This is a genomic window from Delftia sp. WSY_22, assembly GCF_043104185.1.
GTDB lineage: Bacteria > Pseudomonadota > Gammaproteobacteria > Burkholderiales > Burkholderiaceae_C > Comamonas > Comamonas tsuruhatensis.
The window spans coordinates 222,244-276,696 of the sequence record NZ_JBICKN010000007.1 but is presented as its reverse complement, the minus strand read 5'-3'; the positions used below and the strand labels follow the sequence as shown (position 1 = coordinate 276,696).

Below are 54,453 nucleotides of genomic sequence, written 5' to 3'. Positions count from 1 at the left end.
CTGGCCGACATCAGCCTGCGCGCCCTGCATGTGCTGCAGCTGGTGGACTGCGTGGCCTGCGAGGACACGCGCCACACCCAGGGCCTGCTGCGCTCCTATGGACTGGACCGCCCCGGCAGCCAGCTGCTGGCCGTGCACCAGCACAACGAGGCCGAGGCGGCCCAGCAGATCGTGGCGCGGCTGCAGCAGAGCCAGCGCATCGCCTATGTCAGCGATGCCGGCACACCCGGCGTCAGCGACCCCGGCGCGCGCCTGTGCGCGGCCGTGCAGGCGGCAGGCCTGCGCTGCATTCCGCTGCCCGGCGCCAGCAGCATCACGGCGGCCATCAGCGTGGCCGGCGCGGTCACGCCTTCGCAGGGCGAGGGAGGTTTCGTCTTCGCGGGCTTTCTGCCCACCAAGTCGGCCGAGCGCCTGGCCGCCGTGCAGCAACTGGCGCTGCAGCCGCGCTGCACCGTGCTGCTGGAGGCGCCGCACCGCATTGCCGACCTGGCCGCCGCCCTGGCCACGCTGGGCGAGCGCCCGGTGACGCTGGCGCGCGAGATCACCAAGCAGTTCGAGGACATTGCCACCATGCCCGCCAGCGCGCTGCCGGCCTGGCTGCAGGCCGTGCCCCAGCGCAGCAAGGGCGAGTTCGCCGTGGTGCTGCACCCGGTGGCCCTGGGTGGCGATGAGGCCGACGCCGACGCCCTGCGCGTGCTGCGCCTGCTGCTGGCCGAGCTGCCCACCAAGACGGCCGTGCGCCTGGCCGCCGAGATCACGGGCGCACCGCGCAACCGCCTCTATGACGCCGCGCTGGCGATCAAGCAGGCCGCCGAGGAGGACCCGATAGAGGATTAAGCCCAAGGCGGCAGCACCACAGTGGCCTTCACCCTCAGGGACACCGAGCAAGGGCCTACGCCGGCCGCGCCGCCCCGCCGCGAGGGTGTCGCCGGTTGCCCGTACGCCCCCCGCGTAGCGAGAGGGGGCGCCGTGCAACGGGAAGCGGCGCAGCCGCTCAGGGGGACTTATGCATACGCCAGGCCGGTGGCCACGCCACCGAACAGGTCGCCCTCGACCTGCGGCACGCCGGGGAAGGCCTCGCGCAGCGCATCGCGCAGCGTGCGCAGGGCCGACGAGCCGCCCGTGAGGTAGATGGCGTCCAGCGCCTGGGGCGCCACGCCGGCCAGGCGCAGGCAATCCTGGGCACAGGCCACGACCTGTTGCAGGGGGCCTTGCAGCTGCTCGTGCAGCACCTCGGGCGAGATGGCGGCGGACAGGCCCGATTCCAGCCAGCCCAGCTCGATGGGCGACTCGGCATGGCGCGTGGAAGCCTCGATCTTGGCCTGCTCCACGACGGCGGCCAGGCGGTGGCCTTCGCGCAGTTCCAGCACGTCCATCAGGCGCTTGTGCAGGCGCTGGTCGCTGTAGTCGGTGCGCAGGTTGCGCGCCTCGGCCAGGGCCTTGGGCGAGTACAGCCACTGGATCAGGTGCCAGGTCGAGAGGTCGAAGAACACGCGGCTGGGCACTTCGCGGCCGCTGGGGCCGGTGTGGCGGTAGCCCAGCAGCGGCATGAGCTGGGCCAGGTTGAGCCGGTGGTCGAAGTCCGTGCCGCCGATGTGCACGCCGCTGGTGGCCAGGATGTCGTCGCGGCGGTCGCTGCGGCCGGCCTGCTCGGGCCCCAGGCGCACGACGGTGAAGTCGGAGGTACCGCCGCCGATGTCCACCACCAGCACCACGGATTCCTGCGTGAGGCGCTGCTCGTAGTCCAGCGCGGCGGCGATGGGCTCCATCTGGAAATCCACTTCGCCCAGGCCGGCGGCGCGCGCGGCGTCGGCCAGGGCCTGCTGGGCCTGGCGGTCGCGCTCGGGATGGTCATCCACGAAGTGCACGGGCCGGCCCAGCACCACGCGCTCGGGCAGGCGCCCGTCCAGCGAGGCACGCGCCCGGTCGGCCACGCGGCGAAGGAACAGTCCGATCACATCCTGGTAGCTGACCAACTGGTCGTGCACGGCCGTCTTTTCCTGCAGCAGCGCGCTGCCCAGCAGGCTCTTGAGCGAGCGCATGAGCCGGCCCGGCTCGCCATCCAGGTACTGGGCCATGGCGTCGCGCCCGAAATGCGTGCTGTGCTCATCCGTATGGAAGAACAGCGCCGTGGGCATGCCGCAGGCATCGCCTTCCAGCGGCAGCAGGCGTGCGGGCTGGCCGGGCACGCGCCAGGCCATGGCGGAGTTGGAGGTACCGAAATCTATGCCCAGCGTGGCAGGAGAGGAAGCAGTCGTCATGGCAAGCGGCGCCGCGCCACGGCAGCCTGCGAAGGCTGCAGCGGCTGCAACGAAAACGCCCACCGGAGTGGGCATGGGTGTCAGCGGGGCGCCATTCTATCGCCCGCGCATTGCGCCTAGGCGGCAGCGGTTTCCCGGGGCAGGGTATCCTGGGCGAGCACGATGCGCACGCCATGCGTGGCGGCCTCGTCCAGTGCCCGTGCAGGCGCAGTCCGCCGCACGTCCAGCCCGATCGCATAAGGGCCTTCGCCGCGCGTGGCCAGCCGGTGGCCCAGGGCGCCCGTAGCCACGCCCTGGGCTGGGGCAGACAGCACCAGCTCGGTGGCGCCCGGCCCCGTGCCCCCCAGCTTCAGCGAGGCGCGGTAGGCGCCGCCATCGGCCGACAGACGGGCCTCGCCGATGTCGGCGCCCTCGCCCAGCAGCGCGCGCCAGCGCGCCAGGCTGGCCCGCAGGTCATGCACGGCCACGTGCAGCCGGGCCACGCCGGTGGCGCCGTTGGCATGCACGCGCGCATCGCCCTCAGGCACGCGCAGGGTGCGCGGCGTGAGGTCGCCGCAGAGAAAGGGCAGGTCCTGGCTGCGGGCGCGTGCATTGCGCCAGCGCAGCTGCGCGCCGTCGGGGCGCAGGCGGCCGCCTTCGTAGGGAGCCTCGTAGTCCAGCCCGCGCGCCTGGGCTGCGGCGACCACGGCGCCGGTCTCGGTGGGCAGCAGCGCGAAATCGACAATGCCCTCGCCATGGCGCTGCAGCTGCTGCCACCAGCGTTCCTCGGGCGCGGGCGCGCGCCAGGCGATGAGTTCGAAGTAGGCGCCGTCGGCAAACACCACCAGGGCGTTGTGCGTGGAGCGGCCCGGATGCTCGCCGCCGCGCAGCACGTTGAAGCCCAACGCCTGATAGTCGGCAATGGTGCGCTCCAGGTCCTGGACCGCGATGACGATGTGGTCGAGTGGCAGGGTCATGGCAGGGGTGCTTTCCGCACGGTGTTCAGGCCGCCAGGCGCGCGGCGGCGCTGGAGTCGGTGTGGCGCACTTCGGCGCGGATGTTCTGCGGATTGCGCAGCAGGTTGAGGATGGGGCAGGTGCGCTCCACGGCCTCGAACAGCGCATCGATCTCGGCGCGGCTGGCCGGCGAGTCGATGTGCACGGTGTAGCCGATCTCGTGCGGCCAGATGGGCGTGGCCTCGTGGCCGGGCCTGCCGCCGCGCGGGTCGATGATGCCCGTGACCTCGACCTCCAGGCTCTCCACCGGCACCTGTCGCTCGGCCGCCTGGATCAGAAAGATGTGGGTGACGCAGGTGCCCAGCACGCCCAGCTGCAGCTCGGGCGAGCTGGGGCCGAGGTTGTAGCCCGCGAAGTCGGGTGGGCTGTCGCTGATGACCTGGTGCTCGCGTATGCGCAGGCGGCGCACGCCGCTGCGGCCCTCGGCACGCACATGGGCCTTGAGGTGGGCGGGCTGGGCCGTGCCGGCCGCGACGGCGGCGCTGCGGGCGAGCACGGCGGCGCGCTTTTCGGCGAGGTATTCATTGAGATGGCTCATGGACGGGCTTTCGGTGAAGGAAGTACCAGCCCATTGTTGGGACCGCCGCATGCGCGGCAAACAAACGAATCCGTCTGCGCTTATGCACTGAACAGATATGCGGGGCACCCATCCCTTAGTCGTTTTCCAAATAACGATGCAACTCGATATATGAGCGCAAATATTTGCCATCGATAGCATGAAAAACATGGAGCCGGTCCTGTGGCCGGCAGTCTTGTTTTTCAGCGCCCCAGCGGCGGCGAGGTACGAACGTGTTTTCCCAATCGAAGGCGGGTCAGGCGGCATGGAAGGCCGCGATAGCGGTATTGGCGGGCAGCAGCCTGCTGCTGGCGGCGTGCTCCAGGCAGGCCGATACGGCCCAGGCGGGCGCGGCTGCTGGCCCCGTGGAAGGCGGCACCCTGGTCTACCTGGAGCAGCAGGCCCATACCAACCTCTATCCGCCGGCCGGGGGCTTCTATCCCAACGGCGGCGTGCTCAACCAGATCACCGACAAGCTGACCTACCAGGACCCGAAGACGCTGGAGATCCAGCCCTGGATCGCCGAGTCCTGGACCGTGAATGCCGACGCCACCGAGTACCGCTTCAAGCTGCGGCCCGGCGTCACCTTCTCCGACGGCACGCCGCTGGACGCAGCGGCCGTGGCGCGCAACTTCGACACCTACGGCCTGGGCAACAAGGCGCTCAAGCAGCCCGTGTCCGAGGTGATCAACAACTACGAGCGCAGCGAAGTGGTCGACCCACTGACGGTGAAGTTCTTCTTCAGGAAGCCTTCGCCGGGCTTCCTGCAGGGCACCTCGGTGATCGGCTCGGGCCTGGTCTCGCCGGCCACGCTGGACCGCCCCTTCGAGGAGCTGGGCGACGCCACGCGCATCATCGGCTCCGGCCCCTTCGTGGTGGCCAGCGAGACGCTGGGCAAGGAGCTGGTGCTCAAGGTGCGCAAGGACTACGCCTGGGGTCCCGCCAAGCTGGCCCACCAGGGCCGCGCGCGGCTGGACGAGGTGAAGTTCATCGTCACGCCCGAGGACAGCGTGCGCATCGGCGCGCTGCTGGCCGGCCAGGCCGGGCTGATCCGCCAGATCCAGGCCTACGACGAAAAGCGCGTCGAGGACCAGAAGTTCAGCATCTACGCCCCGCCTACGCGCGGCGTGAACAACAGCGTGGCCATCCGCCCCGACAACGCCCTGGTGGCCGATCTGAAGGTACGCCAGGCCCTGCTGCACGGCACCAATGCCAAGGAGATCGTGGAGACGCTGTTCTCGCCGCGCTATCCGCAGGCGCGCTCGGTGATTGCCTCCACTGCGGCCGGCTTCGTGGACCTGTCGGCCAAGCTGGCCTATGACGAGGCCAAGGCGAAACAGCTGCTGGACGAGGCCGGCTGGACGCTGGGCGCCAACGGCCTGCGCCAGAAGGACGGCCGCGATTTCGTGCTGTCCACCTACGAGTCCCTGCCCCAGCCGCAGAACAAGGAGACGCTGCAGCTCGTGGCCCAGCAGTGGGCGCGCATCGGCGTCAAGCTCAACGTGCTGTCGGGCGACGCGGGCAGCCGCGCCGTGGACACGCTGGACCCCGACAAGACCGGCGTGCTGCCCGGCATGGTGGGCCGCGCCGATCCCGACGTGATCAAGAGCAACTACTACCCGACCAACCGCAACGTGCTGCTGCAAAAGGGCGGCGTGAGCCAGAAGGTCAAGTCCTTCGAGGACACCAAGCTCAACGGCCTGTTCGACGCCATCGCGGCCGAGACCGATGCCGCCAGGCGCCTGGCGCTGGCCGGCGAGGTGCAGAACTACCTGATCGACCAGGCCTATGTGATCCCCATCTTCGAGGAACCCCAGGCCTTTGCGGGCGCAGGCTGGGTGCGCGACGTGGGCTTCGAGGCCGTGGGCCGGCCCAGCTTCTACAGCACCTGGCTGGCCAGGCGCTGACCGGATCGCACCCTGAGGAACCGCTCCCATGCCGCGCCGCTATCTGCTCAGCCGCATCGCACAGGCCGCCCTGGTGCTGTGGGCGGCCTTCACGGTCTCGTTCATCCTGCTGCAGCTGCTGCCGGGCGACGCCGTGCTGATCAAGTTCCTGAACCCCGAGCTGGGCCTGGGCCCGCAGGAGATTGCCGACATCCGCGCCGCCTACGGCTCGGACCAGCCCGTGTGGCAGCAGTACCTGCATACACTGGGCCAGTTCCTCACAGGCCATTTCGGCTATTCGCTGCAGGCCGGCGTGCCGGTGAGCCAGGGCCTGGCCACCAGCCTGCCGCCCACGCTCAAGCTCGCGGCCCTGGGCTTTGCCGCAGCCGCGCTGCTGGCCGTGGCGCTGGCGGCGGCCGCCAGCCTGGCGCCCTTTGCCTGGCTGCGCAACGCGCTGTATTCGCTGCCCTCGGTCTTTGTCTCGGTACCCGTGTTCTGGCTGGGGATCATGCTGATCCAGGTGGTGTCGTTCCGCCTGGGCTGGATCGCCGTGATCAATCCCGGCCCCTGGGAAGGGCTGGTGCTGCCCACGCTGACCCTGGCCGTGCCGATCTCGGCGCCGCTGGCCCAGGTGCTGCTGCGCAATATCGACGCCGTGCTGGCCCAGCCCTTCGTGGCCGTGGCGCGGGCCAAGGGCGCCTCGCGCCGCTGGGTGCTGCTGCGCCATGTGGCACGCAATGCCCTGCTGCCCACGCTGACCATTGCCGGCGTGCTGTTCGGCGAGCTGCTGGCCGGGGCCGTGGTGACGGAGGCCGTGTTCGGCCTCAACGGCCTGGGGACGCTGACCCAGCAGGCCGTGGGCAACCAGGACACGGCCGTGCTCCAGGCCGTGGTGGTCGTCTCGGCCGCCGCCTTCGTACTCATCAACCTCGCCGTGGACCTGCTGTACCCGCTGCTTGATCCGCGCCTGCGCCATTCCGTGGAGAACCGGCCATGAACACTGCCGTCTCAAGCGCTCTTTCCCCGGCCCTGGATGCCCAGGCCGCGCCCGCCACTCCTACTCCCATTCCCACGGCGCTGCCAGCGCCGTCCCTGGCCCCTGCGCCAGCCGCCCCGCGCCGCAGCTTCGCCTTGCCGGCCCGCCTGCAACCCCTGAAACGCCTGCCACCCACGCTGGCCCTGGCCTGGCTGGTGATTGCCGTGGCCGCGCTGTGGGCGCTGGCGCCCGGCTGGTTTGCCCACCAGAACCCGATCGCGGGCCAGGCCGGCCAGCAGCTGCTGGCGCCCGGCGCCGCGCACTGGCTGGGCACGGACGCGCTGGGGCGCGACCTGTGGGCGCGCGTGGTGCATGGCGCCGTGCATTCGCTGTCGGGCGCCTTCGTGGCCGTGGGCGTGGGCCTGGCCGTGGGCACGCTGATCGGCCTGCTGGCCGGGGCCACGGGCGGGCGCACGGAAGATGCGCTGATGCGCCTGGTCGATGTGCTGCTGGCCGTGCCTTCGCTGCTGCTGTCGCTGACCATCATCATCGTGCTGGGCTTTGGCACCATCAACGCGGCCATTGCCGTGGGCGTGGTCTCGGTGGCCAGCTTCGCGCGCCTGGTTCGCTCGGAGGTGGTGCGCGTGCGCCGCTCCGACTACGTGGAGGCCGCCTTTGGCAGCGGCGGGCGCTTTGCCGCCGTGCTGTGGCGCCATGTGCTGCCCAACTCGCTGACGTCGGTCATCGCCATGGCGGCGCTGCAGTTCGGCTCGGCGATCCTTGCGATTTCCACGCTGGGTTTTCTGGGCTACGGCGCGCCGCCGCCCACGCCCGAATGGGGGCTGCTGATCGCCGAGGGCCGCAACTACATCGCCACCGCCTGGTGGCTGACCACGGCGCCGGGCCTGATCGTGGTGGCCGTGGTGCTGGCGGCCAACCGCATCGCCACGGCCTTCGCACGGAGGCCTGCATGAGCGCCGCCATCGAGGAACGCATCCACGCCGCACCAGCGGTGGCAACCACCGCCCCCGTGCTCGAAGTGCAGGACCTGGCCGTGGCCTACCGCGATGCCGCAGGCCAGGCACAGCGCGTGGTGCACGGCGTGTCGTTTTCCGTGGCGCCGGGCGAGGTGGTGGCCCTGGTCGGCGAATCGGGCTCGGGCAAGACCACCACGGCCCAGGCCGTGATCGGCCTTTTGGCCGACAACGGCCGGCGCGAGCACGGCAGCATCCGCCTGCAGGGCACCGAGGTCTCGGGCTGGCCGGCCGCACGCTGGAACGCCATCCGCGGCCGCGTGGTCAGCCTGGTGCCGCAAGACCCCACCATGTCGCTGAACCCCGTGCGCACGGTGGGCGACCAGGTGGGCGAGATCCTGCGCATCCACGGACTGCGCGACCGCACGGCCGTGGAGGCGCGCGTGCTGGAGCTGCTGGCCCGCGTGGGCCTGTCCCAGCCCGCGCTGCGCGCACGCCAGTATCCGCACGAACTGTCGGGCGGCATGCGCCAGCGCGTGCTGATCGCCATCGCCATCGCGCTGCGGCCCGCCCTCATCATTGCCGACGAGCCCACCAGCGCGCTGGACGTGACCGTGCAGCGGCGCATCCTGGACCTGATCGACGCGCTGCGCCGCGAGACCGGCACGGCCGTGCTGCTGGTCACGCATGACCTGGGCGTGGCGGCCGACCGCTCGCACCGCCTGGTCGTCATGCAGGGCGGCCGCATCCAGGAGCAGGGTCCCACGCTGGAGCTGCTGCGCAATCCGCAAAGCGCCTATACGCGGCGGCTGCTGGCCGATGCGCCTTCTCTGGCGCCCGCGCCGCGCCGCACGCCCAGGCCCGCCACGGCCGATGACTGGGCCATCGAGGTCGAGGACCTGGTGCACGAGTTCGCGGCGCCCGGCCATGCCTCGGCCCACGGGCGCGGCATCTTCCGCGCCGTGGACGGCGTGTCGCTGCGCGTGCGCCGGGGCAGCACGCATGCCATCGTGGGCGAGTCGGGCTCGGGCAAGACCACTACCATCCGCGCCATCGTGGGCCTGGGCCGGCCCACGGCGGGCCGCATCCGCATCGAAGGCACCGAGGTCACGGGCCTGCGCGGCGAGGCCCTGCGCCAGCTGCGCCGCCGCGTGCAGCTGGTCTACCAGAACCCGTTCAGTTCTCTGGACCCGCGCCAGAGCGTGTTCGACATCATCGAGGAGCCCCTGCTGAACTTCGACCCGCTGCCGGCCGATGAGCGCCGCCGGCGCGTGCACGACATGCTGGAGCGCGTGGGCCTGCCGGCCGCCGTGCTGCAGCGGCGCCCGCATGCGCTGTCGGGCGGCCAGCGCCAGCGCGTGGCGATTGCGCGCGCCCTGGTGCTGCAGCCGCAGGTCCTGGTGCTGGACGAGGCCGTCTCGGCCCTGGACGTGACCGTGCAGGCGCAGATCCTGGCCCTGCTCGCCCAGCTGCAGCAGGACCTGGGGCTGACCTATCTCTTCATCTCGCACGACCTTGCCGTGGTGCGCCAGATTGCCGACACGGTGTCGGTGCTGCGCGCGGGCCGGGTGGTGGACGCGGGCAGCGTGGAGGAAGTGTTCCAGCGCCCCACCAGCGACTACACACGCGAACTCATGGACGCCATTCCCGGCAAAAGGAGCATTGATTTTGTCCCTCACCCCGCCTGATACCAACCGTGGCCACGGCTCCCGCACCGGCCCGCGCCTGGGCTTCTTCAGCCGCCTGCTCGACGATGTGCCGGCCGGCGAACGCTACCGCCTGGTGGCCGAGCAGATCGCCCATGCCGAGGCCCAGGGCTTCGACTCGGCCTGGGTAGCCCAGCACCATTTCCATGAAAGCGAGGGCGGCCTGCCTTCGCCCTTCGTCTTCCTGGCCCATGTGGCGGCGCGCACGCGGCGCATCCGCATCGGAACGGGCGTGATCACGCTGCCGCTGGAAAACGCACTGCGCGTGGCCGAGGACGCGGCCGTGCTGGACCTGCTGACCGGCGGCCGCCTGGAAGTGGGCCTGGGCACGGGCGGCACGGCCGAATCCTTCGAGGCCTTTGGCGTGCAGGGCGCCGAGCGCGGCGCCGTCTTCGCGCGCAACTTCGGCGTGCTGCAGGACGCCTGGGCCGGGCGCGCGCTGGCCGGTGGCGTGCACCTGTACCCGGCCGCGCCGCAGCTGCTGGAGCGCGTCTGGCAGGCCACGTTCTCGGCCGAGGGCGGCGCGCGGGCCGGGGCCAACGGCGACGGCCTGATGCTGTCGCGCACCCAGCCACGGCCCGAAGGCGCGCCGCAGGCCACGCTGTCCGAGATCCAGAACCCCATCATCGACGCCTACCTCGCCCGCCTGCCCGCAGGGCGGGCGCCGCGCATCCTGGGCTCGCGCACGCTGTTCGTTGCCGACCGCCGAGACGAGGCGCTGCGCTGGGCCGAGGCCGGCCTGCGCCGCGTGGCCCGGCGCCATGCCGCCCAGCCCTCGCAGTGGGCGGCCCGCGTCGATCCGCAGGCGCCGCTGGCCGATCTCATCGCCGCCTACGACGTGCATGTGGGCACGCCCGACGAGGTCATCGCCTCGCTGCGCGCCGACACGGCGCTGGCGCGCGTGAGCGACATCGTCTTCCAGGTGCATTCCATCGACCCGCCGCACGACGCCATCCTGCGCTCCATCGAGCTGACGGCCGCCCATGTGGCACCAGCCCTGGGCTGGCGCCGTGCAGATCTGCAGGCACCCTCTTCCCTCCCCGCAGCCCGGGCCGGACTGCTGCAAGCCGCATGACCATGAACACCACCGTACAGCCCCGTTTTCCGGACGACGTCATCGACCACCTCGCCGGCATCACCCCCGGCAGCGCCCTGGACCGCGTGCGCCGCCACCGCACCGAGGCGCGCACGCAGGCCCAGCAGAGTTTTGCCGCCCTGTTCACGCCCGCCGAGCCCGTGCCCGGCACGGTCTCGCTGCGCGAGCGGCTGGCCCTGGCCGCCTTCACGGCCGGGCTTCATGGCGAGCCGCGCAGCGCCGCCTTCTATGCGAAGGCGCTGGCGGCCGAAGATGCGGAACTGGCTGCCGCCGTGGCATCCGAAGTCGTGCGGGGCCGTGCACAAAGCCTTCAGCCCGGCAGCGGCCCGCACGGGCCGTACGGCCGCTACCCCGCAGGCCCGCTGAGCCGCGAAGACCAGAGCGGCCCCGCCTATGCCGTGGACCCGGCCCATGCCGCGCTGCTGGGCGCGCGCCTGGCCGCGGCGCTGGCCCATGCGCACCTGCTGGCCTACCACCCGCGCGACGCCAGCGCCGGGGCCCTGCAGGCGCTGCAACAGGCGGGCTGGAGCGAGACGGACATCGTCATCGTGTCCCAGCTGGCGTCCTTCCTGTCCTTCCAGATCCGCGTGGTCGCAGGGTTGCGCGTGCTGACTGCACGCCCCGCGTCCCCGGCAGCCCATCAACCCACCCTGCAAGCCCAGCCATGACCTCAACGAACTCCGCCGCTCCCCAGGTCTTCACCCAGGAAGAGCTCGACTGGCTGCCATGGATTGAGCCGCTGGACGAAAGCGAGCTGACCGAACGCCACCATGCAGGCCTGGTCGATGCCTCACGCGCGCAGTCCCCCTACTTCCGCCTGCTGGCGCGCGACCCCGACACGCTGGGCGCACGCACGCGCACCGACAAGGACATCTTCTACAACCCCGACGCCGGCCTGCCGCGTGCCGAGCGGGAGCTGGCGGCCGCTGCCACTTCGCGCGCCAATGGCTGCATCTACTGCGCTTCGGTCCATGCGCGCTTTGCCACGCACTTCTCGCGCCGGGGCGGCGACGTGCAGCGCCTGCTCGACGAGGGTCCGGGCACGGACCTGGGGCCGCGCTGGAACGCCATCGTCACGACGGCCGTGGCGCTGACCCAGACGCCGCCTGCGCTGGAGCCCGCCCACATCGATGCGCTGCGCGCCGCCGGCCTGGACGATGCCGCCATCTCCGATGTGCTGCACGGCACGGCCTTCTTCAACTGGGCCAACCGGCTCATGCTGTCGCTGGGCGAGCCACGGACCACCGCATGAGGGCTTTCGCCCTCACCACAGGCCCAGCAGCTTCCACCAGGCGCTGCCGACCACGGCAAAGACCAGCAGCTCGATCACGCACATGGCCGCGCCCACGCGCCACCAGTTGCCCAGCGTGACATAGCCGCTTCCGAAGATGATGGGCGAAGTGCCGGTGGCGTAGTGGGTCAGCGTCATCATGATGGCCGAGCCGGCCGTCATCATCAGCATGAAGGGCACGACATAGTCGGCCGGAATCAGCTGCGCGCCCACGGTCAGGAAGGCCAGCATCATGGCGCTGATGTGGGCCGTGGTGCTGGCGAACAGGTAGTGCGAGAACACGAACACGCCCACCAGGATGGCCGCCACCGGCAGCCAGTCCAGACCGCTGGCGACGATGGCGTTCTTCATGCCCACCGCGAACCAGGACACCACGCCCAGCTTGTTGAGCTGCTCGGCCAGCATGACCAGGGCGCCGAACCACACCAGCGTGTCCCAGGCGCTTTTCTCGGACAGCACGTCATCCCAGTCGATGGTGCCCGTGATGATCAGCACGAACAGGCCCAGGAAGGCGACCACCGTCGGGTCCAGCGTGAAGGCAGGCCCGAACAGCATCTGCGGCACGTTGGCCCACAGCAGCAGCATCAGGCCGAAGGTGCCCAGCATCACGCGCTCCTTGCCCGACAGCGGCCCCATGCGGGCCATCTCGCTGCGCGCGTACTCCACGGCATTGGGCGTGGCCTTGAGTTCGGGAGGCGACAGCAGGTAGATCACCAGCGGCATCAGCAGCAGACACAGCAGGCCCGGCAGCAGCATGTACAGCGCCCAGGTGGTCCAGCTCAGGTGCAGGGCCTGGCCCGTGGCCTTGGCCACGAAGTCCACCACCAGCGGATTGGGCGCCGTGGCGGTCAGGAACATGGCCGACGTGATGGGATTGGCGTGGTAGTTGACCAGGGCCAGATAGGTGCCCACCTTGCCCTGCGTACCCTTGGCCGGGTCCGACTCGAAGGCATTGGCGATGGACTTCATGATGGGGTGCACGATACCGCCGCCGCGCGCCGTGTTGCTGGGCGTGAACGGTGCCAGCACCAGCTCGCAGATCGCCAGGCCGTAGCCGATGCCGATGGTCCGCTTGCCCATCAGCGCGATGAACATCAGTCCGATGCGGTTGCCCAGCCCCGTCTTCTTGAGGCCGCGCGAGATCAGGATGGCCACCACGATCAGCCAGATCAGCGGGCTGGAAAAGCTGCTCAGCGCATCGGTGACTGCGCCCTTGGACGAGCCAGACGTGACCTGGGACAGCGAGACGATCACGATGGCCATCAAGGCCATCACGCCAATGGGCATGACCTTGAGGATGATGGCCACGATGGTGGTCAGGAAAATGGCCACCAGCTGCCAGGCCTTGGGCGTCAGCCCCTCGGGCACGGGCACCAGCAGCAGCCCGAACAGCACGGCGGTGGCGATCAGCGCCGGCACCAGCCGGAACGGCACGGCCGACTTGAAGTAGCGGAACAGCGAGGCAATCTTCTCGAGCATGTGGATCCTTTGCGTTGCCGGAGCGGCGCCGAGAGAGCATGGCCTGCCGGGAGCAAAAGCCCACCAGCCTGCACGGGCACTGGCGGCCGCGCCGCATGACTGACATCATGATGCAGTGCAGCATGAGCCCGGCTTCCAGCGGGCGCCTGCGCCACCGAAGTTTGACAGGCATCAAGGCCGGGCCAGTAAACCTGGCGACCCAGGCCACCGAGCCCCGCTCACATGACAGCATCCCCAGACCGGGTGCCTTTCGCCCCGGTGTACCCATGCAGTGAAAAAAGGAGAAAAGCCGACATGCCAGCCAACCGATTCTTGCCCGAGGAATGGGAATGCCGGCTCCAGGAGATCGACCTGGAGATCGCCCGCCACGCCGTCATCTGCAAGATCCCGCTGCTGCAGGCCGGCGTGGTGGAGCGCGTGCTGGCCGATGACGCCAGCGTCTGCGGCGGCGACCACGAGGCCGCTTTCAAGACCCTGCGCGGCCTCTTGTACATGCACTACACCGAGCTGCTGCACATCAGCGAGGTGCTCAGCCCCGATGCCGCCCAGGAAATCGCCCACCGCGTGCGCCTGCGGCTGGGCCAGCGCATCGGCAACCAGCTGGGCGGCTGATGCCGGGCTGTCTGCCTGGCCTTTGCCTGGCCTTTGCCTGGCGCGAGGGCATGAAAAAAGGGCTACGACAACTGTCGTAGCCCTTTTCAATTTGGTTGCGCGAGAAGGATTTGAACCTCCGACCTTTGGGTTATGAGCCCAACGAGCTACCAGACTGCTCCATCGCGCGGTATTCCAAAATTATAGCAGATTATTCAGCTGCCTTGGCTTCGGCGGCGCCTTCTTCAGCGCGCTCGACCAGTTCCACGAAGGCCATGGGGGCGTTGTCGCCCACGCGGAAGCCCATCTTCAGGATACGGGTGTAGCCACCAGGACGCTTTGCGAAGCGGGGGCCCAGCTCGTTGAAGAGCTTGGTCACGCTGTCGCGGTCGCGCAGGCGGTCGAATGCCAGGCGGCGGTTGGCAACGGTGTCGACCTTGGCCAGGGTGATCATGGGCTCGATCACGCGGCGCAGTTCCTTGGCCTTGGGAACGGTGGTCTTGATGGCTTCGTGCTCGATGAGCGAATTCATCATGTTCTTCAGCATCGCCAGGCGGTGCGAAGAGGTGCGATTGAGTTTGCGGAGGCCGTGACCGTGACGCATGGTGCTTTATTCCTAAAATATGTAATTAGGGCTTGCGCAAACAAGGATGCAAGCCTGGACCCGTTACCGGATCTGCAGCTTGCCTCAACCGAATTTGCGCAAGTTGTTGATTAATTCGGGCAGCCGTATCAGGTACTGCCCGAGGCACTGAGGCTCTCCAAAAAGGAGAGCCCGCAATTATAGTGCTTAGCGCTTTTCCAGGCCAGCAGGCGGCCAGTTCTCCAGCTTCATGCCCAGCGTCAGACCGCGGGAAGCCAGGACTTCCTTGATCTCGTTGAGCGACTTGCGACCCAGGTTGGGGGTCTTGAGCAGCTCGTTTTCGGTACGCTGGATCAGGTCGCCGATGTAGTAGATGTTCTCTGCCTTGAGGCAGTTGGCCGAACGCACGGTGAGTTCCAGCTCGTCCACGGGACGCAGCAAGATGGGATCAAAGGCGGTTGCGGCACCACGGCCACCGGCCGGAGCATCGAAGACGCTGGCGATATCGCCGCCGTCCAGCTGAGCGAACACGGCGAGCTGTTCCACCAGGATCTTGGCGGAGGCGCGCACGGCGTCCTCGGCAGTGATCGCACCATTGGTTTCGATCTCCACCACCAGCTTGTCGAGGTCGGTGCGTTGTTCAACGCGGGCCGATTCGACGGCGTAGCTCACGCGCTTGACGGGCGAGAACGAAGCGTCCAGCACGATACGGCCGATCGACTTCGTGGACTCGTCGCCATAGCGGCGCACATTGCCGGGCACATAGCCGCGGCCCTTCTCGACCTTGATCTGCATGTCCAGCTTGCCGCCTTGCGACAGGTTGGCGATGACATGATCAGGGTTGATGATTTCCACGTCGTGGGGCGTCTGGATGTCGCGCGCCGTCACGACGCCTTCGCCATCCTTGCGCAGGGAGAGCGTGACCTCGTCGCGGTTGTGCAGCTTGAACACCACACCCTTGAGGTTCAGCAGGATGTTGACCACATCTTCCTGGACACCGTCAATGGACGAGTACTCGTGCAACACACCAGCAATCGTCACTTCCGTCGCTGCGTAACCCACCATGGACGAGAGCAGGACACGGCGCAGGGCATTGCCCAGCGTATGGCCGTAGCCACGCTCAAACGGCTCCAGAACAACTTTGGCGCGATTGTGGCCAAGCTGCTCGACATTGATCGTCTTGGGCTTCAGCAAATTGGTTTGCATGCAGACTTCCTCTCAATACCCCCGGCTCGTTACACCGGTAAGGCTGGTGAAGCACCCCAGCGCGATGCCTCGCGGCTGGGGGACGGTTTTACAGAAATGTCGCTGCGCGGAATTAACGCGAGTACAACTCAACGATCAGGGATTCGTTGATGTCTGCACCGAACTCGTCGCGGTCAGGCGACTTCTTGAACGTGCCTTCAGCCTTGTCGGCCGACACTTCCACCCATGCGGGGAAACCGACTTGACCAGCCAGTTGCAGGGCTTCGACGATGCGGGCCTGCTTCTTGGACTTTTCACGCACGGCGACCACGTCACCCACCTTCACCATGTAGGAAGGGATGTTGACGGATTGGCCGTTGACCGTGATGGCCTTGTGCGACACCAGCTGACGCGCTTCCGAGCGGGTCGAGCCGAAGCCCATGCGGTACACCACGTTGTCCAGACGCGACTCCAGCAGCGACAGCAGATTGGCACCGGTGTTGCCCTTCTTCTTGTCGGCGGCTTCGAAGTAGCGGCGGAATTGCTTTTCCAGCACGCCGTACATGCGCTTGACCTTCTGCTTTTCACGCAGCTGCAGGCCGAAGTCGGAAGTACGCTGACCGGAAGTGCGGCCGTGCTGGCCGGGCTTGGTGTCGAACTTGGACTTGTCGGCGATCGAGCGACGTGCGCTCTTCAGGAACAGGTCAGTGCCTTCACGGCGGGAGAGTTTGGCCTTGGGGCCGATATAGCGTGCCACTTGATTTCCTTTGTGTCATCTGCCGTGCACAAGCACGGGAGCCGCCCGCGATGTTACACATCTGGGCGGCGGTGGGCTTGGTGAAAAAGCTTAGATACGACGGCGCTTTTGAGGGCGGCAGCCGTTGTGGGGAACCGGCGTCACGTCCGCGATGGAAGTGATGCGGATGCCCAGGGCGCCCAGGGCGCGAACCGAGGATTCACGGCCAGGACCGGGACCCTTGATTTCGACGTCCAGGTTCTTGATGCCCTGTTCGATGGCAGCACGACCAGCCACTTCCGAAGCCACCTGGGCAGCGAAGGGAGTCGACTTGCGCGAACCCTTGAAGCCCTGGCCACCCGACGAGGCCCACGACAGAGCGTTGCCTTGGCGGTCGGTGATGGTGATGATCGTGTTGTTGAACGAAGCGTGCACGTGGGCAATGCCGTCCGAAATGTTCTTACGGACTTTCTTGCGAACGCGCTGTGCAGCGTTGTTTGCGGGAGACTTAGCCATAGTGATCTTTCAATCTCTTTATTTCTTCAAAGCCGCGGCACCCTTGCGCGGACCCTTGCGGGTACGTGCATTCGTGCGGGTACGCTGACCACGCATGGGCAGGCCACGACGATGACGGAAACCGCGATAGCAACCGATGTCCATCAAACGCTTGATGTTCATCGTTGTTTCGCGACGCAGATCACCTTCCAGCGTCAGGGAAGTCAGCTGATCGCGGATCTTTTCCAGATCGCCGTCAGTCAGTTCCTTGATTTTCTTGGAATATGCGATGCCAGCGGCTTCGCAGATCTTGCGTGCAGTGGTGCGACCGATCCCATAGATAGCGGTCAGGCCGATTTCAGCGTGCTGATGCGGCGGGATGTTAATGCCAGCGATACGTGCCATTATTCGTCCTCAAACTTTCCTATCAACCCTGGCGCTGCTTGTGGCGCTGGTCCGTGCAGATCACTCGCACCACACCCTTGCGGCGGATGATCTTGCAGTTACGGCAGATTTTTTTGACCGAAGCCGAAACTCTCATTTCATTCTCCTAAAACTCTACATCCGTTACGGCCTATCGACCGGGAAACATGCCCGCGATGGATAGATCGAATGGGCGTCTACTAACTCTTACTGGACCCGCCGGCACCGCCGGCCAGGCCCATCACTTAGTTCAATTGCCAAGTGTCGCTTTGAAGTTCGCCTTTTTGAGGAGCGATTCGTACTGTTGCGACATCATGTAGTTCTGCACCTGGGCCATGAAGTCCATGGTCACCACCACAATAATCAGCAGTGATGTACCACCGAAGTAGAACGGGACGTTGTACTTCAGGATCAGGAACTCGGGCAACAAGCACACGAATGTGATGTACACCGCACCAGCCAGGGTCAGGCGAACCAGGATCTTGTCAATGTAGCGGGCCGTCTGGTCACCGGGACGGATCCCGGGGATGAAGGCACCACTCTTCTTCAGGTTGTCGGCGGTTTCCCGGCTGTTGAACACCAGGGCCGTGTAGAAGAAGCAGAAGAAGATGATGGCGGTGGCGTAGAGCATCACATAGATCGGCTGACCGGGGGTCAGCGTGCTAGCAATGTCCTTCAGCCAGCGCATGGATTCCCCTGCACTGAACCAGTTCACAACGGTCGCCGGCAGCAAGATGATCGAGGAAGCGAAGATGGGAGGAATGACCCCCGCCATGTTCAGCTTCAGCGGCAAGTGCGAAGACTGACCGCCATACACCTTGTTACCCACCTGACGACGCGCATAGTTCACCAGGATCTTGCGCTGTCCCCGCTCGACAAACACGACGAAGTACGTCACGGCTGCCACCACGAGAACGATGAAGATCGCGGCCAGGATGCTCATGGCACCGGTGCGCACCAGCTCCAGCAGACCACCGATGGAGCTCGGCAGACCTGCGGCGATACCTCCAAAGATGAGGATCGAAATGCCGTTGCCCAGACCACGTTCCGTGATCTGTTCACCGAGCCACATCAGGAACATGGTGCCGGCCGTCAGGCTGACCACCGCCGTGAGGCGGAAGCCGAAACCGGGGCTCAGAACCAGACCTGCGGAGCTTTCCAGAGCCACGGCAATTCCCAGGGACTGAAAAATCGCCAGGCCCAGAGTGCCATAGCGGGTGTACTGGGTGATCTTGCGACGACCCGATTCACCTTCCTTTTTCAGCTGCTCGAATGTAGGGACCACATAGGTCATGAGCTGCATGATGATCGATGCCGAGATGTACGGCATGATCCCCAGTGCGAACACCGTGAAGCGCGACAGCGCCCCACCCGAGAACATGTTGAACAGATTGAGAATGCCGCCCTGCTGGCCATTGAACAGCTGCTGCAGCTGCGCTGGATCGATGCCCGGCACGGGGATATGAGCCCCGATGCGGTAAACGACCAGCGCGAGCAACAGAAAAACCAGACGGCGGCGAAGATCGCCGAATTTTCCGGTTTTTGCAATTTGAGCTGCGCTAGTAGCCACGGATGTCTTCTTTCAGATCATTAATCAGGCGATGCTGCCGCCGGCAGCTTCGATGGCAGCCTTGGCGCCGGCGGTAGCGCCGATGCCGTTGAGCTTGACAGCCTTGCTGATTTCACCGCTCTTGATGATCTTGACCACCTTTGCGATTTCACCAACCAGACCGGCTTGCTTCAGAGCTGCCAGATCGACTTCGGCCAGGCCCAGCTGTTCCAGAGCGGACAGGGTCACTTCTGCGTTGAACTTCAGCAGATGCGACTTGAAGCCACGCTTGGGCAGACGGCGCTGCAGAGGCATTTGACCGCCTTCGAAGCCCACCTTGTGGTAGCCACCCGAACGCGACTTCTGGCCCTTGTGACCACGGCCGGCAGTCTTGCCCAGGCCGGAGCCGATGCCGCGGCCGACACGGCGCTTGGCATGCTTGGCACCTGCTGCAGGCTTGATGCTATTGAGTTCCATCATCAATCCTTTCAGAGGACTTTGACCAGATAGCTGATCTTGTTGATCATGCCGCGCACAGCAGGCGTGTCCTGCAGTTCGCTGATGCTATTCAGCTTGCGCAGGCCCAGGCCACGGACGGTGGCGCGGTGCGATTCCTTGGTGCCAATGGGGCTGCGCACCAGTTGCACCTTCACGGTTTGTTGCGTTGTCATGTGATTGACTCCGATCAGGCGGTGAAGATGTCTTCAACCGACTTGCCGCGCTTGGCTGCCACTTCCGAAGGGGTCGTGGAGTTCTTCAGAGCGTCAAAAGTCGCGCGGACCATGTTGTAGGGATTCGACGAGCCATGGCTCTTGGCCACGATGTCGGTGATGCCCAGCACTTCGAAGACGGCGCGCATCGGGCCGCCGGCGATGATGCCGGTACCCTTGGGAGCGGGGTTCAGCATCACGGATGCTGCGCCATGCTGACCCATCACGGTGTGATGGATCGAGCCGTTCTTCAGGGACACCTTGATCATGTTGCGACGGGATTCTTCCATCGCCTTTTGCACGGCTGCAGGCACTTCCTTGGACTTGCCCTTGCCCATGCCAACACGGCCATCACCGTCGCCAACCACGGTCAGTGCAGCGAAGCCGAGGATACGACCGCCCTTCACAACCTTGGTGACGCGGTTCACCGCGATCATTTTTTCGCGCAGACCGTCGTCACGACCTTCGTCTTGCACCTTGGGAGAAAACTTTGCCATTTCTATCCGCTCCGCTTAGAACTGCAGGCCGGCTTCACGAGCGGCTTCTGCCAAAGCCTTCACGCGGCCGTGGTATGCGAAACCAGCGCGATCGAAAGCCACTTTCTCCACGCCTGCAGCCTTGGCCTTCTCGGCAATGCGCTTGCCGATCAGCGTAGCGGCAGCCACGTTGCCACCCTTGCCGATGGCGCCCAGTTGGGTGCGCACTTCGGCTTCGGCAGTCGAGGCCGAAGCCAGCACCTTGGTGCCGTCTTCCGACACCACGCTTGCGTAGATGTGGAGGTTCGTACGGTTCACGCTCAGACGTGCCACGCCTTGCTGTGCAATGCGGATGCGGGTCTGGCGGGCACGACGGAGACGCTGCTCTTTCTTGGTCAACATAATGCAGCTCCTTACTTCTTCTTGGTCTCTTTGATCACGACCTTCTCATCCGAGTAACGGATGCCCTTGCCCTTGTAGGGCTCGGGAGGACGAACGGCACGGATCTCAGCAGCCAGTTGGCCAACGGCCTGGCGGTCAGCACCCTTGACCACGATTTCCGTGGGCGTGGGGGTGGCAACAGTGATGCCGGCCGGCATTTCGAAGTTCACCGGGTGCGAATAGCCGATCGCGAGGTTCAGCTTGGCGCCAGAGGCCGAAGCCTTGAAGCCCACGCCGACCAGCGACAGCTTCTTCTCGAAGCCCTTGCTCACGCCCACCACCATGTTGTTCACCAGCTGACGCATGGTGCCGCTCATGGCGTTGGCTTCGCGCGAGTCGTTGACGGGCTCGAAAGACAGCTTGCCTTCGTTGTTGGAGATCTTCACCAGAACGTTCTGGGCCAGCGACAGCGTGCCGCCGGTGCCCTTCACATTGATCTGGTCAGCCTTGATGGACACATCCACGCCTGCGGGGATGGCCACGGGAGTCTTTGCTACGCGAGACATTTCAGTATTTCTCCTTAATGTCCGTTAGGCCACGTAGCACAGCACTTCGCCGCCCACGCCGGTGGCGCGTGCCTTGCGATCCGTCATCACGCCCTTGGGAGTGGTGACGATGGCCACGCCCAGACCGTTCATGACCTGGGGGATTGCGTCGCGGCCCTTGTACACGCGCAGGCCGGGACGGCTCACGCGCTCGATGCGCTCGATCACCGGACGGCCGGCGTAGTACTTCAGGGTAATTTCGAGTTCGGACTTGCCAGCGTCGGTCTTCACTTGGAAGCCGTCGATGTAGCCTTCATCCTTCAGCACCTGGGCGATGGCAACCTTGACCTTGGAGGAAGGAGCCGTCACGGTGGTCTTGGAGACCATTTGTGCATTGCGGATGCGGGTCAGCAAGTCAGCGATGGGATCACTCATGCTCATGTTTAATCTCTCCTGCTTGCTTACCAGCTGGCCTTGGTGACACCGGGGATGTCGCCAGCGAAGGCCAGTTCACGGATCTTGGCGCGGCCCAGACCGAATTGACGGAAGGTGCCACGGGGACGACCCGTGATCTCGCAGCGGTTGCGCTGGCGAGTGGGGTTCGCGTTACGGGGCAGCTTCTGCAGGCCCAGGCGAGCGGCGTCGCGCTCTTCGTCGCTGCGCTTTGCGTCAGCGGCGATCGCCTTCAGTTCTGCGTACTTGGCAGCGTACTTGGCCGCCAGCTTTTCGCGCTTGAGTTCGCGCTGAATCAATGCAACTTTAGCCATGCGCCACCTCAGTTCTTGAAGGGGAAACGGAAAGCGGCGAGCAGTGCCTTGCACTCGTCGTCGGTCTTTGCCGTAGTCGTGATGCTGATGTTCAGACCACGCAGAGCGTCCACCTTGTCGTACTCGATTTCGGGGAAGATGATCTGTTCCTTGACGCCGACGTTGTAGTTGCCGCGACCGTCGAACGAACGGCCGGAGATACCACGGAAGTCACGCACGCGGGGCAGAGCCACGGTGACGAAACGATCCAGGAATTCATACATCTGAACGCCACGCAGGGTCACCATGCAGCCGATGGCCTGGCCTTCGCGGATCTTGAAGCCGGCGATAGCCTTCTTGGCCTTGGTCACCACGGGCTTCTGACCAGCAATCTTGGTCAGGTCGGCCACGGCGTTGTCCATCACCTTCTTGTCGGCCACGGCTTCGCTCACACCCATGTTCAGGGTGATCTTGGTCAGGCGGGGCACTTCCATGGTGGAGGTGTAGCCGAACTTTTCCTTCAGTTCAGCCGCGATCTTTTCGCGATACAGTTTTTGCAGTCGTGCCATGTGTTACCCCTTAGGCCGCCTTGATTTCGGCGCCGTTGGACTTGAACACGCGAACGCGCGTGCCGTCGGCTTGCACCTTGATGCCCACGCGATCGGCCTTGCCGGTCGCTGCATTGAAGATGGCCACGTTGGATTGGTGGATAGGCATGGCCTTTTCCACGATGCCGCCGGTGGTGCCCTTCATGGGGTTCGGCTTGACGTGCTTCTTCACCAGGTTGATGCCGTCGATCAGCAGGTGGGAGTCGTCCTTGCGAGCCGAGACCACGCCTTGCTTGCCCTTGTCACGGCCGGTCAGCACGATGACTTGGTCGCCCTTGCGAATCTTGTTCATGGTGCTTCCTTTAGAGAACTTCAGGTGCCAGGGACACGATCTTCATGAACTTTTCGTTGCGCAGTTCACGAGTCACGGGGCCAAAGATGCGGGTGCCGATAGGCTCCAGCTTGGCGTTCAGCAGCACGGCGGCATTGCCGTCGAACTTGACGAGCGAGCCATCAGCGCGGCGAATACCCTTCGCCGTGCGCACCACGACCGCGCTGTAGACCTCGCCTTTTTTGACGCGTCCACGCGGTGCAGCTTCCTTGATGCTCACCTTGATGATGTCACCAACACTCGCATAGCGACGATGAGAACCGCCCAGCACCTTGATGCACTGAACAGACTTCGCGCCGGTGTTGTCGGCAACCTCTAACCGAGATTCTGTTTGGATCATTTCAATATTCCCAACTTGCTCCAGCAAACACCCGACAGCCCCAGAGTCTTCTCAAGGGCCGCGAGCAGCCAGTCAGTCTTGGGCCCGTCGTCCACGCCGAAAACCATTTCTCGGCGCTTCCACTGGGCAGATAACTTCACGATTTTCACGTGAAGCATGGGATTGTCCCAGAAATTCCTTTGCGCGTCAAACCCTTAGCGACTTTTCCCGCCCCTGCCCGGCAGCGTTGCGCAACGCCCACAAGGGCGCCGGCAACCGAGGGGCCGCCCGGGCCTCCCGATCGGCCCATGCCACCGGAGACGCCCATAAAAAAGCCGAGCCACGCGGGCTCGGCAAAGGGTGGCAGACTCAACGCAATTGTTGGCTGCGGACGGACCGCGCCGACGACGGCACAGACCGCGCAGCGGCTTTGGGGCCACCGCGTCGGGCTTGGGCGCGGCCCTTGCCCTGCGGAAAACGCACTTTCAAGCGCTTTCTTTTTGCTTCCCTCCCTCGTCAGCCTTGTGCTGGCTGCTGTTCACTGGCACCGAAGCTGGGCGCCATGAATCGCATTCTCATTCATAAAACCAATCGAATACATATATTCATCAATTTTGACAATCACGCGTGGCGCAAGCGTCTTACGCAGAAAGCACAACGCCCTGCGTTGCAGGGCGTTGTGCATGGAGATGGACAGGATCAGGCAGGCAGGTACTGCGCCGCCAGCGGCATGAAGCCCGCCAGGCCGGCGTCGTGTCCCAGCTCCTCCTGGAGGATGGCCGCCACGCGCGGGGCCACCTCGGCGGCCTTGCGCGCATCGAGGAACAGCAGGCGGCTGCGGCGCGCCAGCATGTCTTCCACGGTGCGCGCGTACTCGAAGCGCGCGGCAAAGCGCACCATGGCTTCGTTCAGGCCGTCGGCCAGCCATTCGTCGTTGCCCGGCAACGCCTGCACCGCCGAGGCTTCCGTGCCGTAGGAATGCAGGCCCTGGATCTGGTTCATGCGGTGGTGCACGGCGGACTCGGCCGGGGCGCCGGCCAGCGGCAGGCGGGCCGTGACACCACCGGGGCGGTGCGGCAGGCGGCCGATGGCAAAGCATTCGGAGAGCACGTCTTCGGCCATGGCGCGGTAGGTGGTCCACTTGCCGCCCGTGACGGTCACCAGGCCGGTGCGGCTGGACATGACGGTGTGCTCGCGGCTGATCTTCTTGGTGTTTTCGCCATCGTCGTCCTGGGGCTTGACCAGCGGGCGCAGGCCCACCCACATGCTGCGCACGTCGGCCAGCGTGGGCTGGCGCGTGAGGTAGCGGCCTGCCTCGGTGAGGATGAAGTCCAGTTCTTCGGGGAAAGGCAGGGGTTCGCGCGCCAGGTCGTTGCGCGGCGTGTCGGTGGTGCCCAGGATGACCTTGCCCAGCCAGGGCACGGCAAAGAGCACGCGGCCATCGGCCGTCTTGGGCACGAGCAGGGCATGGTCGCTGGGCAGGAAGTCGCGGTCCACGACCACGTGCACGCCCTGGCTGGGCGCGACCATGGGCTTGACGGGACGGCCCTGGGCCTCGGCGTCCTGCTGGCGGAACAGGTCCACCCAGGGGCCGGTGGCGTTGACCACGCACTTGGCGCGCAGCGTGAAGCGCTGGCCGGATTCCGAGTCTTCGCAGATCAGGCCGGCGACCTTGCCGCCTTCGTGCAGCAATTCACGTGCGGGGCAGTAGTTGACCAGCAGCGCGCCCTTGGCAGCGGCCGTGCGGGCCAGCGCCAGCGCCAGGCGGGCATCGTCGAACTGGCCGTCCCAGTATTTGACGCCGCCCTTGAGGCCCTGCTGCCGCACGGTGGGCAGGCACTTCACGGTGCTGGAGCGCGAGAGGAATTCCGTGGCGCCCAGGCCTGCCTTGCCGGCCAGCGCGTCATACATCTTGAGGCCGATGCCATAGAACGGCGTGTCCAGCAGCTTGTAGGACGGCATGACGAAGGCCAGCGGCTGCGCCAGGTGGGGCGCGTTGTGCAGCAGCGTGGTGCGCTCATGCAGCGCTTCCCGCACCAGGGCGATGTTGCCCTGCGCCAGGTAGCGCACGCCACCATGGACCAGCTTGGTGGCACGTGAGGACGTGCCCTTGGCGAAGTCATGCGACTCCACCAGCACGACCTTGAACCCGCGCGCCGCCGCGTCCAGGGCCACGCCCAGGCCGGTGGCACCGCCGCCGATGATGGCCAGATCGTAGGTTTCAGGCTGGGCCAGGCGTTCCAGCAGGGCGGCGCGGCCGGTGGGCAGAGGGGAAGCAGCGAGGGACATGGATCTTCGACGAAGGAATGTGGGGCAAGTTAACAGGGCGCCATGTAGCCGCCATGTCAGCACCCGGGACGCCACGCCTGCGCCCAATGCGAAGGGGACGGAATCGGGTTTCCCGCTATTTTCGCTCGTTTTTGTATTTTTTTCTTCGCTATCTTTCGTTTTGTGTTTTTGGCGACCCAGGACGCCCCAACGATGGACTGCGATGCCAGCACAGGGCATGCCGTCCAAAACCGACACGGCCCAACTCAGGGACGCCGGGCAAGAGCCGCCTCGCGGCGAGGGCGTCGTCCCCCTCCCGCGAAGCGAGAGAGGGCGCCGTGCATACGGGGGAAGGCGCGTCAGCGCCTCAGGGGGTGCTTATCGAACTTTTCCGTTTTTCCAGGCATTGAGCAGCGTGTCATACGCAATCGTCTCGCCCTTGGGCTTTTCATTGGCCAGCTTCTTCCACGGCGCCTGCTTGTCGCTGAGCCACTTGGCCGGGTCGCCCTTGGGGTTGAGCTTGGGCGCGCAGTGCGCCATGCCTGCGCGCTGCAGGCGGGCCATGACCTGGTCCATTTCCTCGGCCAGGTTGTCCATGGCGCCCTGGGGCGTCTTCTCGCCGGTGACGGCCTGGGCCACGTTCTTCCACCACAGCTGGGCCAGCTTGGGGTAGTCGGGCACGTTGTTGCCGGTGGGCGTCCAGGCCACGCGGGCGGGGCTGCGGTAGAACTCGACCAGGCCGCCGAGCTTGGGCGCCATGTCGGTCATGGCCTTGGAGCGGATGTCGCTTTCGCGGATGGGCGTCAGGCCGACGATGGTCTTCTTGAGGCTGGTGGTCTTGGCGGTGACGAACTGCGCGTAGAGCCAGGCGGCGGCCGTGCGGTTGGCGTCATGGTCCTTGAAGAAGGTCCAGCTGCCCACGTCCTGGTAGCCGTTTTGCATGCCGTCCTTCCAGTACGGCCCGTTGGGGCCGGGCGCCATGCGCCATTTGGGCGTGCCGTCGGCATTGACCACGGGCAGGCCGGGCTTGGTCATGTCGGCCGTGAAGGCGGTGTACCAGAAGATCTGCTGCGCGATATGGCCCTGGGCCGGCACGGGGCCGGACTCGCCGAAGGTCATGCCCATGGCTTCCTTGGGCGCGTATTTCTTCATCCAGTCCACGTACTTGGTGAGCGCGAACACGGCGGCCGGCGAGTTGGTGGCGCCCCCGCGCGAGACCGAGGCGCCCACGGGCGTGCACTTGTCGTCGGCCACGCGGATACCCCATTCATCGACGGGCATGCCGTTGGGAATGCCCTTGTCGGCCGCGCCGGCCATGGACAGCCAGGCATCGGTGAAGCGCCAGCCCAACGAGGGGTCCTTCTTGCCGTAGTCCATGTGGCCGTAGACAGGCTTGCCGTCGATCTGCTTGACGTCGTTGGTGAAGAACTCGGCGATGTCCTCGTAGGCGCTCCAGTTCAGCGGCACGCCCAGCTCGTAGCCGTACTTGGCCTTGAACTTGTCCTTGAGGTCCTTGCGCTCGAACAGGTCGGCGCGGAACCAGTAGAGGTTGGCGAACTGCTGGTCGGGCAGCTGGTAGAGCTTGCCGTCGGGCGCGGTGGTGAAGCTGGTGCCGATGAAGTCCTTGATATCCAGGCCCGGATTGGTGAAGTCCTTGCCGGCGCCGGCCATGTAGTCGGTCAGGCTCATGATGCGGCCGTAGCGGTAGTGCGTGCCGATCAGGTCGGAGTCGGAGATCCAGCCGTCATAGATGGACTTGCCCGACTGCATCGAGGTCTGCAGCTTCTCGACCACGTCGCCTTCCTGGATCAGGTCGTGCTTGACGGTGATGCCCGTGATCTCGGTGAAGGCCTTGGCCAGCGTCTTGCTCTCGTACTCGTGCGTGGTGATGGTCTCGGAGACCACGGCGATCTCCTTGACGCCCTTGGCCTGCAGCTTCTTGGCCGCCTCGATGAACCACTTCATCTCGGCCATCTGCTGGTCCTTGGACAGCGTGCTGGGCTGGAACTCCGCGTCGATCCACTTCTTGGCTTCCGCCTCTCCGGCCCAGGCCGCTTGCCCCGCCGCCAGCAGGGCCGCCGCGAGGGCGATGGTGTGAAGTCGTTGTTTCATCTGCCGTCTCCTAGATTCTTGCTGTCTCCCCGACATGCACATGCACCAGCGGGCCCCGGGGGAGCTTCGGACCCGGCTGTCGATAAATGGAATGAAGTGATCAGCCTTTGCGCATCACGACGGCCAGCACGAGCATGGACAGCACGAAACTGATCCACACCGAAGGCTCGGCCTCCAGCGAGAACCACTGCGCCATCTTCTCGCCCAGCCCCACCCAGGCCAGATTGACATAGGCCGCCAGCAGCAGCCCGATGAACAGCCGGTCCCCGCGCGTCGTCGCCATCGGCAGCCAGCCCTTGCGCATCACGGTCGGGCTGCGCAACTCCCACAGCGTCATGCCCACCAGCATCAGCACGATGCAACTGAAGAACACCGCCACCGGCAGCGTCCAGGCCATCCAGGAAAACATTGACGAGTCCTTTCAGAAATCCAGCATCAATACCGCAGCTTCTCTAAACCGGCAGAGCCCAGCCCAGGGACACCGAGGAAGGGCCGCCCCGCCCCGAGGCTGTCGTCCCCCTCCCCCGCGAAGCGGGTAGAGAGGCGCCGTGCCACGGGGGGAAGGCGCGCAAGCGCCTCAGGGGGTGCCTCACACCCTCCCCATGGCGAACCCCTTGGCGATGTAGTGCCGCACGAACCAGATCACGATGGCGCCCGGCACGATGGTCAGCACGCCGGCCGCCGCCAGCGTCGCCCAGTCCATGCCCGAGGCCGAGACGGTGCGCGTCATGGTCGCCACGATGGGCTTGGCGTTCACGCTGGTCAGCGTGCGCGCCAGCAGCAGTTCCACCCAGCTGAACATGAAGCAGAAGAAGGCCGCCACGCCCACGCCGGCCTTGATCAGCGGCAGGAAGATGGTGAGGAAAAAGCGCGGGAAGGAGTAGCCGTCGATATAGGCCGTCTCGTCGATCTCGCGCGGAATGCCGCTCATGAAACCCTCCAGGATCCAGACGGCCAGCGGCACGTTGAACAGCAGGTGGGCCAGGGCCACGGCGATGTGCGTGTCCATCAGGCCCACCGTGGTGTAGAGCTGGAAGAAGGGCAGCAGGAAGACGGCCGGCGGCGTCATGCGGTTGGTCAGCAGCCAGAAGAACACATGCTTGTCGCCCAGGAACTGGTAGCGCGAGAACGCATAGGCCGCCGGCAGCGCCACCGTCAGCGAGATCACGGTGTTGATGGCCACGTAGATCAGGCTGTTGATGTAGCCCGAGTACCAGGAGGCGTCGGTGAAGATGGTTTGGTAGTTGGCCCAGGTGAAATGCTGGGGCCACAGCGAGAAGCTCGACAGGATCTCCTCGTTGGTCTTGAAGCTCATGTTGACCATCCAGTAGATGGGCAGCACGGCGAACAGCAGGTAGGCGACGAGGAACAGCGTGCGCTTGTGGAAACGGCGGTCTTCAGTCATGTCCGGCCTCCCGCAGGGCCACCCCAAGGCAGGCCGAGCCCCCTCGAGGAGGCAGTGAACGAAGGGAGCGTGGTGATCATTCTTTTGCCCCTTCCTTGTCTGCCGTGCCCACGCGCTGCATCCAGTTGTAGAGGATGAAGCACAGCAGCAGGATGATGAGGAAATAGATCAGCGAGAAGGCCGCCGCCGGCCCCAGGTCGAACTGGCCCACGGCCTTTTGCGTCAGGTACTGCGACAGGAAGGTGGTCGCATTGCCGGGCCCGCCGCCCGTGAGCACGAAGGGCTCGGTATAGATCATGAAGCTGTCCATGAAGCGCAGCAGCACGGCGATCATCAGCACGCCGCGCATCTTGGGCAGCTGGATGTAGCGGAACACCGCGAACTTGCTGGCGCCGTCGATGCGCGCGGCCTGGTAGTAGGCGTCGGGAATGGAGCGCAGGCCCGCGTAGCACAGCAGGGCCACCAGCGGCGTCCAGTGCCAGACATCCATGACCAGCACGGTAAGCCAGGCATGGGTGGCATTGCCCGTGTAGTTGTAGTCCACGCCCAGCGCGTTGAGCGCCGCGCCCAGCAGGCCGATGTCGGCGCGGCCGTAGATCTGCCAGATGGTGCCGACCACGTTCCACGGAATCAGCAGCGACAGCGAGACCACGACCAGCACCGCCGAGGCCTTCCAGCCCTGGGCCGGCATGGACAGGGCCAGGGCGATGCCCAGCGGGATCTCCACCAGCAGCACGGCCAGCGAAAAGCCGATCTGGCGCAGCAGGGCCGAGTGCAGTTCCTCGTCGCGCATGACCTGGGCAAACCATTCCGTGCCCACGAACACGCGCCGGTCCGGACTGATGATGTCCTGCACCGAGTAGTTCACCACCGTCATCAGCGGGATGATGGCCGAGAAGGCCACGCAGATGATGACCGGCAGGATCAGCAGCCAGGCCTTCTGGTTGACGGGCTTGATGGTCTGGCTCATGCCTGCAGCTCCTCGTTGACGTAGTAGCAGGTGTGGGGGCCCTGCAATTGCACCCAGACGGTCTGCCCTGCGGCGGGCAGGAAGGCGTCGGCGCCGCAGCGCAGCTTGAGAAGCCGCTCGCCCAGGCGCGCCACCAGCAGCTGGTGCGTGCCCACGTCCTGCACGCGCTCCACCGTGCAGGCCACGGCGCCGGGCGCGTCGGCCGAGGCCAGTGCCAGGTACTCGGGGCGTATGCCCAGGCTCAGGGGCAGGCCGGGCGCCACGCTGGCCAGTGCGGCGGGCAGGGACAGGTACTGGCCCTCGGCCAGCAGCCGGCCGCCGTCCTGCTGCAGCGGCACGAAGTTCATGCCCGGCGAGCCGATGAAGTGGCCGACGAAGGCGTGGCTTGGCCGCTCGAAGAGCTGGGCCGGCGTGCCCACCTGCACGGCACGGCCACGCGTCATGACCACGACCTGATCGGCAAAGGTCAAGGCCTCCACCTGGTCGTGCGTCACATAGATCAGCGTGAGCCGCAGCTCGTGGTGGATCTGCTTGAGCTTGCGGCGCAGCTGCCACTTGAGCTGGGGGTCGATCACCGTGAGCGGCTCGTCGAACAGCACGGCCGAGACATCGGGCCGCACCAGGCCCCGGCCCAGCGAGATCTTCTGCTTGGCGTCGGCCGACAGGCCCGCCGCGCGCTGGTCGAGCTGGCCGCTCATCTCCAGCATCTCGGCGATCTGGCCCACGCGGGCGCGGATGCGGTCGGCAGGCATGCGGCGGTTCTTCAGCGGAAAGGCCAGGTTCTCGGCCACGGTCATGGTGTCGTAGATCACCGGGAACTGGAACACCTGGGCAATGTTGCGTTCCTGGGGCGTGGCGCGCGTCATGTCGCGGCCGTCGAACAGCACCTTGCCCTGCGAGGGGACCAGCAGGCCCGACATGATGTTGAGCATGGTGGTCTTGCCGCAGCCCGAGGGGCCGAGCAGCGCATAGGCGCCGCCGTCCTCGAAGACCATGCTCAGCGGCAGCAGCGCATAGTCGCTGTCCTGCTGCGGGTTCGGCTTGTAGGAGTGGGCCAGATCGAGTTCTATGCGGGCCATCTCATCGTCCTCCGGGCCGCGCCGGCGCCAGCAGCAGCGCGCCGTCCGTGCCGAACACGTAGGCATGGGCCGGGTCCAGGTGCAGCGTGACCGCGCTGCCCAGGTCCAGGTGGTGCACGCCCGTGACCTGGGCCACCAGCTCGCCCCAGGGCGTGGTGGCATGCACGAAAGTGTCCGACCCCGAGATCTCGGCCAGTTCCACCACGCCTTGCAGCGCCACATCCCCGGGCCGGGCCTGCAGGCGCAGCGCGCTGGCGCGCAGGCCCAGGGTCAGGGGGCCGGCAGCGGCCAGGTCCACCGGCAGCGCCATGGGCAGCCGCGCGCCGCCGGGCAGCTCCAACCCGGTGTCCACGGCCTGCGCGGGCACCAGGTTCATGGGCGGATCGCTGAAGGCCCGCGCCACGCGCAGCGAATTGGGTCGGTGGAACACCTCCGCCGTGGGGCCGTACTGCAGCAGCTCCCCCTCGTGCAGCACGGCCGTGTGGCCACCCAGCAGCAGGGCCTCGCCGGGCTCGGTGGTGGCATAGACCACGGTGGAGCTGCCGGTGGCGAACAGCTGGGTCAGCTCCTCGCGCAGTTCCTCGCGCAGCTTGTAGTCGAGGTTGACCAGCGGCTCGTCCAGCAGCATCAGCGGAGCGCCCTTGGCCAGCGCCCTCGCCAGGGCCACGCGCTGCTGCTGGCCACCCGACAACTCGGCCGGATAGCGGTCCAGGAACATCTCGATGTGCAGCCGCTCGGCCAGGGCGCGCACGCGCTGCGCCACGTCGCGATCGCCGCGCAGCTTCAGTGGCGAGGCGATGTTGTCCGCCACCGTGAGCGAGGGATAGTTGATGAACTGCTGGTAGACCATGGCCACATTGCGCTCGCGCACGGGCATGCCGGTCACATCGACGCCATCGACGCGCACCCGGCCTTCGGTGGGCACGTCCAGGCCGGCCATGATGCGCATCAGGCTGGTCTTGCCGGCCTGCGTGGCGCCCAGCAGCACGGTCACCGCGCGGCTTTCCAGTTCCAGGTGCATGGGGTGCAGCCAGGTCTGGCCGCCCACACGCTTGCTGATTCTCTCCAACACCAGTTCCACGACTGCCCTCTTTTGGCGAGGCCGCCACCGGGGCAGCATTTGAACAAGGAGAAAGGCGGGCCTCCAAAGCGCGTTTGAAGGCCCGAACGTCTTCATTTTTGTTCTTTCCGGATCGCAGCCCATCAACACATACCCTAGGTGCTGTTCCTTTTTCTTCGTTTTAAAGTTCCCCAGCCCACGGCTGGCCGCGTCAAATGCGCTATAAACCCGTCGCCCGGCCCGATTGACTGCCCGACCATCCACCCGTCCCCCCGATCGCCCCTCCGATGGATTTGCCGTGAACACCAACCCCCGCCAACTACAGCTGCTGGACGAAGTCCGCAGCCGCCAGTCCACCACGGTGGAGCAGCTGGCCGAGATCCTGGGCGTGACGCTTCAGACCGTGCGCCGCGACATTCAGAAGCTGGCAGATGCCGGGCTGATGGTGCGCTTTCACGGCGGCGTGCGCGTGCCCAGCGCCACGGTCGAGAACCTGGGCCACCCCCAGCGCCAGGTGCTGCATGCCGAAGGCAAGTCGCGCATTGCGCGCGCCGTGGCCGAGGCCATTCCCAACGGCTGCTCGCTGATCCTGAACATCGGCACCACCACCGAGGCCGTGGCCCAGGCCCTGCTCAAGCACCGGGGCCTGCGCGTGATCACCAACAACCTCAACGTGGCGGCCATCCTCAGCTCCAACGCCGACTGCGAGGTCATCGTGGCCGGCGGCGTGGTGCGCACGCGCGACCGGGGCATCGTGGGCGAGGCGGCCGTGGACTTCATACGCCAGTTCAAGGTGGACATCGCCCTGATCGGCATCTCGGCCATCGAGCCCGATGGCAGCCTGCGCGACTTCGACATGCGCGAGGTCAAGGTGGCCCAGACCATCATTGCCCAGTCGCGCGAGGTCTGGCTGGCCGCCGACCACAGCAAGTTCCACCGCCAGGCCATGGTGGAGCTGGCCCGCCTGGACCAGATCGACCGCCTGTTCACCGATACCGCGCCCCCTGCGCCCTTCGACGCACTGCTTCGCGAAGCCGAGGTGCAATGCGTGGTGGCGCAATAAGTTTTCCGCAGCCGCTGCGCCACCGCCCGCACAGGACACGCGCACCGGCCCTGCTTTTCCTGGATACCGCACCATGACCTATCTGCTTGCCCTGGACCAGGGCACCTCCAGCTCGCGCAGCATCGTCTTCGACACCCAGGGCCGCATCGTGGCCTCTGCCCAGCTGGAGCTGCCGCAGATCTATCCGCGCCCCGGCTGGGTGGAGCACGATCCGCGCGAGATCTGGCGCACCCAACTGGCCACGGCGCGCGAGGCCCTGGCCAAGGCCGGGCTGGCGGCGGCCGACATCCGCGCCCTGGGCATCACCAACCAGCGCGAGACCACCGTGGTCTGGAACCGCGCCACGGGCCAGCCCCTGCACCACGCCATCGTCTGGCAGGACCGCCGCGCCGAGCCGCTGTGCGCCCAACTGCGCGAGGCCGGCCATGCCGACACCATCCAGGGCAAGACCGGCCTGCTGATCGACGCCTATTTCTCGGGCACCAAGCTGCGCTGGATCCTGGACAACGTCAACGGCGCGCGCACCGCCGCCGAGCGCGGCGAACTGGCCTTCGGCACCGTGGACAGCTGGCTGATCTGGCAGCTCACGGGCGGGCGCCGCCATGTGACCGATGTCTCCAACGCCAGCCGCACCATGCTGTTCAACGTCCACACCAACCAGTGGGACGACGATCTGCTGGCGCTGCTGGAGATTCCGCGCGCGCTGATGCCCGAGGTGCTGCCTTCCGCCGCCGATTTCGGCCGCACGGCAGCCGAGGTGCTGGGCGGCGAGATCGCCATCGGCGGCGTGGCCGGCGACCAGCAAAGCGCCCTCTTCGGCCAGGCCTGCTTTTCCGCCGGCATGGCCAAAAACACCTATGGCACGGGCTGCTTCATGCTCATGCACACGGGCGGCGTGTTCCAGACCTCTGCCAACGGCCTGCTGACCACCGCTGCGGCACAGCCCACCGCTGCGCCGGCCTATGCGCTGGAAGGCAGCGTCTTCGTGGGCGGCGCCGTGGTCCAGTGGCTGCGCGACGGGCTGCGCGCCATCGAGCACAGCGGCCAGGTGCAGCAACTGGCCGAGAGCGTGCCCGACTCGGGCGGCGTGATGATGGTGCCGGCCTTCACGGGACTGGGCGCCCCCTACTGGAAGCCCGATGCGCGCGGCACCATCACGGGCCTGACGCGCGGCACCACCATCGCCCACATCGCGCGGGCCGCGCTGGAATCCATCGCCTTCCAGAGCGCCGCCTTGCTGCTGGCCATGAGCCGCGACGCGGTGGCCAGCGGCGGCGCGCCGGTGAGCGAACTGCGCGTGGACGGCGGCGCCTGCGTCAACAACCTGCTCATGCAGTTCCAGGCCGACCTGCTGGGCATTCCCGTCGTGCGCCCGGCCTGCGTGGAGACCACGGCCCTGGGCGCGGCCTACCTGGCGGGCCTGTCCTCCGGCGTGTACCAGAGCACCGAGGAACTGTCGGCGCTGTGGAAGGCCGAGCGCCGCTTCGTGCCCACGCTGGACAAGCACCGCGCCGACGAGCTGATGGCGCGCTGGGAGCATGCGGTGGCCCAGACCGCGCTGGCGGCCTGAGGCTGACTGTCTTGCGCCGGCTTGCCAGCCTGGTTGCTTGCGGCCTGTGGCTGGCAGGCTGTGCCGCGCCACCGCAGGCGCTGCTGGTCCCGCAGCCCACCGCCTGCGCACGCCTGCAATGGCTGGGCAGCACCACGATTGCGCGCGATGAGCCCATCCATGGCGCCACCACCGGCGGCATCTCGGGCCTGGACTACGACGCGCAGCGCGGCGACTACGTGGCCATCAGCGATGACCGCTCGGCACGCGGGCACGCACGCTGGATGCGGCTGCGCGTGGAGCAGGTTCCTGCCGGGCAGCGCGCCGGCTCCAATCCCTGGCAGGCGCGGATCACCGAGCTGCACCCGCTGCGCGATACCCAGGGCCAGCGGCTGCTCCCGCGCCACGCTGCGCCCGCCACCCAGCCCGTGCCCGACCCCGAAGCCATCCGCCTGCTGCCGGACGGCGGCCTGCTGTGGACCGATGAAGGCGACCCGGGCCGGGGCTTTGGCACCTCGCTGGTGAGGACCGACGCCACGGGCCGCCAGATCGCGCGGTGGTTCTACGCATTCAAGGACAAGGACGGCAGGCCGGGCCTGCGCTCGAACTTCGGCTTCGAGGGGCTGGCCGTCACGCCGGACGGACAGCAGGCCTGGCTGGCCCTGGAGGCGCCGCTGCGCCAGGACGGCCCGCGCGCCAGCGCCGCCACGGCGGGCGCGCCCGTGCGCATCAGCCTGGTCAGCCTGGACGACGGCCGGCTGCTGCGCCAGATCGCCTACCAGCCCGATGCCGTGCCGGCCGCCAGCTGGGCCCTGCCCCAGCGCGAGGTCAACGGCATCAGCGAAATCCTGCCGGACGGTCCCGACCATCTGCTGGTACTGGAGCGCTCCTACAGCCCGGGCCACGGCTTTGGCGCGCGGCTGTACCGCATCGGCCTGCAAGCGCCCGATACGCTGGCCATGGACAGCTTCATGCGCAACCCGCCGCAGGTGGCAGCCAAGCAGCTGATTGCGGACCTGTCCACGGTTCAGCGCGGGCGGCTGGACAACATGGAGGCCATGTCCTGGGGCCCGCCGCTGCCCGATGGCACGCGCGTGCTGGTGTTCGCCAGCGACGACAACTTCAACCCGGCGCAGGCCAACCAGATCCTGGTCACCGCCTACCGGCCCTCGACGCCCTGCACCCCCTGAAGGCGCTTCAGGGCGTGGCCTGCACCTGCTCCTGCGGCAGGTAGATGCGCGTCAGACCGCGCGCAATCGCCTCCACGATCTGCTCGCGCCGCAGGCCGATGTGCTCGGCCATCAGGCGCTCGCTGGCCTGGGCGTCGCGGTCGCTCAAGGCCTGCAGGATTTCCAGGTGCTCGTGCTGGGTGGAGGCGCGCCCCACGTTCTCCATGTCGATCCACCGGATGAAGCGGATGCGCTCGTTCAGGCTCACCAGCATGCGCCGCAGCTCGGCATTGCCAGCCATGTCGGCAATGCGCAGATGGAATCCCTCGTCCAGGTCCACCAGCTGCCGCACCGGCGTGTCGGAGGCCACGCGCTGGCTCTGCTCCAGATAGGCCCGCGCCTCGTCGATCTGGGCATCGGTGGCGCGCTCCACGGCCAAGCGCACGCATTCGCGCTCCACGGCCACGCGGGCCTCGTACAGGTCCAGTGACTCCTTCACGTCCAGTTCGCGCCGCATGTAGCCGCGGCTGGCGGGCAGCAGAAAACCGTCGGCCACCAGCCGCGTCAGTGCCTCGCGCACGGGCGTGCGGCTCACGCCCAGGCGCAGCGCCAGTTCGCTCTCGCTCAGGCGCTCGCCCGGTTTGAACTCGTAGGAAATGGCCATGTCACGCAGCGTGCTGTAGACGCTGGAGCCCCGTTCGTGGCGGATGTTGGAGATTTTCATGGCGCCATTGTGCCCTCTGGCGCTTTGGATACTTTTAAGTATACTGAAATGGATTCTTAAAAACCCCTCATCCAACCTGCCCGGAGACTCCCGACATGACCACCGCTTTCAATGGCGCCGACGCCATGGTCCGCATGCTTCAGCTCAACGGCGTCAAGCACATCTTCGGCCTGTGCGGCGACACCAGCCTGCCCTTCTACGACGCCATGGCGCGGCTGGACCACGGCATGGACCACATCCTCACGCGGGACGAGCGCAGCGCCGGCTACATGGCCGACGCGTATGCGCGCGTCACCGGCAAGGTGGGCGTGTGCGAAGGCCCCAGCGGCGGCGGCGCCACCTACCTGCTGCCCGGCCTGGCCGAGGCCAACGAGTCCTCGGTGCCCGTGCTGGGCATCACCTCGGACGTTTCCGTGGGCGCGCGTGGCAAGTTCCCGCTGACCGAACTGGACCAGCAGGCGCTGTACAGGCCGCTGACCAAGTGGAATACCACCATCGACCGCGTGGACCAGATTCCGCATGCCGTGCGCAGCGCCTTTCGCGCCATGACCACGGGCCGGCCGGGCGCCACCCATATCTGCCTGCCCTATGACGTGCAAAAGCACGCGCTGGATCCGGCCGATGTCTGGGCCCAGCCCGGCCATGACCGCTATCCCGCCTACCGGTCCGCGCCCGATCCGGCGGCCGTGGCCGAGGCTGCCGACCGCCTGGTGGCGGCACGCTGCCCCGTGCTGATCTGCGGCGGCGGCGTGCTGATCGCGGGCGCCAGCGCCGCGCTGGATGCGCTGGCCACCCTGCTCAATGCGCCCGTGTGCTCCAGCGTCAGCGGCCAGGGCAGCCTGGCGGGCAGCCATCCGCTCAATGCCGGCGTGGTGGGCACCAATGGTGGCGTGGAGGCCACGCGCGCCGTGGTGGCGCAGGCCGATCTGGTGATGTTCATCGGCGCCCGGGCCGGCTCCACCACCACCGAGCACTGGCAGATGCCCTCGCGCAAGGTGACCATCGTCCATCTGGACGTGGACGCCATGACCATAGGCACCAACTACCGCACCGACGTGGCCCTGGTGGGCGACGCCCTGCTGGGCCTGCAGGCGCTGCACGCAGCCGTGCAGCAGCGCATCGCCCGCCGCCCCGCCGATGCCGCGGACGGCGCCGCGCTGGCGGCCACCGCGCGCGCCGCCAAGCAGGCCTTCTTCGCGCCGCTGGCCGCCTCGCTGGAGCGCCCCATCAAGCCCGAGCGCGTGGTGGACACGCTCAACCGCCTGCTGCCCGCGCGCGCCATCGTGGTGGCCGACCCCGGCACACCCTGCCCCTACTTCACGGCCTATTTCGACGCGCCCCAGGCCGGCCGGCACTTCATCACCAACCGCGCGCACGGGGCGCTGGGCTTTGCCATGTCCGCCGGCTTTGGCGCAGCCATCGGCCAGCCCGATTCCGTGGTCGTCGCGGTCATGGGCGACGGCAGTTTCGGCTTCACCTGCGGCGAACTGGAAACCATCGTGCGCCGCAACGTGCCGCTGAAGATGATCGTGTTCTCCAACAGCGTGTTCGGCTGGATCAAGGCCAGCCAGAAGTCCGGCTACGATGAACGCTACTTCTCCGTCGACTTCAACCGCACCCACCATGCCCGCGTGGCCGAGGCCTTCGGCGTCAAGGCATGGCGCGTGGAGGACCCGGCAGACCTCGAAGCCGCGCTCAAGGCTGCGCTGATGCACGACGGCCCGGCGCTGGTGGATGTGATCTCGCAAGAGCTCCAGGACACGGCCGTGCCGGTGAGCCAATGGATGGGTTGACGCCAGGCCCCACGCACAGACCCCCTCTCCCCTCTGCCCGTCAATGCGCTTGAAAAGGAGTTTCCATGCCCTGCCGCCCTTCACGCAGCCCTTCACGCAGCCCTTCACGCCACCTCTACCGCCGCCAGCTGCTGCTGGCCATGGCCGCCGCATCCCTGCTGGGGCCGGCGGGCACGGCGTTCGCGCAGGGTGCCGCCCCGCTCAAGCTGGTCATCACCTTCCCGCCAGGGGGCAGCACCGACATCGCCGCGCGCATACTGCAGCCGCGCCTGGGCGAGGTGGCCGGGCGGTCGGTGATCGTCGAGAACCGCCCCGGCGCCGCCAGCCAGATCGCCACCCAGTACGTGGCCAAGTCCGCCCCGGACGGCAACACCCTGCTGTTCAGCTTCGACACCCATGCCATCAATCCCATCGCCAAGTCCCGGCTGCCCTACGACACCTTCAAGGACTTCACGGGCGTGTCGCTGGCGCTGCGCTTTCCGCTGGTGATCGGCGCCTCGGCCTCGGTGCCCGCCAAGGACCTGGCCGGCTTCCTGGAGCTGGCGCGCCGCAACCCGGGCAAATACAGCTACGCATCGACCGGCCTGGGGTCCATGAACCACCTGGTGATGGAAGACATCAAGCGCCGCTCGGGCACCTACGTGCTGCACGTGCCCTACGGCGGCGGCGGCCCGGCCGTGCAGGCCGTGCTCGGCAATGTGTCCGACCTCACCCTGCTCAGCTACGCGGCGCTGCGCGGCCAGATTTCGGCGGGCAAGATCAAGCCGCTGGCGGTGACCGGCCTCAAGCGCCTGCCCGAGCTGCCCGACGTGCCCACCGTGGCCGAATCGGGCTTTGCGGGCTTCGAGGCCTATTCGTGGATCGGCGTGTTCGCGCCTTCCGCCACGCCGGCCGCCACGGTGCACAAGCTCACCGAAGACTTCCAGGCCACGCTGAACACGCCCGACATCCGCAGCAAGCTCATGCAGTCGGGCTTCGAAGTCATGGCCACGGACGGACCCGCCCTCGACCGCTGGGTGCGCCAGGAATATGAGCGCTGGGGCCGCTTCGTGCGGGACAACAAGATCCAGCTCGAAGACTGAGAATCCGGACGGCACCCCCTTACAACACAGGAGCATTCATGGCACTTCCGCTGGACCACATCGTCATCGCCGTGCAGGACCTCGAGGCCGCCGTGGCGGACTACCGCGCGCTGGGCTTCCAGGTCGCCATCGGCGGCCGCCATCCGGGCCGCACCTCGCACAACGCGCTGGTCGTCTTTGCCGATGGCGCCTACCTGGAGATCATTGCCTGGACCGCCCCGGCGCCCGAAGAGCGCTGGTACCGCACGCTGCGCGACCATGGCGAAGGGCTGGTGGACTTCGCCCTGCTGCCCCGCAGCACCTCCCAGGCCCTGGCCGAGGCGCGCGGGCGGGGGCTGGACACCCTGGTCGGCCCCGTGGACGGAGGCCGCGTACGCCCCGACGGCGCGCAACTGCTGTGGCAGACGGCGCGCCACGCCACGCCCGACCTGCCCTTCCTGTGCGGCGACGTCACGCCGCGCGCGCTGCGCGTGCCCGAAGGCAGCGTGCGCGAGCATCCCAACGGCGCGCTGGGCGTGGCCTCGCTGACCGTCGCCGTGCACGACCTGGAGGCCAGCCTGGACCGCTACCGGGCGCTGCTGGGCCCGGGCCTGCCGCTGGAGAAGCTGGACAACCAGGGCGCGCGGCTGGCATTGCCAGGCTTCGATCTGCTGCTGCAAGGCGCGCAGGCACTGGCGGCCTGCGACGCACTGCGCCAGCGCCTTGCCACGCGCGGAGAGGGCCCTTGCGCGCTCACCCTGCGCCAGCGGCCCGGCGCCCCGGCACAGCCCCTGGACCTGGCCGCCAGCCATGGCGTGGACATGCGCTGGCACGGTGGGAACACGCTCTAAACTCTTCGTTTTCCTTCTCCACCGCCACCAGCATGAACACCGTTTCCACAGCCTCCCCTGTCATCGCCTTCATCGGTGGCGGCAACATGGCCAGCGCCATCATCGGCGGACTGATCGGCCAGGGCCAATCCGCAGACCGCATCGTCGTCGTCGAACCCTTCGAGGCTGCACGCGATGCGCTGCGCACGAACTTCGGCATCACGGCCCATGCCGATGCCGCGGCCGCCGCCAGCGCGCTGGACGGTGCCGGCATCGTGGTCTGGGCCGTCAAGCCCCAGACCTTCAAGGAAGCCGCCCAGGCCGTGGCGCCGCACACCGCCCAGGCCCTGCACCTGAGCGTGGCCGCCGGCATTCCCACGGACGCCATCGCCCAGTGGCTGGGCACGGGCCGCATCGTGCGCGCCATGCCCAACACGCCCGCCCTGGTGGGCAAGGGCATGACGGGCCTGTTCGCATGCGCCCAGGTCGATGCCGCAGGCAAGAGCGCCATCGAGCAGGTGGTGGCCACCACGGGCCAGTTCGTCTGGGTCGACCAGGAAGCGCACCTGGACGCCGTGACCGCCCTGTCGGGCTCGGGCCCGGCCTATGTCTTCCTGTTCCTCGAAGCCATGACACAGGCTGGCGTGGACATGGGCCTCACGGCCGAGCAGTCCTACCGCCTGGGCGTGGCCACCTTCCAGGGCGCCTCGGAGCTGGCCGCCCGCTCCAGCGAAAGCGCCGAGGTGCTGCGCCAGCGCGTCACCAGCAAGGGAGGCACCACCCACGCCGCCATCACGCACCTGCAGGCGCAGCAGGTGCCCGAGCATTTCGTGGCCGCCATGCGGGCGGCGGAAACACGGGCCAAGGAGCTGGCCGCCGAATTCGGCCGCTGAGCCAGGCGCAGCGCGCCCCAGGCACCATGCAAAAGGGAGGCACCGGCCTCCCTTCTTTTTTCAGCGCTGAGCCCTCAGCGCAGCGCAAACCCCAGCGCCACACCCGCGAACAGACTGGCACCGATCCAGTGGCTCTTGCTGAATGCCACGAAGCAGCCTTCGCGCGTGCGGTGGCGGATCAGGGTGAAGTGCCAGATCACCTGGGCCGCAGCCACGGCCAGGCCCAGCCAGAAAGGCCAGGCCAGGCCGAAGGGTGCTAACGCCCAGACCGTGAGCAGGCCGCAGAGCACGAAGAAACCCATGACGGCCGCCACGTCGAAGCGGCCCAGGGTGATGGCCGAGGTCTTCATGCCGATCTTGAGGTCATCGTCGCGGTCCACCATGGCGTATTCGGTGTCATAGGCCAGCACCAGGAACATGTTGGCCAGCCACAGAATCCAGGCCGTGGCCGGCACCTGCCCCTGCACGGCGGCGAAGGCGATGACGATGCCGAAATTGAAGGCAATGCCCAGAAACGCCTGGGGCATGGCGAAGAAGCGCTTGGTGAACGGGTAGAGGATGGTGAACAGCACGGCGGGCACGGACCAGGCCACGGCCTCCCAGCGGGTGGTCAGCACCAGGCCCAGCGAAACCAGGGCCAGGGCCGCGCCCAGCAGCGCGGCCTCCTTGACCGAGACCAGTCCCGAGGTGATGGGGCGCTGCGTGGTGCGCTTGACGTGGCGGTCGAAGTCGCGGTCGGCGATGTCGTTGATGCAGCAGCCGGCGCTGCGCATCAGCACCGTGCCCAGCACGAAGACCACCAGCAGATGCCAGCCCGGAAACCCGCCCGCCGCCACCCACAGTGCGGCCAGCGTGGGCCAGACCAGGACCAGCCAGCCGGCCGGCCGGTTGAAGCGGACCAGGTCCAGGTAGAGCGACAGTTTGCTGCGCCGGGGCGCAGGCATGGGCGTAGAGGAGGAGGTAGGCATGGCGTCTGGGCGCCGATGGCGGCCGTGGGCCGACCATCGCACGCATCACATTCGAAAATGCCCGCATTGTCGCCGCTGGGCGGGCGGGCTCGGCGGCGCGCCTCAGCCGCGCCTGCCGGCAACGCGGGTTTGCGCCCACTCCACGGCACAGATCACCAGCGCCATCCAGGCCAGGCCCAGCAGCCAGCCAGCCAGCACATCGCTGGCATAGTGCACGCGCAGCACGACGCGGCTGGCCCCCACGCCCAGGGCAACGGCCAGGGCCGCCAGGCCCACGCACCAGCGCCAGGCAGGCCGCAGGTACGGCAGCAGCAGCCAGGCCAGCATCAGATAGAGCACGAAGGTGCCGGCGCTGTGGCCGCTGGGGAAGCTGAAGCCGCCCTCGGGCACCCAGCCGCCCACGGGGCGCGGGCGGCCCACGCTGGTCTTGATGGCGCGTATCCACAGACCGACTCCCGCCGTGGCCACCACCCAGGCGGCCGCATGCAGCCAGTCGCGGCGCCACAGCAGCAGCGCCAGCACGGCAACAGACAGCGACACCATCCAGCCCACATGGCCCAGCTGGGTGAAGGCGACCACGGGGCGCACCCAGGCATCGGTGGCATGGCCAGCAAGCCACTGGTGCAGGGCATCATCCAGCACCGGCCAGTCGGTGCAGGAGTCGCAGCCTGCGGGCTGGCCCAGGCCCAGCATGTCGCGCACCATCACGCCCAGGGCCAGCGCGGCCAGCAGGCCCGCCGCCACCAGGCCCTGCCATGCGGCGCGTGGCATCGGCAGGCCTGCATGGCGCAGCCGCGCGGCGGCGGGCAGGCGCAGGTAGAAAAAAAGGCCGCCCAAGGCGGCCAGTACCAGGCACAGGCCGCTCGTGGCGGCGTGTGCGTCAATCCAGGTCCGGAGCATGCGCGGTCATCACTCCCGGGCCGTGGCAGGTGCTTGGGACATGTGCAGCATCACTCTTCAAGCAGGGCACGCAGCATCCAGGCGGTCTGCTCATGCACGGTCAGGCGCTGGGTCAGCAGGTCGGCCGTGGGCTCGTCGCTGGCCTTGTCGGCCAGCGGGAAGAGGCTGCGCGCCGTGCGTGCCACGGCTTCATGGCCTGCCACCAGGATGCGCACCATCTCCAGGGCCTTGGGCGGATCGTGGGGCACGTCGGCCAGGCTGGTGAGCTTGCCGAAGTCGGCATAGGAGCCCGGTGCGAAATGGCCCAGGGCGCGGATGCGCTCGGCGATGGGATCAACGGCGTTCCACAGTTCCGTGTACTGCCCCATGAACATGGTGTGCAGTGTGTTGAACATCGGGCCCGTGACGTTCCAGTGGAAGTTGTGCGTTGTCAGATAGAGCGTGTAGGTGTCGGCCAGCAGGGCCGACAGGCCCTTGGAGATGGCGGCACGGTCCTTGTCGCTGATGCCGATGTGGATGGCGCTGGAGCGCACGGACACCGGTGCGACATCGGCCGTCGCTGCCTGCACGGTCTTGGCGGCCTGCACGGCCTCTGGCTTCTTTGCACCGGACTTGTCTTTGCTGGCATTTTTGGCCATGGGATCCCTTTCAACTTCGTACGGATGGAATATGCCCCGGGCAGACCGCCCGGAGACCGAAAGCAACGATAACGCAAGCGCGGTGGCCCTGGAGGCACGGCCCGCGCAGCGGTGCAGTCATCAGGACAGGCGTTTGACGCCGGGCAAGGCGCAGGCGTAGACCGCGTTGCGCAGGGCGGCGATGGCCTCGTAGCGCGTGAAGCTGCGGCGCCAGGCCAGGACCACGCGGCGCGTGGGCGGGGCCGAGCCGTCGTCCTCGAGGATGGGCAGGTAGCGGATGTGCGGCTCGTCGGTCTTGCGGCGGCGCGCCGTGGTCTCCAGCGCATCGGCGGGCACGGACAGGCGCGGCACCAGGGTCACACCCATGCCGGCGGCCACCATGTGCTTGATGGTCTCCAGCGACGAACCTTCGAAGGTGCGGCGAATGCCTTCGGCGTTGCTGGCATAGCGTGCGAACTCGGGGCAGACCTGGAGCACATGGTCGCGGAAGCAGTGGCCCGAGCCCAGCAGCAGCATGGTCTCGTTCTTGAGATCGCTGGTGGAGACATGGTCCTTCTGGGCCAGCGCATGGGTGCTGGGCACGGCAGCCATGAAGGGCTCGTCATACAGCGGCGCCAGCGCCAGGCCGGTGTCGGGGAAGGGCTCGGCGACGATGGCGCAGTCGATCTCGCCCGTGCGCAGCATCTCCAGCAGCTTGATGGTGTAGTTCTCCTGCAGCATCAGCGGCATCTGCGGCGTGCGCAGGATGGAGTTGCGCACCAGATCGGGCAGCAGGTAGGGGCCGATGGTGTAGATCACGCCCAGCGTGAGCACGCCCGACAGCGGGTCCTTGCCGCGCTTGGCGATTTCCTTGATCTCGGCGGCCTGCTCCAGCACGCTTTGCGCCTGCCGGATGATCTCCTCTCCCAGCGACGTGACCGACACTTCGCCGGCACTGCGCTCGAAGAGCTTGACATCGAGCTCCTCCTCCAGCTTTTTGATCGCCACGGACAACGTGGGCTGGGACACATAACAGGCTTCGGCGGCGCGGCCAAAATGCTTTTCACGTGCCACGGCCACGATGTATTTGAGTTCGGTAAGTGTCATTGGCGAGCTGTGTCTGGGAGGGAACCTCGGGAAATACGATGGTCTTAGACCTGGAACCTGGGCCGAAACCTTTGTGCAACCAGGCCTTGCGGCCCGGTTGCCGGGGTGCTCCCCTCAAAAGTTCCTGTGCAGACTCTAGGATTTGTCCTATTTCGATTGTGCCAGTCCTCGTCCACGCATGACCACTGCGCGCTCCCCGACCTGCCGGCTTTTTGCATTTATCCACCTAGTGCAGCGGCCGGCGCATCCGGTCGCGCTGCTGCATGAGCTGGTCCATGCCTATCAATGCTGCCAGGCCTATGGCCACGATCACGGTAAAGACGGGAAGGTCCAAAGCGCTGATCACGGCAAAACCTTGCGGCCGAGCATACCGCTGTGTCTCGGAAATGCATACAAAGTCTGCTGCGGCCATGCCCGTGTAATGCATGGAGCATACTGCCGCCCCCATCACGGCAGCCGCCAGCGCCCGCATGCCCAGCGAGCCGGTGCGAAACGACAGCCAAAGAGCGGCGCTGGCCGCCACCACGGCAATGGCCACGGACAGCACCACGGTGGGAACGGACCAGACGATGAAGCCCGGAAAGCGCATGCCGTACATGCCCAGGTAATGCATGAAGGCCACGCCCAGGCCCAGCAGGGTGCCGGCGCCCAGCACGCGCAACCCGCTTTCGGGCCGCCGCGCGACAAAGGCCAGCGCCACCGAGGTCGCAGCGACGGCAGCCACCAGGGACACCAGGGTTTCGACCATGGAGTAGCCCGAGCCCATGCCCAGGTTCAGCGCCAGCATGCCCGTGAAATGCATGGACCACACGCCTATGCCGCCCAGCGCCGTGCCGGCCGCCAGCAGATTCAGCCAGCTGATTCCCGTGCGCCCGCGGATGCGCTGTGCCGCCGTGAGGGCCACGAAGGAGCCCAGCACGGCAATGCCATAGGACAGGGCCACCAGGCCCATGCGCCAGGAGGTCTCGACGAGTTCATTCGCTTGAACGGCTTCATTCATGTGGACGGCTCCTCATTCTCAGAAAGATGGGACAACACAAGAGTGATCACGGCCGTCCTCCCCGTGGGGAAGCGTGGGGAGGAGTGGCAGGCCATCCCCTCCCGGATGGACCTACCCTGTTTTTTGCGACTCAATGTACCAAAATGTCACAAATACTCAATGCCGTCGCCGCGCGCAGATGTCACCGTCAGGACCGCATGAAGCGCTCCCTACCGACAGCTACAACGCACACGCAAACCTTGCCTGGCGCGTGCTGCAGGCCTGCGGAGCAGGCCGCCACCAGGCAGCGCCCGTGCGCGTAAAAATACGTAACAGGAACATCCCGCAAGCGGGGGCCGGCCCATCAGGCCTTGAGGAATTCGGCCTTGCCGCCCAACCAGCGGTCCACATGCCGCTGGGCCAGTTGCGGGTGCTGCTCCAGCATGCGAGGCGCCAGCTCGCGGGCCCAGTCGAGCAGCATCAGGTCCTGCTCCAGATCGGCAAAGCGCAGCATGGGAGCGCCTGATTGGCGCGCACCCAGGAATTCGCCCGGACCGCGAATCTCCAGGTCGCGCCGCGCGATCTCGAAGCCGTCGTTGGTTTCGGCCATGGCACGCAGCCGGTCCTTGGCCGTCTCGCCCAGGCGGCCGCTGTCTCCCACCGAATACAGCAGCACGCAGGCCGAAGCTGCAGCGCCCCGTCCCACGCGCCCGCGCAGCTGGTGCAGCTGCGACAGGCCAAAGCGCTCCGCATGCTCGATCACCATGAGCGAGGCATTGGGCACATCGACGCCCACTTCGATCACGGTGGTGGAGACCAGCACGCCCATGACGCCGGCCGAGAACAGCTCCATCACCGCCTTCTTCTCGGCCGTGGGCATGCGCGAATGCAGCAGGCCGACCATGACATCGGGCAGCATCTCGCTGAGGTAGGCGTGGGTGGCCGTGGCGTTGGACAGGTCCAGCGCCTCGCTTTCCTCGATCAGCGGACACACCCAGTAGACCTGGCGCCCCTGGGCGACCTGGGCGCCGATGCGTTCGATGACTTCGTCCTTGCGGCTGTCGGCAATGAGCTTGGTGACGATGGGCGTACGCCCCGGCGGCAGCTCGTCGATGGTGGAGACATCCAGGTCGGCGTAGTAGCTCATGGCCAGGGTGCGCGGGATCGGGGTGGCGCTCATCATCAGCAGATGGGGCTCCATGCCCGAGGCTGCGAGTTTCTGGCGCAGCGCCAGCCGCTGGGCCACGCCGAAGCGGTGCTGCTCGTCGATGACGGCCAGCGCCAGGTTCTTGAACTCCACCTGGTCCTGGATGACGGCATGCGTGCCCACCACCAGGGCCGCCTCGCCGCTGCGGACCAGCTCCAGCATGGCGGTGCGCTCCTTCTTCTTCTGCGCGCCGGCCAGCCAGGCCACGCGCTTGCCCAGCGGAGCCAGCAGCGGCTCCAGCCAGCCGACCAGCTTGCCGAAATGCTGCTCGGCCAGGATTTCGGTGGGCGCCATCAGCGCGCACTGCCAGCCGGCCTCGATGCAGGCCACGGCCGACAGCGCCGCCACCACCGTCTTGCCCGATCCCACATCGCCCTGCAGCAGCCGGTGCATGGGCATGCGGCGCTGCATGTCGGCGAGGATCTCGCCCACCACGCGCTGCTGGGCACCGGTCAGGCCAAAGGGCAACTGGTCGAGAAACTGGCGCGCCAGTCCCTGGGCGCTGTCCATGGGCAATGCGCGCAGCACGGGCGCCCTGAGCCGCGCGCGCTCGCGCTTGGCCTCGTATTGCGACAGTTGCTGGGCCAGCAGTTCCTCGGCCTTCAGGCGCTGCCAGGCCGGATGCGAATGGTCTTCCAGCGTGGCCAGGGCCACATCGGGCGTGGGATGGTGCAGGAACTGCAGCGCGTCACGCAGGCTGAACAGCGGCGGCAGCCCGCCGTTGCCGTGGAAATGGGCCACGGGCGGGTGCTCTCCTGCGGGCAGCGTATCGGAGAGGTCGGCCCGCAGCATGGCCGTGGCCGCTGCGCGGCGGATATAGGCCTGGGGCAGTCCTGCCGCCACCGGATAGACGGGCGTGAGCGCCGTGGGCAGATCCCCCCCGGCCGCGCGGAACGCGGGGTGCAGCATCTGCCGTCCCCAAAAGCCGCCCTTGACCTCGCCGCGTATGCGCAGCCGCGCGCCCACGGACAGGGTTTTCTGGTGCGAAGGGTAGAAGCTGAAGAAGGTCAGCACGCATTCGGCCGTGCCGTCGTCCACCGTGACCTTGAGCATGCGGCGAGGGCGCAGCTGCACTTCGCTGTGGGTGACCGTGGCCTCGATCTGCACCGTATCGCCTTCGCGCGCATTGCGCAGCGCGGTGATGCGGGTCTCGTCCTCATAGCGCAGCGGCAGGTGCAGCGCCAGGTCGATGTCGCGCACCAGGCCCATTTTCTGCAGCGCCTTCTGCGCGGGACTGGCGGCAGGCCTGGCGGCGGGCTGTGCAGGCGAGGCGGCCTTGTCGCCCGAAGTGGCAGAGGCCTTGCCGGCCTTCCTGGCGCCGCCCTTGCCTGCGCCAGCCTTTGCCTTGCCGGCGCGCGCGGCCTTGCCACCAGGGGCGTCGCGCCCCAGGTCGGGAAAGGCAGAGGAGACGTTCAGGGGCATGGGCTTTCCTGTTTCAGAACATGCGCGTTGGCTTGCAGCATAGTGTATGAATATACAGGTGTAGGCAACACGCCACGTTCATGCCGGCCGGCCCTGCCCAAAGCACCCTTGACGCCCCGGGTCTCTGGGGAAGCCGCTACCATGCACGCTGACGTTACGTAGTGTTACCCCGCCACCGAATGCCATGTTGAAGCGTATCAATGTCCAGCATGTCACTCTGGGCATGTTCCTGCACGAGTTCTGCGGCTCCTGGATGGAGCATCCCTTTTGGCGAACCCGTTTCCTGCTTCGCTCCGAGGCCGATCTCCAGCGTCTGCGCGCCACCTCCATCCAGGAGGTCTGGATCGATGTGCGCAAAGGCCTGGACGTGGGCGTGCAGGTGCCCTGCCTGCGCTTCGACCCGCAGGACGAGCTTCGCCACCAGATCCCCGACAACGCCCGCCCTGCGTCCGAGCAGAGCACGGCCCCCATCTCCACCGCCACCGAGCTGCGCCGCGCGGCCCAGACCTGCGCCCAGGCCAGGCAATTGCTGAGCCGCCTGTTCAGCGATGCGCGGCTGGGCCGGCCCGTGGACGCCTCGGCCGCCGGACAGCTGGTGGACGATGTGACGGCCTCCGTTGCACGCAATCCCCATGCGCTGATCGGCCTGGCCCGCCTGAAGACCGCCGACGACTACACCTACATGCACAGTCTGGCCGTGTGCGCGCTGATGGTGGCCCTGGCCAAGCGCATGGGCCTGGACGACCACAGCCTGCGCAAGGCCGGCATGGCCGGCCTCATGCACGATCTGGGCAAGACCGCCATTCCGGTGACCGTGCTCAACAAGCCCGGTCCGCTGGACGACGCCGAATGGGCGCTGATGCGCGCCCATCCACGCCACGGCGAGCAGCTGCTGCGCCCGCTGGGCCTGGACGACGAGGTCATCGATGCCTGCCTGCACCACCATGAAAAGGTGGACGGCAGCGGCTACCCCGACGGGCTGCAGCAGGGCGACATCGGCCTGCTGGCGCGCATGACGGCGATCTGCGACGTCTACGATGCCATCACCTCGGACCGGCCCTACAAGAAGGGCTGGCCGCCTTCGGAGGCGCTGCGTCGCATGGCCGAGTGGAGTCCGCGCCATTTCGACAAGCGGCTGTTCGAGCAGTTCGTGCAGACCGTGGGCATCTACCCGCTGGGCTCGCTGGTGCGCCTGCATTCGCAGCGCCTGGCGGTGGTGGTCGATGCCTCGCCGGCCAGCCTGCTGGCGCCGCGCGTCAAGGTCTTCTATTCGCTGCGCCAGTCCTGCCGCATCACGCCGGAGATCGAGGACCTGTCCGAAAGCCAGGGCAACGATCGCATCATCGCGCGCGAAGACCCTGCGGACTGGGACTTCCCCGATCTGGAATCGCTGTGGCTGGAGTTCGAGCGCCAGCCCCAGGCCGCCATGGCCAGGTGATCGCCGGCAATTCCGGGGATGACCCCAGGGTTTGCGACAATTGCCAGCTTCCGTTCAACGAACTTGGAACGGGCCATGTCCGGCCCTCAAGCACTGCATGTCCTCCCTGTCCCGTGTGTTCTCGCTCAGCGATTTCGACTTCGAGCTTCCCGAGAAGCTGATTGCCCAGCATCCTGCCGCCCAGCGCAGTGCCTCGCGCCTGCTCGACGGCCGCGACGATGCCAACCCGCCCGCCGACCGCATCTTCCACGAGCTGCCCGATCTGCTGCAGCCCGGCGACCTGCTGGTGTTCAACGACACGCGCGTGATCAAGGCGCGCATCTTCGGCGAGAAGGCCAGCGGCGGCCGGCTGGAGCTGCTGGTCGAGCGCGTGCTCGAAGGCAACGACGTCGTGGCCCATATGCGCGTCAGCAAGAAGCCCCTGCCCGGCTCGCGCATCCACCTGTGCGGCGGCAAGAACGGTGGCGGCTTCGACGCCGTGCTGCGTGGCCGCTGGCCCGACGAGAACGGCCCGCTGTTCCACCTGAGCTTTGAAGGCCCGCGCGGCGAGACGCCCCATGAGCTGATGGAGCGCTTCGGCCATCTGCCGCTGCCGCCCTACATCGAGCGCCACCAGGAAACCGGCAACGACCCCGATGCCGCCGAAGACAGCGAGCGCTACCAGACCGTCTTCGCGGCCCGCCCCGGCGCCGTGGCCGCACCCACGGCCGCCCTGCACTTCGACGACGCCGTGCTGGCCCGCCTGGCCGAGCGCGGCATCGAACGCGCCAGCGTCACGCTGCACGTGGGCGCCGGCACCTTCCAGCCCGTGAAGACCGAGAACCTGGCCGACCACCAGATGCACAGCGAGTGGTACGAAATCCCGCTGGCCACCCTGGCCGCGCTGGAACGCTGCCGCCAGCGCGGCGGCCGCATCATCGCCGTGGGCACGACCACGGTGCGCACGCTGGAGTCCTGGGCCCAGACGGGCAACTTCTCAGGCGATACGCGCATCTTCATCACACCGGGCTTCGAGTACCAGGTGGTCGATCTGCTGATCACCAACTTCCACCTGCCCAAGAGCACGCTGATGATGCTGGTCAGCGCCTTCGCCGGCTACGAGCAGGTGATGGCGCTGTACCGCCATGCGATCGCGCAGGAGTACCGCTTCTTCAGCTATGGCGACTCCATGCTGTTGAAGAAGAAAAGCACCCCCTGAGCGGCTTACGCTGCTTCCCCCGTTGCACGGCGCCTCTCTACCCGCTTCGCGGGGGAGGGGGCATACGGGCAGCCGGCGACACCCTCGCGGCGGGGCGGCGCGGCCGGCTTAGGCCCTTGCTTGGTGTCCCTCGCCTCAGGCCGCGCCAAGCCCGAAACACCGCATGTTCAGCCAAAGTAATGGCAAAGCCTGCGGCCCTTGACCTCGTGCACGCTGACGGGGATGCCGTAGAGGCTGCTGAGGACCTCGTCCTGCACGACCTCGGCCGGCGTGCCCGCCACGGCCAGGCGGCCGTCCTTGAGCGCGATGATGTGGTCGGCGTAGCAGGAGGCGAAGTTGATGTCGTGCAGCACCATGACCACGGTCTTGCCGCGCTCGGTGACGGCGCGGCGCAGCAGGCCCATCATGCTGACGGCGTGGGCCATGTCCAGGTTGTTCAGCGGCTCGTCCAGCAGGATGAAAGGCGTGTCCTGGCACAGCACCATGGCGATGTAGGCGCGCTGGCGCTGGCCGCCTGACAACTCGTCGAGAAAGCGCTCGGCCAGCGGCGTGAGCTGCAGGTACTCCAGCGCCTCGTCCACATGGCGCACATCCTCGGGGCCCAGCCGGCCCTTGCTGTGCGGAAAGCGGCCGAAGCCCACCAGGTCGCGCACCGTCAGGCGCAGCGTGCTCTGGTTGTCCTGGCGCAGGATGGCCATGATGCGCGCCAGCGCCTCGGTGGGCGTGGTGGCCACGTCGCGGCCAGCCACCAACACCTGGCCTTCCGTGATCGGCATGAGGCGGCTGACCAGGGACAGCAGCGTGGATTTGCCGGCCCCGTTGGGGCCGATGATGGCCGTCAGCGCCCGCTCGGGCACGTTGAAGTTGAGCTCCTGCAGCACGGTCGTGCCGCCATGGCGCTTGAGCAGATCACGCACCTCGATCATTGGGTCCCCTTGCGCATGAGCAGCACGATGAAGACGATTCCACCCAGGAACTCCACCACGATGCTCAGCACGGTATTGAATTGAAAAAGCTGCTCCAGCAGCACCTGGCCGCCCATGAGCAGCACGCAGCCCCAGAGCACGGCCGCAGGCAGCACCCAGGCATGGCGGCGCGTGCCCATGGCGTGATACGCCATGTTGCTGACCAGCAGACCGAAGAAGATGACAGGCCCGACCAGGGCCGTGGACACGGCCACCATGCAGGCCACCACGGCCAGCAGCCGCAGCACGCGGCCATCGTAGTCCAGGCCCAGGCCGATGGCGGCATCGCGCCCGAGCGAGATCACGTCCAGCACGTGGCGCTGGCGCCAGATCCAGGCGCTGCCCAGCGCGATCAGCAGCAGCGACGGCACCAGCAACTGCAGGTTCACCGCGTTGAAGTTGGCGAACATGCGGTCCTGCAGCGCCGTGAACTCATTGGGATCGAGCACGCGCATGGCCAGCCCGGCCAGGCTGCGAAAGAAGATGCCGCCCACCATGCCCACCAGCAGCATCAGGTGCAGGCTGCTGGCATGGCCTACGAACAGCCAGCGCATCAGCAGCACGCTGAAGCCCACCATCAGCACGATGTTGAGCGCGTAGCGCCCGACCTCGCCCATGGCGGACACGCCTGCCGCGCCCAGCATCAGCACCATGGCCGCCTGCACGAACAGGTACAGCGCATCCAGCCCCATCACCGAAGGCGTGAGGATGGTGTTGTGCGACACGGTCTGGAACACCACGGTGGACAGGCCGATGGCGCAGGCCACCAGGGCCATGGTCAGCACCTTGGCGCCCCGGTGCTCCAGCACGAAGGCCCAGTCGGTCCTGACGCCCACGGTCATGAAGGCCAGCAGGCACAGCAGCGCCAGCCCTCCCAGCAGCGCCAGGCGTCGGCCCCGGCCCCAACTGCGCGCAGACGGATCGGCGCAAGCAACGGATTGGGGCAGGCTGCTCATGCACGGTCCTTGCGGCGGCGCAGGATGAGCGCCAGGAACAGGGCACTGCCCAGCACGCCCAGCACGGTGCCCACGGGGATTTCATAGGGCGCGATCAGCATGCGCCCGACCAGATCGCACAGCAGGGTCAGGCCCGCGCCGATCAGCGCCACCCACAGCACGCTGCGGCGGACGTTGTCACCCAGGACCAGGCGCACCACGTTGGGCACGATCAGTCCCACAAAGGGAAGGCTGCCGGCCGTGACCACCACGGCGGAAGTGGCCACGGCCACCACCACCAGCCCCTGCCAGACCAGGCGCCGGTAGTTCAGGCCCAGATTGGTGGCAAAGCTCTCGCCCAGGCCGGCGACGGTGAAGCGGTCGGCCGCCAGGCAGGTCAGGGCGGTGACACCCAGCGACAGCCACAGCAACTCGTAGCGGCCCTGAACCACCAGCGAGAAATCGCCGTTGGACCAGGACTTGAGCGCCTGCATCATGTCGAACTGCAGCGCCAGAAAGCTGGCGGCTGCCTCCAGCACGCCGGCCAGCACCAGGCCGACCAGGGGCACCATCCACGACGAGCGCAGCCGGATGCGCGAGAGCACGGCCAGGAACAGCGCCGTGCCCAGCAGTGCCGCCACGGCCGAGATGCCCATCTTGGCCATCACCGGCCAGTCCGGCACCCAGAGGAACGCGGCCAGCATGCCCAGGCTGGCCGACTCCACCGTGCCCACGGTGGAAGGCTCCACGAAGTGGTTGCGTGCCAGCATCTGCATGAGCAGTCCGCAGACCGCCATGGACGCGCCGGCCAGCAACAGGGCCAGGGTGCGCGGCACGCGGCTGTAGACCAGCACCTGGCTGGCCAGGTCGTCCTCGCTGCGCGACCACAGCACGCTCCAGTGCATGTCGCCCGCGCCCACCATCAGGCTGGCCAGCGACAGCGCCAGCAGCAGGCCCAGCGCGAAAAGCCAGGCAAGGGCCTGGCGAGAGGGGCGTGACATGGGCACGGCGTGCGCGGTGGCGACAGGCGGGCTCAACGCTTTGGCGTCATGTGCGGGCAAAGGCATCCGACAGCTGCTGGATATTGGCCTTCAGCGCGCCCGGCCCGGCGTTGGACAGGGTGTACCAGTTGGCTGCGTTCAGATAGACCACCTGCTTGCCGCGCCAGGCCTTGGTGGCGCGCACCAGCGGGTTGTCCAGCAGTTGCTGGGCGGTCTTGCCATCCTGGCCGATGGCCACGTCGCGGTCGATGACGAACAGCCAGTCGGGATTGGTCTTGAGCAGGAACTCGAAGGAGACCACCTGCCCATGGCGCGCCACCGTCAGGTTGTCGATGGCCGGCTTCACGCCGAACACATCGTGCAGCATGCCGAAGCGCGAGCCCGGACCGTAGGCGCTGAGCTTGCCGCCCGAGGTCAGCAGCACCAGCCCCTTGCCCGCGTTCTGCGCCTTGCCATGCAGCGCGGCGATGGCCTGCTCCACGGCCCGGACCTCGGCCTCGGCCTTGTCCTGCAGGCCGTAGACGGCGCCCAGCGTGCGGATGTTGCGGTAGATATCGGCCATCTGGTGCTGGTCGCTGACGCTCAGGTCCAGCACGGGGGCGAAGCGCGACAGCTCCTTGTACTTGGCCTCGGAGCGGCCGCCCACGATGATGAGGTCGGGCGAAAGCGCCTTGACGGCCTCGTAGTCGGGCTCGAACAGGCTGCCGATGCGTGCGTATTTCGCATCGGCATAGCGGGCCAGCAGCGGCGGCATCTTGAACTCGGGCACGCCACGCACCTCGCCGCCCAGCGCCTGCAGCGTGTCCAGCGCCGCCAGCTCGAACACCAGCACGCGCACGGGC

Annotated in this window: 57 protein-coding genes and 1 tRNA gene (2 of these 58 cut by a window edge); 18 read left to right on the top strand and 40 right to left on the bottom strand. The window is 67.2% G+C overall.

The annotated features are described in order from the left end of the window. Positions 1–837, top strand: partial view of a 16S rRNA (cytidine(1402)-2'-O)-methyltransferase gene (gene rsmI, locus ACF8NF_RS06370; RefSeq protein WP_392450273.1) — the 3' portion only. It extends 105 nt beyond the left edge of the window; 837 of the gene's 942 nt are visible here — the last part of the coding sequence; the start codon falls outside the window, past its left edge; the stop codon is at positions 835–837. Between the two features lie 167 nt (positions 838–1,004). Here the strand turns inward: rsmI and ACF8NF_RS06365 are convergent, their stop codons facing one another. The 3 genes from ACF8NF_RS06365 to ACF8NF_RS06355 form a co-directional block, all read right to left on the bottom strand. Further along, entirely contained in the window at positions 1,005–2,261 is a 1,257-nt protein-coding gene (locus ACF8NF_RS06365; protein WP_392450272.1) for an Hsp70 family protein, read from the bottom strand. A 116-nt stretch (positions 2,262–2,377) separates the two neighbouring features. Then, a complete protein-coding gene (locus ACF8NF_RS06360) occupies positions 2,378–3,217 on the bottom strand; it encodes a VOC family protein (RefSeq protein WP_392450271.1) in 840 nt (279 codons plus the stop codon). 25 nt (positions 3,218–3,242) lie between these two features. Then, positions 3,243–3,794: an OsmC family protein gene (locus ACF8NF_RS06355; protein WP_034400151.1), complete on the bottom strand. Its 552-nt coding sequence runs from the start codon at positions 3,792–3,794 to the stop codon at positions 3,243–3,245. Positions 3,795–4,045: 251 nt separating this feature from the next. Here ACF8NF_RS06355 and ACF8NF_RS06350 point away from each other — a divergent pair, with 251 nt between their 5' ends. Genes ACF8NF_RS06350 through ACF8NF_RS06320 form a run of 7 tightly spaced genes read left to right on the top strand, consistent with a single transcriptional unit; the run spans position 4,046 to position 11,702 of the window. Continuing rightward, positions 4,046–5,719, top strand: a complete 1,674-nt coding sequence (locus ACF8NF_RS06350; protein ID WP_392408166.1) for a TIGR04028 family ABC transporter substrate-binding protein — start codon at positions 4,046–4,048, stop codon at positions 5,717–5,719. A gap of 28 nt (positions 5,720–5,747) precedes the next feature. After that, the gene (locus tag ACF8NF_RS06345; protein WP_012202987.1) at positions 5,748–6,695 is read left to right on the top strand and encodes an ABC transporter permease; all 948 of its coding nucleotides are present in this window, start codon (positions 5,748–5,750) and stop codon (positions 6,693–6,695) included. Further along, complete coding sequence (locus tag ACF8NF_RS06340) at positions 6,692–7,648, top strand: ABC transporter permease (RefSeq protein ID WP_061287246.1); 957 nt, start codon at positions 6,692–6,694, stop codon at positions 7,646–7,648. Before ACF8NF_RS06345 ends, ACF8NF_RS06340 begins: the two co-directional genes overlap by 4 nt. After that, positions 7,645–9,336, top strand: a complete 1,692-nt coding sequence (locus ACF8NF_RS06335; protein WP_267178258.1) for an ABC transporter ATP-binding protein — start codon at positions 7,645–7,647, stop codon at positions 9,334–9,336. Before ACF8NF_RS06340 ends, ACF8NF_RS06335 begins: the two co-directional genes overlap by 4 nt. Continuing rightward, a complete protein-coding gene (locus ACF8NF_RS06330; RefSeq protein ID WP_047217918.1) occupies positions 9,317–10,429 on the top strand; it encodes a putative FMN-dependent luciferase-like monooxygenase in 1,113 nt (370 codons plus the stop codon). The genes ACF8NF_RS06335 and ACF8NF_RS06330 overlap by 20 nt, the downstream gene beginning before the upstream one ends. Beyond that, positions 10,426–11,118, top strand: coding sequence for a CMD domain protein (locus ACF8NF_RS06325; RefSeq protein ID WP_016449183.1), 693 nt, complete (start codon positions 10,426–10,428; stop codon positions 11,116–11,118). Before ACF8NF_RS06330 ends, ACF8NF_RS06325 begins: the two co-directional genes overlap by 4 nt. Continuing rightward, positions 11,115–11,702, top strand: a complete 588-nt coding sequence (locus ACF8NF_RS06320; protein WP_392450270.1) for an alkylhydroperoxidase domain protein — start codon at positions 11,115–11,117, stop codon at positions 11,700–11,702. The genes ACF8NF_RS06325 and ACF8NF_RS06320 overlap by 4 nt, the downstream gene beginning before the upstream one ends. Positions 11,703–11,714: 12 nt before the next feature. Here the strand turns inward: ACF8NF_RS06320 and ACF8NF_RS06315 are convergent, their stop codons facing one another. Then, positions 11,715–13,220: a DASS family sodium-coupled anion symporter gene (locus tag ACF8NF_RS06315; RefSeq protein ID WP_392450269.1), complete on the bottom strand. Its 1,506-nt coding sequence runs from the start codon at positions 13,218–13,220 to the stop codon at positions 11,715–11,717. 294 nt (positions 13,221–13,514) lie between these two features. Between ACF8NF_RS06315 and ACF8NF_RS06310 the strand changes: the two genes are divergently transcribed. After that, positions 13,515–13,832: a hypothetical protein gene (locus ACF8NF_RS06310; protein WP_016449180.1), complete on the top strand. Its 318-nt coding sequence runs from the start codon at positions 13,515–13,517 to the stop codon at positions 13,830–13,832. A 92-nt stretch (positions 13,833–13,924) separates the two neighbouring features. Here ACF8NF_RS06310 and ACF8NF_RS06305 read toward each other — a convergent pair. From ACF8NF_RS06305 to ACF8NF_RS06185, 25 genes are all read right to left on the bottom strand, one after another. Then, positions 13,925–14,001 (bottom strand) — tRNA-Met (locus tag ACF8NF_RS06305). Between the two features lie 21 nt (positions 14,002–14,022). After that, positions 14,023–14,415 (bottom strand): 50S ribosomal protein L17, encoded by a 393-nt coding sequence (gene rplQ / locus ACF8NF_RS06300; RefSeq protein WP_012202979.1) that lies wholly within the window; start codon positions 14,413–14,415, stop codon positions 14,023–14,025. 186 nt (positions 14,416–14,601) lie between these two features. After that, on the bottom strand, positions 14,602–15,600 hold the full coding sequence (locus tag ACF8NF_RS06295) for a DNA-directed RNA polymerase subunit alpha (RefSeq protein WP_012202978.1): 999 nt from the start codon (positions 15,598–15,600) through the stop codon (positions 14,602–14,604). Positions 15,601–15,712: 112 nt separating this feature from the next. Beyond that, positions 15,713–16,336: a 30S ribosomal protein S4 gene (gene rpsD, locus ACF8NF_RS06290; protein WP_012202977.1), complete on the bottom strand. Its 624-nt coding sequence runs from the start codon at positions 16,334–16,336 to the stop codon at positions 15,713–15,715. 90 nt (positions 16,337–16,426) lie between these two features. After that, positions 16,427–16,831, bottom strand: coding sequence for a 30S ribosomal protein S11 (gene rpsK / locus ACF8NF_RS06285; protein ID WP_012202976.1), 405 nt, complete (start codon positions 16,829–16,831; stop codon positions 16,427–16,429). Positions 16,832–16,849: 18 nt separating this feature from the next. Beyond that, positions 16,850–17,215, bottom strand: a complete 366-nt coding sequence (gene rpsM, locus ACF8NF_RS06280) for a 30S ribosomal protein S13 (protein ID WP_012202975.1) — start codon at positions 17,213–17,215, stop codon at positions 16,850–16,852. Between the two features lie 22 nt (positions 17,216–17,237). After that, on the bottom strand, positions 17,238–17,351 hold the full coding sequence (rpmJ, locus tag ACF8NF_RS06275; RefSeq protein WP_003050535.1) for a 50S ribosomal protein L36: 114 nt from the start codon (positions 17,349–17,351) through the stop codon (positions 17,238–17,240). 132 nt (positions 17,352–17,483) lie between these two features. Further along, positions 17,484–18,803, bottom strand: coding sequence for a preprotein translocase subunit SecY (gene secY, locus ACF8NF_RS06270; protein WP_012202974.1), 1,320 nt, complete (start codon positions 18,801–18,803; stop codon positions 17,484–17,486). A gap of 24 nt (positions 18,804–18,827) precedes the next feature. Next, positions 18,828–19,259: a 50S ribosomal protein L15 gene (gene rplO / locus ACF8NF_RS06265; protein ID WP_016449179.1), complete on the bottom strand. Its 432-nt coding sequence runs from the start codon at positions 19,257–19,259 to the stop codon at positions 18,828–18,830. 11 nt (positions 19,260–19,270) lie between these two features. After that, positions 19,271–19,453, bottom strand: coding sequence for a 50S ribosomal protein L30 (gene rpmD / locus ACF8NF_RS06260; protein ID WP_012202972.1), 183 nt, complete (start codon positions 19,451–19,453; stop codon positions 19,271–19,273). Positions 19,454–19,467: 14 nt separating this feature from the next. Beyond that, positions 19,468–19,989, bottom strand: coding sequence for a 30S ribosomal protein S5 (gene rpsE, locus ACF8NF_RS06255; protein ID WP_016449178.1), 522 nt, complete (start codon positions 19,987–19,989; stop codon positions 19,468–19,470). Between the two features lie 15 nt (positions 19,990–20,004). After that, positions 20,005–20,370, bottom strand: coding sequence for a 50S ribosomal protein L18 (rplR, locus tag ACF8NF_RS06250; RefSeq protein ID WP_012202970.1), 366 nt, complete (start codon positions 20,368–20,370; stop codon positions 20,005–20,007). 11 nt (positions 20,371–20,381) lie between these two features. Beyond that, on the bottom strand, positions 20,382–20,915 hold the full coding sequence (gene rplF, locus ACF8NF_RS06245; RefSeq protein WP_016449177.1) for a 50S ribosomal protein L6: 534 nt from the start codon (positions 20,913–20,915) through the stop codon (positions 20,382–20,384). Positions 20,916–20,939: 24 nt separating this feature from the next. Further along, positions 20,940–21,335, bottom strand: a complete 396-nt coding sequence (gene rpsH, locus ACF8NF_RS06240; protein WP_016449176.1) for a 30S ribosomal protein S8 — start codon at positions 21,333–21,335, stop codon at positions 20,940–20,942. Between the two features lie 20 nt (positions 21,336–21,355). Continuing rightward, the gene (gene rpsN, locus ACF8NF_RS06235; protein WP_012202967.1) at positions 21,356–21,661 is read right to left on the bottom strand and encodes a 30S ribosomal protein S14; all 306 of its coding nucleotides are present in this window, start codon (positions 21,659–21,661) and stop codon (positions 21,356–21,358) included. Positions 21,662–21,669: 8 nt separating this feature from the next. Next, the gene (gene rplE, locus ACF8NF_RS06230; protein ID WP_016449175.1) at positions 21,670–22,209 is read right to left on the bottom strand and encodes a 50S ribosomal protein L5; all 540 of its coding nucleotides are present in this window, start codon (positions 22,207–22,209) and stop codon (positions 21,670–21,672) included. Between the two features lie 10 nt (positions 22,210–22,219). Then, on the bottom strand, positions 22,220–22,540 hold the full coding sequence (gene rplX, locus ACF8NF_RS06225; RefSeq protein WP_016449174.1) for a 50S ribosomal protein L24: 321 nt from the start codon (positions 22,538–22,540) through the stop codon (positions 22,220–22,222). Positions 22,541–22,550: 10 nt separating this feature from the next. Continuing rightward, positions 22,551–22,919: a 50S ribosomal protein L14 gene (gene rplN / locus ACF8NF_RS06220; protein WP_016449173.1), complete on the bottom strand. Its 369-nt coding sequence runs from the start codon at positions 22,917–22,919 to the stop codon at positions 22,551–22,553. A gap of 678 nt (positions 22,920–23,597) precedes the next feature. Next, a complete protein-coding gene (locus ACF8NF_RS06215; RefSeq protein ID WP_392450268.1) occupies positions 23,598–25,187 on the bottom strand; it encodes an FAD-dependent oxidoreductase in 1,590 nt (529 codons plus the stop codon). 357 nt (positions 25,188–25,544) lie between these two features. After that, entirely contained in the window at positions 25,545–27,278 is a 1,734-nt protein-coding gene (locus tag ACF8NF_RS06210) for an ABC transporter substrate-binding protein (RefSeq protein ID WP_016449170.1), read from the bottom strand. A gap of 100 nt (positions 27,279–27,378) precedes the next feature. Further along, positions 27,379–27,687, bottom strand: coding sequence for a DUF2160 domain-containing protein (locus ACF8NF_RS06205; RefSeq protein WP_016449169.1), 309 nt, complete (start codon positions 27,685–27,687; stop codon positions 27,379–27,381). Between the two features lie 180 nt (positions 27,688–27,867). Next, on the bottom strand, positions 27,868–28,683 hold the full coding sequence (locus ACF8NF_RS06200; protein ID WP_013804448.1) for a carbohydrate ABC transporter permease: 816 nt from the start codon (positions 28,681–28,683) through the stop codon (positions 27,868–27,870). Between the two features lie 76 nt (positions 28,684–28,759). After that, positions 28,760–29,653: a carbohydrate ABC transporter permease gene (locus ACF8NF_RS06195; RefSeq protein ID WP_016452005.1), complete on the bottom strand. Its 894-nt coding sequence runs from the start codon at positions 29,651–29,653 to the stop codon at positions 28,760–28,762. Next, positions 29,650–30,732 (bottom strand): ABC transporter ATP-binding protein, encoded by a 1,083-nt coding sequence (locus ACF8NF_RS06190; RefSeq protein ID WP_016449167.1) that lies wholly within the window; start codon positions 30,730–30,732, stop codon positions 29,650–29,652. Before ACF8NF_RS06190 ends, ACF8NF_RS06195 begins: the two co-directional genes overlap by 4 nt. A gap of 1 nt (position 30,733) precedes the next feature. Further along, positions 30,734–31,813: an ABC transporter ATP-binding protein gene (locus tag ACF8NF_RS06185; RefSeq protein ID WP_047326321.1), complete on the bottom strand. Its 1,080-nt coding sequence runs from the start codon at positions 31,811–31,813 to the stop codon at positions 30,734–30,736. A 277-nt stretch (positions 31,814–32,090) separates the two neighbouring features. On the opposite strand from ACF8NF_RS06185, the gene ACF8NF_RS06180 reads away from it, so the two are divergent. From ACF8NF_RS06180 to ACF8NF_RS06170, 3 genes are all read left to right on the top strand, one after another. Then, positions 32,091–32,855, top strand: a complete 765-nt coding sequence (locus ACF8NF_RS06180) for a DeoR/GlpR family DNA-binding transcription regulator (protein WP_016452008.1) — start codon at positions 32,091–32,093, stop codon at positions 32,853–32,855. A 73-nt stretch (positions 32,856–32,928) separates the two neighbouring features. Continuing rightward, positions 32,929–34,425: a glycerol kinase GlpK gene (gene glpK / locus ACF8NF_RS06175; RefSeq protein WP_047217912.1), complete on the top strand. Its 1,497-nt coding sequence runs from the start codon at positions 32,929–32,931 to the stop codon at positions 34,423–34,425. 11 nt (positions 34,426–34,436) lie between these two features. Further along, positions 34,437–35,594, top strand: coding sequence for an esterase-like activity of phytase family protein (locus ACF8NF_RS06170; protein WP_392450266.1), 1,158 nt, complete (start codon positions 34,437–34,439; stop codon positions 35,592–35,594). A gap of 7 nt (positions 35,595–35,601) precedes the next feature. On the opposite strand, the gene ACF8NF_RS06165 is transcribed toward ACF8NF_RS06170, so the two are convergent. After that, the gene (locus ACF8NF_RS06165) at positions 35,602–36,297 is read right to left on the bottom strand and encodes a GntR family transcriptional regulator (protein ID WP_016449162.1); all 696 of its coding nucleotides are present in this window, start codon (positions 36,295–36,297) and stop codon (positions 35,602–35,604) included. 95 nt (positions 36,298–36,392) lie between these two features. On the opposite strand from ACF8NF_RS06165, the gene ACF8NF_RS06160 reads away from it, so the two are divergent. From ACF8NF_RS06160 to proC, 4 genes are all read left to right on the top strand, one after another. Beyond that, the gene (locus tag ACF8NF_RS06160; protein WP_288898290.1) at positions 36,393–38,090 is read left to right on the top strand and encodes a thiamine pyrophosphate-binding protein; all 1,698 of its coding nucleotides are present in this window, start codon (positions 36,393–36,395) and stop codon (positions 38,088–38,090) included. A gap of 65 nt (positions 38,091–38,155) precedes the next feature. Next, a complete protein-coding gene (locus tag ACF8NF_RS06155) occupies positions 38,156–39,172 on the top strand; it encodes a tripartite tricarboxylate transporter substrate binding protein (RefSeq protein ID WP_209799256.1) in 1,017 nt (338 codons plus the stop codon). Positions 39,173–39,210: 38 nt separating this feature from the next. Continuing rightward, positions 39,211–40,002, top strand: a complete 792-nt coding sequence (locus ACF8NF_RS06150; protein WP_160851562.1) for a VOC family protein — start codon at positions 39,211–39,213, stop codon at positions 40,000–40,002. A 32-nt stretch (positions 40,003–40,034) separates the two neighbouring features. Next, positions 40,035–40,874, top strand: coding sequence for a pyrroline-5-carboxylate reductase (gene proC / locus ACF8NF_RS06145; RefSeq protein ID WP_046242070.1), 840 nt, complete (start codon positions 40,035–40,037; stop codon positions 40,872–40,874). A gap of 74 nt (positions 40,875–40,948) precedes the next feature. Here the strand turns inward: proC and ubiA are convergent, their stop codons facing one another. The 6 genes from ubiA to recG all read right to left on the bottom strand — a co-directional run bounded on the left by ubiA (position 40,949) and on the right by recG (position 48,074). Continuing rightward, positions 40,949–41,818, bottom strand: coding sequence for a 4-hydroxybenzoate octaprenyltransferase (gene ubiA, locus ACF8NF_RS06140; RefSeq protein ID WP_046242069.1), 870 nt, complete (start codon positions 41,816–41,818; stop codon positions 40,949–40,951). Between the two features lie 126 nt (positions 41,819–41,944). Continuing rightward, positions 41,945–42,742 carry a phosphatase PAP2 family protein gene (locus ACF8NF_RS06135; RefSeq protein ID WP_016449156.1) on the bottom strand — a complete coding sequence of 266 codons (798 nt, stop codon included), beginning with the start codon at positions 42,740–42,742 and terminating at the stop codon, positions 41,945–41,947. 50 nt (positions 42,743–42,792) lie between these two features. Then, entirely contained in the window at positions 42,793–43,380 is a 588-nt protein-coding gene (locus tag ACF8NF_RS06130) for a Dps family protein (protein ID WP_016449155.1), read from the bottom strand. A 120-nt stretch (positions 43,381–43,500) separates the two neighbouring features. Beyond that, complete coding sequence (locus ACF8NF_RS06125) at positions 43,501–44,466, bottom strand: LysR substrate-binding domain-containing protein (RefSeq protein WP_016449154.1); 966 nt, start codon at positions 44,464–44,466, stop codon at positions 43,501–43,503. Positions 44,467–44,692: 226 nt separating this feature from the next. After that, complete coding sequence (locus tag ACF8NF_RS06120) at positions 44,693–45,466, bottom strand: MHYT domain-containing protein (RefSeq protein ID WP_043789162.1); 774 nt, start codon at positions 45,464–45,466, stop codon at positions 44,693–44,695. A 343-nt stretch (positions 45,467–45,809) separates the two neighbouring features. Continuing rightward, positions 45,810–48,074, bottom strand: a complete 2,265-nt coding sequence (gene recG, locus ACF8NF_RS06115) for an ATP-dependent DNA helicase RecG (protein WP_016449152.1) — start codon at positions 48,072–48,074, stop codon at positions 45,810–45,812. Positions 48,075–48,258: 184 nt separating this feature from the next. On the opposite strand from recG, the gene ACF8NF_RS06110 reads away from it, so the two are divergent. Further along, positions 48,259–49,512 carry an HD-GYP domain-containing protein gene (locus ACF8NF_RS06110; RefSeq protein WP_016449151.1) on the top strand — a complete coding sequence of 418 codons (1,254 nt, stop codon included), beginning with the start codon at positions 48,259–48,261 and terminating at the stop codon, positions 49,510–49,512. Positions 49,513–49,609: 97 nt separating this feature from the next. Next, entirely contained in the window at positions 49,610–50,710 is a 1,101-nt protein-coding gene (gene queA, locus ACF8NF_RS06105) for a tRNA preQ1(34) S-adenosylmethionine ribosyltransferase-isomerase QueA (protein ID WP_016449150.1), read from the top strand. A gap of 167 nt (positions 50,711–50,877) precedes the next feature. Here the strand turns inward: queA and ACF8NF_RS06100 are convergent, their stop codons facing one another. The 4 genes in view from ACF8NF_RS06100 to ACF8NF_RS06085 are tightly spaced (at most 46 nt apart) and all read right to left on the bottom strand, a layout consistent with a single transcriptional unit that may run on beyond the window. After that, on the bottom strand, positions 50,878–51,636 hold the full coding sequence (locus ACF8NF_RS06100; RefSeq protein ID WP_016449149.1) for an ABC transporter ATP-binding protein: 759 nt from the start codon (positions 51,634–51,636) through the stop codon (positions 50,878–50,880). After that, complete coding sequence (locus ACF8NF_RS06095; protein ID WP_016449148.1) at positions 51,633–52,631, bottom strand: iron chelate uptake ABC transporter family permease subunit; 999 nt, start codon at positions 52,629–52,631, stop codon at positions 51,633–51,635. Before ACF8NF_RS06095 ends, ACF8NF_RS06100 begins: the two co-directional genes overlap by 4 nt. Further along, positions 52,628–53,611 (bottom strand): ABC transporter permease, encoded by a 984-nt coding sequence (locus ACF8NF_RS06090; protein WP_392450264.1) that lies wholly within the window; start codon positions 53,609–53,611, stop codon positions 52,628–52,630. The genes ACF8NF_RS06095 and ACF8NF_RS06090 overlap by 4 nt, the downstream gene beginning before the upstream one ends. A 46-nt stretch (positions 53,612–53,657) precedes the next feature. Beyond that, positions 53,658–54,453, bottom strand: the 3' portion of a protein-coding gene (locus tag ACF8NF_RS06085) for a siderophore ABC transporter substrate-binding protein (RefSeq protein ID WP_392450263.1). The gene runs 215 nt beyond the window's last position; the window shows 796 of its 1,011 coding nt (coding positions 216–1,011); its start codon lies beyond the right edge, outside the window; it ends in the stop codon at positions 53,658–53,660.

Excerpts from the sequence above, each read along its gene's own strand:
- rpmJ (WP_003050535.1), bottom strand. The coding sequence starts at position 17,351 with ATGAGAGTTTCGGCTTCGGTCAAAAAAATCTGCCGTAACTGCAAGATC.
- ACF8NF_RS06100 (WP_016449149.1), bottom strand. The coding sequence starts at position 51,636 with ATGATCGAGGTGCGTGATCTGCTCAAGCGCCATGGCGGCACGACCGTG.
- ACF8NF_RS06205 (WP_016449169.1), bottom strand. The coding sequence starts at position 27,687 with ATGTTTTCCTGGATGGCCTGGACGCTGCCGGTGGCGGTGTTCTTCAGT.
- ACF8NF_RS06320 (WP_392450270.1), top strand. The coding sequence starts at position 11,115 with ATGACCTCAACGAACTCCGCCGCTCCCCAGGTCTTCACCCAGGAAGAG.
- ACF8NF_RS06310 (WP_016449180.1), top strand. The coding sequence starts at position 13,515 with ATGCCAGCCAACCGATTCTTGCCCGAGGAATGGGAATGCCGGCTCCAG.
- ubiA (WP_046242069.1), bottom strand. The coding sequence starts at position 41,818 with ATGCCTGCGCCCCGGCGCAGCAAACTGTCGCTCTACCTGGACCTGGTC.
- ACF8NF_RS06215 (WP_392450268.1), bottom strand. The coding sequence starts at position 25,187 with ATGTCCCTCGCTGCTTCCCCTCTGCCCACCGGCCGCGCCGCCCTGCTG.
- ACF8NF_RS06130 (WP_016449155.1), bottom strand. The coding sequence starts at position 43,380 with ATGGCCAAAAATGCCAGCAAAGACAAGTCCGGTGCAAAGAAGCCAGAG.
- rpsN (WP_012202967.1), bottom strand. The coding sequence starts at position 21,661 with ATGGCTAAAGTTGCATTGATTCAGCGCGAACTCAAGCGCGAAAAGCTG.
- rplN (WP_016449173.1), bottom strand. The coding sequence starts at position 22,919 with ATGATCCAAACAGAATCTCGGTTAGAGGTTGCCGACAACACCGGCGCG.
- proC (WP_046242070.1), top strand. The coding sequence starts at position 40,035 with ATGAACACCGTTTCCACAGCCTCCCCTGTCATCGCCTTCATCGGTGGC.
- ACF8NF_RS06360 (WP_392450271.1), bottom strand. The coding sequence starts at position 3,217 with ATGACCCTGCCACTCGACCACATCGTCATCGCGGTCCAGGACCTGGAG.
- ACF8NF_RS06125 (WP_016449154.1), bottom strand. The coding sequence starts at position 44,466 with ATGACACTTACCGAACTCAAATACATCGTGGCCGTGGCACGTGAAAAG.
- ACF8NF_RS06160 (WP_288898290.1), top strand. The coding sequence starts at position 36,393 with ATGACCACCGCTTTCAATGGCGCCGACGCCATGGTCCGCATGCTTCAG.
- rplQ (WP_012202979.1), bottom strand. The coding sequence starts at position 14,415 with ATGCGTCACGGTCACGGCCTCCGCAAACTCAATCGCACCTCTTCGCAC.
- ACF8NF_RS06195 (WP_016452005.1), bottom strand. The coding sequence starts at position 29,653 with ATGAGCCAGACCATCAAGCCCGTCAACCAGAAGGCCTGGCTGCTGATC.
- rpsE (WP_016449178.1), bottom strand. The coding sequence starts at position 19,989 with ATGGCAAAGTTTTCTCCCAAGGTGCAAGACGAAGGTCGTGACGACGGT.
- rpsM (WP_012202975.1), bottom strand. The coding sequence starts at position 17,215 with ATGGCACGTATCGCTGGCATTAACATCCCGCCGCATCAGCACGCTGAA.
- ACF8NF_RS06110 (WP_016449151.1), top strand. The coding sequence starts at position 48,259 with ATGTTGAAGCGTATCAATGTCCAGCATGTCACTCTGGGCATGTTCCTG.
- rpmD (WP_012202972.1), bottom strand. The coding sequence starts at position 19,453 with ATGACAACGCAACAAACCGTGAAGGTGCAACTGGTGCGCAGCCCCATT.
- ACF8NF_RS06200 (WP_013804448.1), bottom strand. The coding sequence starts at position 28,683 with ATGACTGAAGACCGCCGTTTCCACAAGCGCACGCTGTTCCTCGTCGCC.
- ACF8NF_RS06135 (WP_016449156.1), bottom strand. The coding sequence starts at position 42,742 with ATGCTCCGGACCTGGATTGACGCACACGCCGCCACGAGCGGCCTGTGC.
- ACF8NF_RS06165 (WP_016449162.1), bottom strand. The coding sequence starts at position 36,297 with ATGAAAATCTCCAACATCCGCCACGAACGGGGCTCCAGCGTCTACAGC.
- rpsH (WP_016449176.1), bottom strand. The coding sequence starts at position 21,335 with ATGAGCATGAGTGATCCCATCGCTGACTTGCTGACCCGCATCCGCAAT.
- ACF8NF_RS06325 (WP_016449183.1), top strand. The coding sequence starts at position 10,426 with ATGACCATGAACACCACCGTACAGCCCCGTTTTCCGGACGACGTCATC.
- ACF8NF_RS06365 (WP_392450272.1), bottom strand. The coding sequence starts at position 2,261 with ATGACGACTGCTTCCTCTCCTGCCACGCTGGGCATAGATTTCGGTACC.
- ACF8NF_RS06090 (WP_392450264.1), bottom strand. The coding sequence starts at position 53,611 with ATGTCACGCCCCTCTCGCCAGGCCCTTGCCTGGCTTTTCGCGCTGGGC.
- ACF8NF_RS06190 (WP_016449167.1), bottom strand. The coding sequence starts at position 30,732 with ATGGCCCGCATAGAACTCGATCTGGCCCACTCCTACAAGCCGAACCCG.
- rplR (WP_012202970.1), bottom strand. The coding sequence starts at position 20,370 with ATGTTGACCAAGAAAGAGCAGCGTCTCCGTCGTGCCCGCCAGACCCGC.
- glpK (WP_047217912.1), top strand. The coding sequence starts at position 32,929 with ATGACCTATCTGCTTGCCCTGGACCAGGGCACCTCCAGCTCGCGCAGC.
- ACF8NF_RS06335 (WP_267178258.1), top strand. The coding sequence starts at position 7,645 with ATGAGCGCCGCCATCGAGGAACGCATCCACGCCGCACCAGCGGTGGCA.
- recG (WP_016449152.1), bottom strand. The coding sequence starts at position 48,074 with ATGCCCCTGAACGTCTCCTCTGCCTTTCCCGACCTGGGGCGCGACGCC.
- rplE (WP_016449175.1), bottom strand. The coding sequence starts at position 22,209 with ATGGCACGACTGCAAAAACTGTATCGCGAAAAGATCGCGGCTGAACTG.
- rplF (WP_016449177.1), bottom strand. The coding sequence starts at position 20,915 with ATGTCTCGCGTAGCAAAGACTCCCGTGGCCATCCCCGCAGGCGTGGAT.
- ACF8NF_RS06345 (WP_012202987.1), top strand. The coding sequence starts at position 5,748 with ATGCCGCGCCGCTATCTGCTCAGCCGCATCGCACAGGCCGCCCTGGTG.
- ACF8NF_RS06340 (WP_061287246.1), top strand. The coding sequence starts at position 6,692 with ATGAACACTGCCGTCTCAAGCGCTCTTTCCCCGGCCCTGGATGCCCAG.
- ACF8NF_RS06155 (WP_209799256.1), top strand. The coding sequence starts at position 38,156 with ATGCCCTGCCGCCCTTCACGCAGCCCTTCACGCAGCCCTTCACGCCAC.
- queA (WP_016449150.1), top strand. The coding sequence starts at position 49,610 with ATGTCCTCCCTGTCCCGTGTGTTCTCGCTCAGCGATTTCGACTTCGAG.
- rpsK (WP_012202976.1), bottom strand. The coding sequence starts at position 16,831 with ATGGCTAAGTCTCCCGCAAACAACGCTGCACAGCGCGTTCGCAAGAAA.
- ACF8NF_RS06295 (WP_012202978.1), bottom strand. The coding sequence starts at position 15,600 with ATGCAAACCAATTTGCTGAAGCCCAAGACGATCAATGTCGAGCAGCTT.
- ACF8NF_RS06095 (WP_016449148.1), bottom strand. The coding sequence starts at position 52,631 with ATGAGCAGCCTGCCCCAATCCGTTGCTTGCGCCGATCCGTCTGCGCGC.
- ACF8NF_RS06150 (WP_160851562.1), top strand. The coding sequence starts at position 39,211 with ATGGCACTTCCGCTGGACCACATCGTCATCGCCGTGCAGGACCTCGAG.
- ACF8NF_RS06210 (WP_016449170.1), bottom strand. The coding sequence starts at position 27,278 with ATGAAACAACGACTTCACACCATCGCCCTCGCGGCGGCCCTGCTGGCG.
- rplX (WP_016449174.1), bottom strand. The coding sequence starts at position 22,540 with ATGAACAAGATTCGCAAGGGCGACCAAGTCATCGTGCTGACCGGCCGT.
- ACF8NF_RS06355 (WP_034400151.1), bottom strand. The coding sequence starts at position 3,794 with ATGAGCCATCTCAATGAATACCTCGCCGAAAAGCGCGCCGCCGTGCTC.
- rplO (WP_016449179.1), bottom strand. The coding sequence starts at position 19,259 with ATGGAACTCAATAGCATCAAGCCTGCAGCAGGTGCCAAGCATGCCAAG.
- ACF8NF_RS06315 (WP_392450269.1), bottom strand. The coding sequence starts at position 13,220 with ATGCTCGAGAAGATTGCCTCGCTGTTCCGCTACTTCAAGTCGGCCGTG.
- ACF8NF_RS06120 (WP_043789162.1), bottom strand. The coding sequence starts at position 45,466 with ATGAATGAAGCCGTTCAAGCGAATGAACTCGTCGAGACCTCCTGGCGC.